Below are 57,671 nucleotides of genomic sequence, written 5' to 3' on the forward strand. Positions count from 1 at the left end.
CAATTCTATAGTCTGGTGGCGATAGCGAAGAGGTCACACCCGTTCCCATGCCGAACACGGTCGTTAAGCTCTTCAGCGCCGATGGTAGTTGGGGGCTTCCCCCTGTGAGAGTAGGACGTTGCCAGGCCGATAAAAGACAATCCAATGGATTGTCTTTTTTTGTGCGCATAAACATATTCCTCAAGGCGCTGAAGAGCTTTTGGTTCGAAGAACCAACGTCTTCCATGACTGAGCCGATGGTTACATCATGAATAAACTTCTTGGAATACATCGTGTCCCCCTGTGAGACGAACCCTTTCTCTTCGTAACACGACGTGGGACACTTCCAAGAAATTACTTCATGGTTAATCATCCCCGTAGAAGAGAAATGGCGAGCCAGGACGTTGCCAGGCGGGCACGCACGCTCCGCACAAAATCAGAAGGTTTTACTCTACTTAATCTACTCCTATAGAATTGTTATCTAAGCGGACTGTCGTTCCTTTATTTTAATAAGAATAGTAGATTTGACGTTCTAAGCGGACTGACATTCCTCTATTTAGAGTAAAATCATTGTATAAGCACCTTATGAAGGTAAATAAGGTCAACTGTGTCCTTATCTAGCCTTAAATAGTCGTATTTTTATAAATAAGAACCCTGGTGTCCGCTTTACTGGATTTGTAAACAACAGATTAAGATATAACTCCATAAAAAGAAAAAGTGTAAAAACACTCCAGTCATGGTGAGTGCTTCTACACTTTTTTCCCTTTTCGTCTAAAAAAGAAGAAGATCGCAGCAAGAGCTATTAGGCCTGAAACTGTAAAATATATGAGAAACTTATACGTTTCAAATGATTGTTTAATAAAATACCACCGAATCCCTAATTCATATCCAGATAAAACAAAGAAAAGCACCCAGAAAAAAGCACCGATATAGGAGTAAATCATAAAAATTTTAAAATTTAAACGAGATATTCCTGCTAAATATCCAATGATATGCCTTATACCAGGAATGAAATAACCAATTAAAAGAAGCCAAGATCCACGCTTGGAAAACAGTTGTTGTGCTTTAGAAATTCGTGTGTGCGATAATCTAAATTTAGGACCATATTTCAAAAGAAAAGGAAGTCCTAATTTTGCCCCTAATAAATAACTAATCGTGATTCCGATAATAGAACCAAGGTAAGAACTAATTAAGGCGGTTAGGAGATCCACTCTACCAAGATAGGCATAATAGCCAATTGATAGGAGTAAAACCTCATCTGGCACAGGTAGTCCAATAATTCCACCAACCAGTGCAATAAAAATTCCAAAATACCCATATTCAAAGATTAAGTACTTTAATACTTCCATAGAATCTTCCTATCTTAATAGAGGCTATGTTTATTATACCGAATTTTTCAGAAGGAAACGAGATGAGATATAATCGACGATCGAAAAGGCAGTATTTCGCTTAAGACGTTACCGTTTTATATGAGATTCTTGCTCCAAATCGTTGAGTGCGATAAAATCAAACTATTCACACGAATGAAGGAGCGTCACTTTGAAACAAACGATGATGAAAAATATAGGGGCCATTGCCATCGGTGCGGCAATTGGGACAAGCTTCCGATATTACTTTAATCTTTATACGTTAGCAACGGGCTATCCAATCGGAACATTGGTCGAAAATTTAGGAGGTAGCCTTCTTCTAGGTTTTTTAACAGGTTGGTTTGTGATTAAGGTTCCACGTGAATGGGTAAAGGCTGGTCTGGGTGTTGGGTTATGTGGTGGCTTTACTACGATGTCTACTCTTGCCAGTGATAGTGTCTTTTTGTTCCTTGAACACACGTGGTGGTTGAGCGCTTTGTATGTGCTATTATCCGTTTTTGGAGGAATAGGTTGTGCATTGGTTGGATATATAATGGGAAATAGAGTAGGAGAACGAAAAGCAAAGCAGGAGGTGGAGAAAGGATGAATCTACTGCTTGTCGGCATTGGAGGTGCGGTAGGTGCTATTAGCCGCTACTTGCTAGGGTTGGTGATTATGAGAAGATATCCGTCGCCACCTTTTCCTATTGCAATGCTGATCGTAAACATACTAGGTTCACTTGGATTAGGGACCTTTTATGGAAGTTATTACGGGGCGATTCCGCTTGGGGCCTATGATGAGCCCTTATTCTTATTGATGGCTATTGGCTTTTTTGGAGCATTTACGACTTTTTCCACTTTTAGCACCGAAACCGTTCAACTCTATCAAAAAAAAGAATGGCTGCCGTTGATTTATTACATAACATTCTCGATTATTGGATCGATTGTCATGTTCGTTATTGGTTTTACTATTATGAAGGAAGCATAAGTTAGGGGATGGAAAGATGAGAGAAACGAATTTCAATACAAAGACAGTACATTTTCAAGCGAAAGAGCCTGCTAGAAATGCGAGTAAAGCAAAACCAATCTATCAAACATCTGCGTTTGTTTTTACAGATTTAGACGATATGGAAAGTTTCTATGAAGGAGAAAAAGAATATCTATACTCTAGGTACAGCAATCCTAATACCGATGACCTTGGTAAAGGTGTTGCCCTTCTTGAGGAAGCAGACGACGGTGTGGCTACGTCATCAGGGATGTCGGCCATTTTAGCTGGAGTGTTAGCCGTTGCCAATCCTGGGGACCATGTTTTAGCATCTGATGATTTATATGGTGGGACGTATCAAATGTTTGCTCAAGAATTACCTAACTTTGGAATAGAAGTCAGTTTTGTTTCCTATCAAGATCTTCATGTTGTAAAAGAAGCCATTACTGATAAAACTGTTTTACTTTATACAGAGTCGGTGACAAACCCTTTACTTAGAGTGGAGCGTTTGGAAGAAGTGATCGCTTTAGCAAAAGAAAAAGGGTTAAAAACAATGATTGATAACACGTTTGCAACGCCTTATTTACTGCAACCAGCGACTCTAGGTGCGGACCTGGTTGTCCACAGCGCAACGAAATATATTGGTGGACATAGTGATGTAACAGCAGGCGTACTAGTTGGGGAGCAAACGTTGATTGATAAAGCGAAGGGGAAAGTGATCAATCTTGGTTGTAATTTGAGTCCTTTTGAGGCGTGGCTAGCTTGTCGTGGTTTGAAAACGTTAAGTGTAAGAATGGAGAGACAAAGCCATAACGCGAGAATGCTTGCTGAAGCATTAGAAGCCCATGAAGGAGTCGCTCGTGTATTTTATCCGAAGTTCGTTTCTGAGAAAGGAAACGGGGCGATGGTCAGTGTCGATCTAGCTGATGATGTGAATGTGGAAGAATTTTTCCGTTCGCTAGGATGGGTAAAAATTGCTCCAACCTTAGCAGGTGTCGAAACTACAGTTTCCTATCCGCTACGTACTTCCCACCGTACGATTCCTGACAAACTAAGAAAAGAACTTGGAATTGGAGCCCAATTGGTTCGAATCTCAGTCGGTATTGAAGACGAGAAGGACATTATTGGAGCTTTCACACAAGCTATAGAAAAAGCAAAGTAATAAAGGACGGGGCACAATTAAATTTTGTGCTCCACTTTTTTTTGAAGAACCCTTGCATTGGGTTAAGAAAGATGTTATTATAGATCTTGTGTCAGAGAAAATAGTCTGGTGGCGATAGCGAAGAGGTCACACCCGTTCCCATGCCGAACACGGTCGTTAAGCTCTTCAGCGCCGATGGTAGTTGGGGGCTTCCCCCTGTGAGAGTAGGACGTTGCCAGGCTAAATTTCTTTGTATAAAAGAAGTTAATGTTGGTTATAGTAAATAAAGTAATAACAACATCAAATTAACTTTCTACGATTAAGCATCGTCTGATAACTCTATAACGACGCGGGGTGGAGCAGCCTGGTAGCTCGTCGGGCTCATAACCCGAAGGTCGGCGGTTCAAATCCGTCCCCCGCAATACCAAGAAAAAGCCGAAACGAAAATGTTTCGGCTTTTTCTTTTGAATTTTAATCTGAAAATTAACTTCTTTCTAGATAATGGGCAATTACTCTAAAATCGGATACACTAGTAAAGACAGTCCTTAGGTATGATGATTTCCTAAGGTTTTTGCAGATATATGATTCAGATCGAGAGGGTCGGTTAAAATGGAAGATGAGTTTGCGTTTATTTCTAAAATTACTCCTGAAAAGACATATCAAAAATCGCTTATTCGTGGAGTGGGTGATGATGCAGCTGTTTACTCTGGTTCCGATGAACTGGAACAAGTGATCTGTGTTGATACGATGGTCGAAGGAGTTCATTTTCGTCGTGATACCCTAACCCCGTTTCAAATTGGAAAAAAGGGGTTAGCGATTAATGTCAGTGACCTTGCTGCAATGGGAGCAATCCCAACCTATTACCTCGTTTCCATTGCGGTTCCTTCTTCTTGGACTGAACAAGAGTTAACCGAAATTTACCGGGGGATGAAAGAGCTAGCAGATATATATCAGATGGACTTAATTGGTGGTGATACCGTTTCTACTCATGATAAGCTCGTCTTGACTGTAACAGCAATTGGCAGCATAGAACGTGGAAGAGCAATCTATCGTGATCAGGCAAAGCCAGGTGATCAAGTGTTTGTAACAGGCTATGTTGGTGGATCGGCTGCGGGTTTAGAGCTGTTGTTTGAAAAGGGGGTAGATGGGATATTTACGGAGCAAGAGCAACTTCTTGTTACATCACATCAGGAACCTTTGCCCCATGTTGAGGCAGGAAGAATTTTTTCTAAAGTTGATAAACGAATCTCATTAAATGATGTTAGCGATGGGGTGGCAAGTGAAGCTCATGAATTAGCAGAAGCTAGCAAGAATCGCTTTGTAATTGAAGCTGAGAAACTCCCTATACCTCAAGCGATGAATACATACTCGAGGCAAAAACAGCTTGAATTTGCTCTATTTGGTGGAGAAGATTTCGTGTTAATTGGAACGGTCCCAAAAGAGGATGTTGCTGATTTGGCGTCCCTTTTTAATAAGAAAGATCTGCGATTTTCGGTAATTGGGTTTGTCGAAGAAGGTGAACCTGGTGTATTTTTAAAAGAAGACCAACAAGTAAAAAAGCTAGAAAAGCACGGATACAATCATTTTCAAAAGCGTGGGTGAAGACAGTGGAAGAGTGGAATCTCATAACCGAATCCCCTGAAGAAACGATGGAGTTAGCCAATAAACTAGGTCAGATTGTGAAACCTGGTGATGTTATTACTCTTGAAGGAGATCTTGGAGCTGGAAAAACAAGTTTTACAAAGGGATTTGCGAAAGGGCTGGGTGTGAAACGTGTTGTTAATAGCCCGACCTTTACGATTATAAAAGAATATATGGGGAGAATTCCTCTTTATCATATGGATGTATACCGTATGGAAGATGAAATGGAAGACCTCGGATTAGAAGAGTATTTCTATGGTGAAGGGGTAACGGTCATTGAATGGCCAAGCATGATCACAAATCAGTTACCAGAGGATCGGCTCGCTATTTCATTGTTTCATTTAGGAGAAACAAGCAGAAAGATTACCGTTCAAACGACTGGAAAACGATCTGTTGAGTTATGTAAGGAGTTGCGATATGAGTAAAACATTGGCTATTGATACATCATCGTTTGTAATGGGAATAGCAGTTACAGATGGAGATCAAACACTAGGGGAAGTAACAACGAATATTAAAAAAAACCATTCGATTAGGCTAATGCCGGCGATCGATGACTTAATGAAAGAAGTCAGTGTAAAGCCAAAGGAACTAGAACGAATCATTGTCGCAAATGGCCCTGGTTCCTATACAGGAGTCCGAATTGGTGTGACAACAGCTAAAACAATGGCTTGGTCATTAGGTATACCTATTATTGGTGTGTCGAGCCTCGAGGTACTTGCTCAAACCGGTCGCTTTTTCCGCGGCATTATTTCACCTATTATGGATGCTAGGCGTGGACAAGTGTACACAGGGCAATATCAAGCGGTAGGTTCAGATGTGCAAAGGATTGAAAAGGACCGTTTAATTATGTTAGAAGATTGGCTAGCTTACTTAGTAGAACAAAATCAACCTGTTTTATTTATTGGTCAGGATACCTTGATTCATGAAACACTAATTCGTGATCGACTTGGTGAAAATGCTCATTTTGCATCAGGATCGATGTCTTTGCCTCGACCAGCTGAATTAGCTAGGTTAGGACAGAAGTCGTCTGTAAGTGAGCTATCAGTCCATTCTTTTGTTCCTGATTATTTGCAGCTTGCAGAAGCAGAAGCAGTTTGGCAAAAGGCTCAGAAGGAAAAGGGTTGTGAATGATGATTGAACAAGAAAAGGAAACGGTTCGTTTTATGACGGTGGATGACTTAGATGTTGTACTAGAAGTAGAGCGAGATTCTTTTACGACGCCGTGGGACCCATCTATTTTTCTTAACGAATTGACTACAAATCAGTTTGCTAACTATCTTGTTTACGAAGTGAATGGTGACATAATTGGCTACTGTGGATTGTGGATTGTGATGGATGAGGCGCAAGTAACAAACGTTGCTATACGTTCGACGTATCGGGGTCAAGGGCACGGAGAACGACTTCTACGTTATGTGATCTCATTTTTAAAACAGATGGGTGTATTGAAACTTTCTTTAGAAGTACGTGTATCCAATTATGTTGCTCAAAATTTATATCGGAAAATAGGCTTTGTTGAAGGTGGAATACGTAAAAATTATTATGCTGATAACTTAGAAGATGCTTTAGTAATGTGGGTGAAACTTGATGATGAGTAAGAAGGAATTGATTTTAGCGATAGAGACAAGCTGTGACGAGACGTCAGCTGCGGTGATTGAAAATGGTTCAACCATTGTTAGTAACGTTGTCTCTTCTCAGATTGAAAGTCATAAACGATTTGGTGGCGTCGTTCCGGAAGTAGCTTCTAGACACCATGTTGAACAAATTACTGTCATTATAGAACAAGCGATGAAAGAGGCTAATGTAACGTTTGAAGACCTAAGTGCTGTTGCGGTAACAGAAGGACCCGGTCTTGTAGGAGCGTTGTTAATTGGTGTGAACGCAGCGAAAGCTATTGCTTTTGCACATGGATTGCCATTAATCGGAGTTCATCATATCGCAGGGCATATTTATGCCAATCAACTAGTGAAACCTATTTCATTTCCTCTGTTATCCTTAGTTGTTTCAGGAGGTCATACAGAACTCGTTTATATGAAAGAAGACGGTCATTTTGAGATTATTGGTGAAACTAGAGATGATGCGGTCGGTGAGGCGTATGACAAAGTGGCAAGAACACTTGGATTGCCTTATCCGGGAGGTCCTCATATTGATCGACTAGCTGCAGAGGGAAAGGTTACAATTGATTTTCCACGATCATGGTTAGAACCTGATTCGTTTGATTTTAGTTTTAGTGGATTAAAATCATCCGTTATTAACAAGTTACACAATGTAAAACAGCGTGGGGAAGAAGTCAAAATAGAAGATGTGGCAGCAAGTTTTCAAGCTAGTATTATTGATGTTCTTGTTGGCAAAACGAAGCGTGCTGTGGAAAAGTATGAAGTGAAACAATTGCTGTTAGCTGGCGGAGTAGCTGCTAACAAAGGTTTACGGAGTGCTTTAGAGAAGGAATTTGTTGATACGGCTGTGGATGTAAGAATTCCACCGTTATCGCTTTGTACAGATAATGCAGCTATGATTGGGGCTGCAGCAAGTGTAAAATGGAAAAAACAGAAATTTGCGTCATATGAGTTAAATGGAAATCCAGGCCTTGATTTAGAACATCAGTAATATGTTTAAAACCACTTATTGGAGCAAATGCTAACGATAGGTGGTTTTTTTGGTTTCTTTGATGGATCTTGTTGAATTTTGATTGCTTATCAGGAAGAATCGTTATAAATTTACAGTTTTTTTGTCGGAAAACGTAAAATTGTTGTTAACAAATTTTATCCACAATGTTGTTAACAATGTGGGTAAAGCAGAAATTCGTAGAGAGAACGCGAGTGAAAATTGTTATTAACTTTAATGTGGATAACTCAGTGGATAATGTGAATAATTACATAAACCCTTATAATATCAGTGTTTTAGCTGTGAATAAGTGTGTGGATAGTGTGGATATGTCAGAAAAATTTGCCAAAAAGGTATGAGAGCCATGATGAAAAAGCTTACATTACTTATCTTGATGTTTTTCCTAATGCCATATCAACTAATTAGCTTTGCAGAAGTAGGAGAACAGACGAAAAAAGTAGTGATGGTATTAGTTCCTGGATTGTCAATAGAAGAAGCTAAGTGGCTTATCCACAATTCAAACGAACGTACCTTCTGGGAAAAAGCAGCGTTCGGAGCGATGAATGTTAGACCAGATGGGCCTTATTCCTACTTAAATAACATGGTCACGATGGGGGCAGGAGCAAAGGCGGTCGGCGTACAAGGGTGGAATGGTTATGAAGTAGAAGAAGAAGTGAATGGGTTTGCAGCAAATGAATGGGCTGAACAATTAACAGGAGTGAAACAAACAGAAGGGTTGGTTCATCCCGATTTTCATCGCTTAAATATAAAAAATGAACAAGGAACTCATCGTGGAGTAGTTGGGGACTTTGGTGAATTATTAAAACGATCAGGGGTAGAGCGCAACATATACGGGCATAGTGATACATTAGAAGAAAAAGTTCGTTATGGTTCATTGTTAGCACTCGATCAAAACGGTGCTGTGGATGGGGAAATACTTTCATCTGTAAAGAGTAAGCCAGGTTCTCCCTATGGAGTGGAAATGGATCGTGATCGCCTTATTCACAATCTATCAACAAATGGGGAAAACGCGAAACAGTTTTTGGTGATAGAGTGGGGAGATTTGTACCGATTATATGATCAAATGTACTTTATGGAGGAATCTCATTTTAATAAGGAGAGAAAGAGGCAGCTTCATAGGTTATCAACATTTTTATCACAAGCACAAACGGAGGTAGATGATTTGTGGATGATATCCCCCATGATGCACAAAGCTGCCTACGATGCTAAACAACAGTTAGCTCCGGTATTTTATTGGGGGCAAAACGAAGGAGGATTCCTTAGTTCTAATACAACTAGGCAAGACTATTTAATAAGTAGCATTGATATCATTCCTACGGTACTTAAATCCTTTCAGATAGAGAGTGAGTTATTCTCCGGAAATGAAATTGTTTCATTACATGAAGGAATTGTGGATAAAACATCTGCTTTTGAAGCAATCGATGAAATCGTCTTAATTTACAAAAGTCGTGCGAGTGTTTTGTCCATCTATATTACTTGTTTAGTCGTAGCTCTTATTGGTGCGGCAATCTATGGATCGTTTGGTACAAAGAAACGAAAAACATGGCGTTATATAACGAGATTGATTTTACTGTCAGCTCTTTGGTCACCATTTTGGTTTTTAGCTTTATCGGGCATCGTCAAAACGATTGGGGTTAGTGGATTTGTTCTTGCCTTAATTGGGAGCTCTTTGTTATGTGGATATGTTGTGGAGAAGGGAAGCGAAAAACCGATTTTCTGGATTGGTGTTAGTACGTTTTTATTAATTACGTTAGACATTGTCTTAGGTACGTCCTTAATGCAACGGTCCTATTTAGGATATGATCCAATCATTGGAGCTAGATATTATGGGATAGGCAATGAATTTGCAGGAGTATATGTCATATCGGCTATTATGACAATTAGTCCACTAGTTAATATAAAAACGAAGAAGGTAACGATTTTACTATTCTTGGCGATGTTTCTAACAGTTATCGTCATGCTCGGGAAGAACACGTTAGGAACCAATGCAGGAGCTACGCTGTCTGCAGGCGTTGCCTTTTCCTTTTTTCTGTATCGAATGTTTACGAAAAAATGGTCTTGGCGCTTTTTGTTCATCGTTTTTGGAATTTCAATCAGTACGTTATTTGTTTTTCTCTATATGCTACAATTAACAGGAGAACAGACGCATATTGGTATGGCATTTGAACGGTTAGTAAATGGGGATATCCGTTATATTACAGATACGATTCAACGAAAAATGTCGATGAATTTGAAGATTTTCCGTCATTCAAATTGGACGCAGTTGTTTGTAACAAGTTATTTGTTAGGTGCTATTATCTTGTGGAGAAAACGACTGCAACTAGATGGTCAAGAAAAACAGTTGTTTTTACAGACCGGTGTGGTCGCATCGTTTGCTTTGTTGTTGTTAAATGATTCTGGTGTTGTTGCAGCTGCTACCTCGATGTTCTGTGTTGTATCTGCCCATTATTATTGGTTGTCTGTAAGCAAGGAGGAGAACAATTTTGCAGTTGGAAAAACGATTAATTCTAGCCAGGCGGTTGAGGATTAGTGTTCTTATCGTAATCGCAATCGCGTTGGCTATGGATTATTTTCCTGAATTAACAGGGGGATTATTTGGGCGGACAAGCGTTTTTATTATTCTTGGTTTATGCTTTGTCCTAGCTGTTGTTGCTGAAATATTGCTCCCAAGGAAAGATAATCAAAAAGTAAATGTTCCTTTATTTGAGCATGATTTATTTTTTATTTTCTATGTTGTTGCCATAATAGGATTATACACCGTTTTAGGAGGGTACTCTCAAATCGGTCTGAACTTCAATCACCCGGTTCTTTGGGTCTTTGTTGTATATGCTCTTATTAAATGGAATCTAGATCGAAAGCATGCCAAAAAGGAAAAAGAGTAATTCGGTGTTTGTCTAAAGTAGGAGCTCATGCTAAAGGGTTGTGGCGAAAGGGGTTGACTTTTGCTACGACCCTTTTTTTCGTTTTTAAATAAATGTTTGATTAATGGAGAAAGATGATAAAAAGAGGCAAAGAAGGTAGGAGTGATCAATAATGGTTTCCTTCTTTAGAATTTTACTTATAGGGATCTTGTTACTGGTTGGGGGATTGGTCTGTACTGGTTCGACTTTTGCTACGATGAATGAGGGTGAGTTAGAAATTAGGTATTTTCATTTAGAAGCAGATAAGAAATCGGGAGACGCAATTTTCTTAAAAAGTCCTGATGGCAAGACCATGCTTATAGATTCAGGAAGCTTACGAACAGGAAAGCAATTGGTTACTAAATTGCAAACCCTCGGAATAAGTTCTGTTGATTATGCTGTTGCAACCCACCCTCATCATGATCATATTGGGGGCTTTGTAAACGTAATGGAAACGGTGAGTATTGGTCACTTGTTACTACCAAAACTAACCCATTCCACGAAAGCATACGCTGCTTTTGTGAAAAGAGTGAAAGAAAAGGATATCGGTGTTTCGTATATACGAGAAGGCGATCGTTTTAATTTAGGGAATGATGTTGAAATTGAAGTGTTGCATCCATCTGAAAATGAAGTCACCAAGAGTGTCAAAGAAGAGGAATTGTCCACAACGGATATCAATAACTTGTCTGTCGTATTAAAGGTGACCTACAACGATAACACGTTTTTGTTTACTAGTGATATTTATAAAGATCAGGAAAAGCAGTTGATGAAGAAACATCAATTAAGCGCCGATGTTTTACATGCTCCTCATCATGGGGGAGGAACATCTTCCTCATCCGATTTCATTGAAGCCGTCGATCCGACCTACACGATCATCAGTACAAATAAGTTACCTAGAAAAAGTATTGTCAGTAGGTACGTAAGAAAAGGCAGTAAGGTGTATGCTACAAGCGTAAATGGCTCCATTCTTCTTCAATCCAATGGAAAAACGATCAAAGTAGTAACAGAAAAAAAGCAAGATTAAAATAGGGGTCAGACCCCCCTGTAATGCGTTGCATTACTAAAGGGGGGTCTGACCCCATTACTGGTTTACTCTTGAAGTTCTTCCCATTCTTCCATGAGGGATTCGATTTTTTCTTTTGCTTTATCGATTTCCGATTGGATGGTTTGGGCCTTTTCATGATCTGAATAAATAGCTGGATCACAAAGGTCTTCTTCTTTTTGGGCTAGCGTTGTTTCGAGTGAATCAATTTGACTTTCAATCTCTTCAATTCTTCGTTGCCGTTGACGCTCTGCTTTTTTGTTTTCTTTATCTTGTTCGTAGGAACGTTTGTCTGGTTGCGCCGTAGCTATAGAACCACCAGATGCGGTGTTACTCCGAACAGCTGCGTTCTCTTGTTGATTTAGCAATTCACGTTGTTCCATTTCGTCTTTCTTCTCAACGTAATAATCGTAATCACCAAGATAGTTGGTGATTCTTCCGTCCTCAAGTTCGGCCATTCTCGTTGCAATGCGGTTGAGAAAATAGCGGTCATGAGAGACGAATAACAATGTACCTGGATAATCAATTAGAGCATTCTCAAGGATTTCTTTTGCATCTAAATCTAAGTGATTCGTAGGCTCATCGAGGATGAGAAGGTTGGCTTTTTTCATCATTAGTTTAGCAAGAGCAAGTCTTGCTTTTTCTCCACCGCTTAACGTAGACACTGGTTTTAAGACATCATCACCGCTAAATAGAAAATTTCCAAGCACGGTTCGAATTTCTTTTTCAGGTAAAAGAGCATGTTCATCCCAAAGCTCGTGTAAAACTAGTTTATTCGATTTTAAGTTGGCTTGTTCTTGGTCATAGTAACCAATGGTCACATTGCTTCCAAATCGGATCACTCCATTTTGAAGAGGGATATCTTTCATCAGAGCTTTTAATAGTGTGGACTTACCAGCTCCATTTGGACCAATAAGGGCCACGCTTTCCTCACGGTCAATTTCGAGATTCAAGTCCTGAAAAATCACATCTTCTCCATAAGCGACATGAAGGTCAGAAGCACGGATCACCTCTTTTCCACTTTGACGCTCAATTGTAAAAGCGAAAGAAGCGGATTTCTCAGATCCAGCAGGACGATCGAGTAAGGTCATTCGGTCTAATTGTTTTCTTCTACTTTGCGCCCTCTTCGTTGTCGATGCTCTTGCAATATTTCGTTGGATAAAGTCTTCTAGTTTTGCTACTTCGTCTTGCTGCTTCTCATATTGCTTTAACTCTAATTCGTATCGCTTTGCTTTTTCATCAAGATAAGCACTATAGTTACCTGTAAATTTCGTTGATTTTGTTCGAGAGATTTCAACAACTGTCGTGACGATTTTATCTAAGAAGTAACGGTCGTGCGAAACAATTAAGATAGCACCCTTATAACCAACCAAGTATTGCTCAAGCCACGTAAGGGTCGCGATATCTAAGTGGTTGGTTGGCTCATCGAGAATAAGAAGATCAGGCTTTGTTAACAATAATTTTGCTAATGCTAATCTTGTTTTTTGCCCTCCGCTTAAGGTTGAAATCTTTGTTCCATAATCAAAATCACCAAAATTCATTCCAGCTAATACACCACGAATATCAGCTTCATATTGATAGCCGCCTTGATCTTTAAAGGTAATTTGAAGCTGATCATATTCTTTTAAAAGTTTGGAATAACGATTTTCGTCTTCAAGCAAACGTTGATCGGACATTTGTAATTCTAAATCGCGAATTTGTTTTTCCATTTTTTGAAGAGGAGCAAATACCGTTAGCATCTCTTCCCATATCGACAGTTCCGATTCCAGCCCTGTGTTTTGAGCGAGATAGCCAAGCTCTGTGCCTTTTGGCATCATCACTTGTCCACTATCATATGAAAGTTGACCAGCGATAATTTTAAGCAACGTTGATTTGCCAGCTCCATTACGACCAACAAGAGCCACGCGTTCTCCGGTTTGAATATCTAACTTGATATTTGTTAAGATTGGATCGATACCAAAGGATTTCGATATATTTATACATTGTAAAATAATCATAGATTTCATTCCTAACTCATAAGATCATTTCTTTTAAGAGATACCATAAAAAAGAAAACCGCTTTTTTACATATAAAAAGTGCTAACAAACTGGCAATGGCTCCACGCGCCGTACGCCTTTTGAGAAGATCGCTCAAAAAGCTAAACCCATAACGGCGTTCTGCTCATTGCTTAAGAGGTATCCTAAAAAGGAAAACCGCTTTTTACTTGAAAAGAGCGAACAAACTGGCAATGGCTCCGCGCGCCGTACGCTTTTTAAGAAGATCGCTTAAAAAGCTAAACCCATAACGGCGTTCTGCTCATTGCTTAAGAGGTATCCTAAAAAGGAAAACCGCTTTTTACTTAAAAAGTGCGAACAAAGTGGCAATGGCTCCACACGCCGTACGCTTTTTGAGAAGATCACTCAAAAAGCTAAACCCACAACGGCGGCTCCGCTCATTGCTTAAGAGGTACTACAAAAAAAGAAAACCGCTTTTTTGTAGTACCTCTTAAGTGTATCGTAGAATAGATCTTTCAACAACTTCATGAACAGAGGGGTAAAACGATTACAAACTCTGTGAAATGGTGTACAATAACCATAGTCTTGAATTGCCAACTTGACGATGGTAGGAGGGAGGCAATGGATGAAAGTAGATCAAACGAAGATTCCGCAGGCAACAGCAAAAAGGTTGCCGCTTTATTATCGATTTTTGGAGAATTTGTCTGCTTCGGGAAAGCAACGTGTATCGTCAACAGAATTGAGTGAAGCAGTGAAAGTAGATTCTGCTACGATCAGACGTGATTTTTCTTATTTTGGAGCACTTGGGAAAAAAGGGTATGGGTATAATGTAAATTACTTGCTGTCTTTTTTCCGGAAAACACTTGATCAGGATGAGCAGACGAAAGTTGCTCTAGTTGGAGTCGGTAATTTAGGAACTGCTTTTTTACATTACAATTTTTCGAAAAATAATAACACAAGAATTGTAAAAGCTTTTGATGTTGCTGAAGAAAAAATTGGGGAAGAGGTAGGCGGGGTGACCGTTTATCATTTAGATGATTTTGAAAAAATCATTGACCCAGACGTAACAGTTGCCATTCTAACCGTTCCACAAGTGGCTGCACAAAAGATAGCAGATCAGTTGGTAGCTAACGGTATTAAAGGAATTTTAAATTTTACGCCGGCTCGACTTGATGTTCCTGAACATGTTCGTGTGCATCATATTGATTTATCAGTTGAGTTACAGGCGCTTGTTTATTTTCTGAAACATTATCCAGGATAAGTTTGAAATGATTGGTAACTGTAATGGAAGTCATTGCGAACTATATAATCACACTCTATAATTAGAAATAGGACAAGGAGGTGCTACCTATGGGTGGATTAGGAGCAGGCAGCATTGCGCTTATTGCGATTGTTGCTTTACTAATTTTTGGTCCAAAGAAGTTACCAGAGTTAGGAAAAGCTGCTGGGAATACATTACGTGAATTTAAAAACGCGACAAAAGGCTTAGCAGATGAAGATGATAACAAGAAAAAAGAAAACGATAAAGCCTAAGTAGGAAGGGTTTATAAATGGAACAAAGAGACATGTCGGTAATGGACCACATTGTAGAACTAAGACGAAGAATTATTATCACGTTAATCTTCTTCATTGTGGCACTCATTGCCGGCTTCTTTTTAGCTACACCACTAATCACATACTTACAAAGTACACCGACAGCTCAAGATTTGCCGATGAATGCATTTAAGATGACAGATCCCATTCGGGTGTTCATGACATTTGCTTTTGCTAGTGCACTTATTCTTACATTTCCCGTTATTCTCTATCAGTTATGGGCGTTTGTAAGTCCGGGCCTGCATGAAAAGGAGCAAAAAGCCACATTAGCTTATATTCCATTTGCTTTTATCTTGTTTCTAGTAGGTATTTCTTTTTCCTATTTCATTCTATTTCCTTTTATTATTCAATTTATGGGGAACTTATCAGAACGTTTAGGAATAACAGAGCAGTATGGCATAAATGAGTACTTTTCTTTTCTATTTCAAATTACGATCCCTTTTGGTTTATTGTTTCAACTGCCAGTTGTGGTCATGTTTTTCACTAGATTAGGAATGCTCACCCCGAGTTTCTTAGCTCAAGTACGTAAATTTGCTTATTTTATTTTGTTAGTAATAGCGGGTTTTATTACGCCGCCGGAAATTATGTCTCATTTAATGGTGACCCTCCCGTTATTATTGCTCTATGAATTTAGCATTTGGGTTTCTTATTTGACTTATCGCAAAGTACAAAGGTTAGAAAAAGAAAGAGAAAAAGAGTTAAAAGAGTGATGTGCGTCACAGCATTCACTCTTTTTTTACGTGAAATATGTGAAAAGATGAACAAACTTTGACAAAGAATGTAATAAGGTAGCAAAAAGGTGTACAGTGTTCTATACTATGAGTGTAGAGGTTGTGAAAAACTTCACATAAAAATGTGAATAGATGAGCAAGGCATTAAATACCGAATATGAAACTTCACATTGTTATGTGAGTTAAAAAAATAACTTACCTTAAAGGAGGATTTACAATGATTGGACAATTCTTTAGAGAGAACAAGTACATGGCAGGAATTTGGGTAGTATTACGAGTGTATCTAGGGTGGTCATGGTTAACTGCAGGATGGGGCAAAGTAACTGGTGATTTTAACGCAGGTGGATATTTACAAGGTTCCGTTGCCAATCCGGTCATGAGTGGTGAGGCGCTAATGTATCCGAACTACGTATCATTTTTAGAGAATATAGCGATTCCGTACGCAGATACTTTTAGCTTTGTAGTAGCGTGGGGAGAAGTGCTAGTAGGGTTAGGACTTATTTTAGGAGTATTTACTTCAGCAGCAGCCTTCTTCGGAGTTGTTATGAATATGTCATTCCTATTTGCTGGAACGATCTCTACTAACCCATGGATGATTATGATTTCAATGTTTATCATAGCAGCAGGAGCAAATGCTGGACGTTACGGTGGAGACAGATGGGTATTGCCTTACTTGAAAAGCGTTGTATTTAAAGGAAAGAATAGTGAAAAAGAGTTTAAGGGAGCCAATTTAAAAGAAGCAATCTAACTTTATGTTTAAATGTGAAATATTGAACAAACTAATTATTAGGGGGAATTAACATGATTGGACAATTTTTAAGAGAAAACAAATATGCAGCAGGAATATGGTTATTCTTACGGTTATATCTAGGTTGGACTTGGTTAACGTTAGGATGGGGAAAGGTAACTGGTGGTTTTCATGCAGGAGGTTACTTACAAGGATCTGCAGCGAATCCGGTTATGAGTGGGGAAGCAGTTTTGTATCCAAATTATGTAGCATTTTTAGAAAATGTAGCGATTCCGAACGCAGATGCGTTCAGCGTCATGGTAGCGTGGGGAGAGTTATTAGTAGGGCTAGGACTTATTTTAGGAGTATTTACTTCAGCGGCAGCTTTCTTCGGAGTAGTAATGAATATGTCATTCCTATTCGCTGGAACGATCTCTACTAACCCATGGATGATTATGATTTCAATGTTTATCATAGCAGCGGGAGCAAATGCCGGACGTTACGGTGGAGACAGATGGGTATTGCCTTACTTGAAAAGCGTTGTATTCAAAAACAAAAACAATAAAAAAGGTTTCGGTGCAACTGAACAAAATTTAAGTGAAGCAGTGTAAATAAAAATAAAGAGGTAGACTCTATGATGGAGTTTGCCTCTTTTTTGTTGGGATGTGCTACTTAGATAGGGTGAGCATAGGAAGTGTATCTCCCTTTAACATATGGTATGATACCCCTATTGATATTTCGACAGACGAAATGGTGTGAAAGTAGATGAATGTGCCCGGAAAATGGATGGTAGTTGTGGCGGTTTTATTAGGGTCATTTACGATGATCTTAAATAATAGTATGTTAAATCCAGCAGTGCCACAGCTTATGGAAGTGTTTCAAAAGGATGCAGTTGCAACAGGATGGGTTATCACGATTTTTATGGTAACGATGGGAATGACGGTTCCAGTTACAGGGTATTTGGGCGATCGTTTTGGAAAGAAACGATTATTTATTATGGGATTAGCTATTTTTGTCGCGGGCTCATTCCTTGGAGCATTTTCTTGGGATTTAAGCTCGTTAATTTTCTTTCGAGGGCTTCAAGGGATTGGAGGCGGAATTATGATGCCCCTATCTATGGCCCTTATTTTTGAAGCATTTCCTCGAAATGAACGGGGCTTAGCAACAGGGGTCTGGGGAATATCAGCGATGATGGCGCCAACTATTGGTCCGACATTTGGTGGTTTTTTACTAGAAACATTAAACTGGACATACTTATTTCTTGTAAATGTACCAGTAGGACTAGTTGGCTTATGGTTTGCTATCCGCTACTTGCCAAGTACCCAAGCGAATAAAAAGATTACATTTGATCTTTATGGATTTCTGACGATTACCTTTGGTGTTGGATCTATCTTGTATGCATTAGGAAGGATGTCAGAAGTGGCTCATTTAACCAATCCCATTAATCTTACATTAGTTGGAGTTGGAATGGTTCTTTTATATGTATTTGTCCAAATTGAACGGAAAGTGGAGCAACCGTTATTAGATTTGTCGTTATTTCGTGTACATGCTTATACGTGCAGTATGATTATTGCAAGTATGACGTCAGTTGCGTTATTTGCGGGTTTGTTTTTAATTCCATTGTTAATTCAACAAGTGTACGGTTTCGGACCTATTATGACTGGTTTGGTGTTCTTGCCCTCAGCGCTTTTAACAGGGATCTTCATGAGCATAGGTGGGCGAATTCTTGATCGAAAAGGTCCAACAGGTGTCATTTCAACAGGGCTAATCGTTGTGACCATTGGGACGATCCCTCTTGGGTTTCTCAGCATTGACACTTCGTTAGTATTGATCTTTTTTTGGATGGCTGTTCGTGGGATCGGCATGGGGCTAAGTAGTATGCCATCAACAACGACGGGGATGAATGCTATACCAAGTCACTTGATTTCTAGAGGATCAGCGATGAACAATGTTATTAGGCAAATGAGTTCAGCGTTAGGAATTGTTTTTGTCTCCATTTATTATGAGGTGAGAAGAGGGCAATTAACGGCTTCATTGGGCTCTTTAGAAGAAGCAAGCTTACAAGCCATTAATGAGGGATTCATCGTTGTTGCAGTCGCTACAGCTATCGTCATTCCAGTTGCCTTTATTTTAGAAAAAGCAGCACGAAAAGAAGAGCATGTAATAGAGAATGGATGATGTTTTGGAAAGAGGGCTAATGATTAGCCCTCTTTTCTATATTGAAATAAAATAAAAAGCCTTCTATAAGAGACACTCTCATAGAAGGCGCAAATGCGATATAAGTGTTAATCTTTTTTCTTTTTATTTTGGTTTTGAAGCTGTTTAATTACCTTCCGTAAACGGTAAAAGCGATAGGCAATCATAAAATCAATCGCTGCAAACGAAACAATTAAATAGCTCCAAAAGTTCCAACCAGAGGTGTTTACATTTTGAATGGCAAAAAAGATTAGTAAGACACCGATCGAAAAATAGAGGAGCGCCATTGTAATAGGTGATGCTCTCATAGTAATCCTCCAATGATGAATGATGTTTGTTCAAGTTGTTCAAGTTGCTCCATCCAATCTTCAAGCTGGTCAGCTAACAAAACATTTACAATAGAAACAAAAAGGTTTATGGCAACATGGGCGATAATGGGTACGAGAATTCGCTTTGTTTTTACATATAAATATGCAAAGACAAGACCCATTGCCGTGTATACAAGTAAATGAGTAAAATCCATATGGACGGCAGCGAATATGATGGAACTTAAAATACCGGCAATCCAAAAATTGAATCTTTTATAAAGAGCACCAAAAATAACTAAACGAAAGACAATCTCTTCTAGGATCGGACCAATCACAGATATAACGATGATAAAAGCAGGAAATGCTTTAGCAAATTCGACAATCGTTTCTGTGTTTTCTGAGCCAGGTTCGATACCGAGTAGAAACATTTCAATTAGTGCTGCTGCATACTGAGCGGCAAACACCATAAACACTCCAATGATTGACCAACGGACTGCCTCTCCCCTTGATGAACGTCCTTCAATTTCATGTCTTGTCTTCATTTCAGGAATGAGTAGCAAAATAATAATAAGTAACCCTACGGAAAAACTGAACATGCTCCAAACACCAGGGATACGGTCCAATGATACGCCTAATTCCCTGAGGAGAAGAACACCTGGAACAGCAGAGAACTGCATTAATGTGTATGTAATTAGAATCCACCAATAGCGTTTATTCAATGTGTTATTCCCCTTTGTCAAAAAGTCTCAAAATGCATCTTTATATATTAACATAAGCTTTACAAAAAAGCTGAAGGAAAGCCTTGTACCGAAATCGAATATATTGTGAATAGAAAAGTATCACAAGGAAATGATAATGAAGGTTTGTGAACGAAAAAACAGACAGTCTTTTACTACGTTATGTAAATGAAAGAACGATTATGTGCTTGTCTTTACATTAGAGCTGTTATACATAATAAAAGAAGGGGCAAGACAAGCCATGAAAACGCATAACAATTAGCGAAAAATTTTTTTATAAAATACTTGCAAATATACCCAAATATGCTTATTATAATAATTGTGTTAGCACTCAACGTTAACGAGTGCTAATAATAAAAATTTTCAAAGGTCTTGAAGGAGGGTGTTTTCCTTGTTAAAGCCATTAGGTGATCGTGTTGTCATTGAATTAGTTGAGTCAGAGGAAAAAACTGCAAGTGGGATTGTGTTACCAGATTCTGCAAAGGAAAAGCCTCAAGAAGGAAAAGTAGTTGCTGTTGGTACTGGTCGTGTAACTGAAAACGGTGAGCGCGTTGCTCTTGAAGTGAGTGAAGGAGACGCTATTATCTATTCAAAGTATGCGGGTACTGAAGTGAAATATGAAGGAAAAGAATACTTAATTTTACGCGAAAGCGACATTCTAGCAATTATCGGCTAATAAAAAAAGAGAGCTTAGTCTCTACATAATTATAAAAAAACCTTTAGGAGGTAGAAATCATGGCAAAAGATATTAAGTTTAGTGAAGACGCACGTCGTTCTATGCTACGCGGTGTAGATGCACTTGCGAACGCTGTGAAAGTAACACTTGGACCAAAAGGACGTAACGTTGTTCTTGAGAAAAAATTTGGTTCTCCATTAATTACAAATGATGGTGTAACAATTGCAAAAGAGATCGAGCTTGAAGATGCATTCGAAAACATGGGTGCAAAGCTTGTTGCTGAAGTAGCTAGCAAAACGAACGATATTGCAGGGGACGGTACAACAACGGCAACAGTTCTTGCTCAAGCTATGATTCGCGAAGGTCTTAAAAACGTAACATCTGGTGCAAACCCGATGGTTATCCGTAAAGGGATCGAAAAAGCAACTGCTGCTGCAGTGACTGAGCTTAAGAACATCTCTAAGCCAATCGAAGGAAAAGCTTCTATTGCACAAGTTGCAGCAATTTCTTCTGCTGATGATGAAGTAGGTCAAATCATTGCTGAAGCAATGGATCGTGTTGGTAACGACGGTGTTATCACAATCGAAGAGTCTAAAGGTTTCTCTACTGAGCTTGAAGTAGTAGAAGGTATGCAATTCGATCGCGGATATGCGTCTCCATACATGGTAACAGATTCTGATAAAATGGAAGCTGTTCTTGACAACCCATACGTTCTTATCACTGACAAGAAGATCTCTAACATTCAAGAAGTTCTTCCTGTTCTTGAGCAAGTGGTACAACAAGGTAAGCCGATCCTTATCATCGCTGAAGATGTTGAAGGTGAAGCTCTTGCAACACTTGTAGTGAACAAATTACGTGGTACATTCAACGCTGTAGCTGTAAAAGCTCCAGGATTTGGTGACCGTCGTAAAGCAATGCTTGAAGACATTGCAACACTTACAGGTGGTGAAGTGATCACAGAAGACCTAGGTCTTGACCTTAAGTCTGCTAACATCACTCAACTTGGCCGCGCTGGTAAAGTGGTTGTTACAAAAGAAAACACAACAATCGTTGAAGGTGCTGGAGACGCAGCTGCAATCTCTGGTCGCGTAAGCCAAATCAAGTCACAACTTGAAGAAACAACTTCTGAGTTTGACAAAGAGAAGTTACAAGAGCGTCTAGCTAAGCTAGCTGGTGGTGTAGCGGTTCTTAAAGTTGGTGCGGCAACTGAAACTGAACTTAAAGAGCGTAAACTACGCATTGAAGATGCACTTAACTCAACTCGTGCTGCAGTTGAAGAAGGTATCGTAGCTGGTGGTGGTACAGCACTTGTTAACGTTATTAAAGCTGTTCAAGCAGTTCAAGCTGACGGCGACGAAGCAACAGGTGTGAACATCGTTCTACGTGCTCTTGAAGAGCCAGTTCGTCAAATTGCACACAACGCAGGTCTCGAAGGATCTGTTATCGTTGAGCGCCTTAAAGGTGAAGAAATTGGTCAAGGTTTCAACGCTGCAACTGGCGAGTGGGTAAACATGGTTGAAGCGGGTATCGTTGATCCAACGAAAGTAACTCGTTCAGCTCTACAACACGCTGCATCTGTATCTGCTATGTTCTTAACAACTGAAGCTGTTATCGCTGATAAGCCAGAAGAAAACGCTGGCGGCGGCATGCCTGACATGGGCGGCATGGGCGGTATGGGTGGAATGGGCGGCATGATGTAATCTGCCCCTTAAACCCTTGGTATGAATGGGTTTGTTGGTAAGGTGAGAGTGAAATGCTAACATTTTGCTAACATTGAGGTTAATTAACGGAGGCTTCTCATGAGTTCACTGAACTTTTGAGAGGCTTCTTTTTTCATTTCTTGGGTGACATGGAGATATACATTTTTTGTGATTTGGTCATCTGTATGACCGAGACGATCCATGATTTGTTCGAGTGAGACACGGGCTTCAGCAAGAAGTGACGTATGAGTGTGTCGCAAAGAGTGAGGTGTTAACTCTTCATTAAGGCTAGCGATGGTAAGCAGCCTTTTCGTACGGTCTCGAACGTTTTTTATTACAATAGGACAACCGAACTGTCGCTCCATCTTTGCAAAAATAAAGTCTTTATTGTAGTAGTCGTTACCTAGTCGCTTTATTACTTGCTTCTGAACGTCTTTGTGGTCTTTTAAAGCTTGAATAACTTCTTCATCTATGACAACTTTCCGCCTAGACTTTCGAGTTTTTGGTGGGACCAATTGATACTCCAAAGTATTATTATTTGGATTATAATACGTTTTGGTTATGCTTATCGTTTGGTTTATAAAGTCTATATCCCTCCATTTGAGAGCAACTAACTCTCCGACTCTTATTCCTGTATAGGCTAGGGTTAGAAACGCCAAATAATCATGTTCAAGCCCATGTTGTTTAGCCGTTTCTAAAAACAAGGCAAGTTCTTCTTTTTCAAGGTAATTTGGAACTTCCTCTTCTTCAAGTTGTTCAATCGTTTTCTTGTCTTTTTTAACGTAAGCAAACTCAGTCGGATCCTTCTTAATAAGCTCGAGTTCTAAAGCTTTTCGAAAAATCATTCTTCCTGTTCGGTTGATCCCCTCCCTCGTACTATCAGATAAACCTTGATCTTTTAAATCATTGAGAGCATCTTGATACATCTTTCTGGTGATGTCTTTTAACTTTAATTGGGCAAAATAAGGTAACAATCTCCCGATTTCATGGAGTCGAACTCGAATCGTACCGGGTTTTACATCTTTTGATTCACTGTAGACTGGTAGCCACTCACTTGCAAAGTTTCCAAAGGTTTTATCTGTTTCTTCTACATATGTTCCTTCGAATAATTCATGAATTAGTGTCGTGGCAGCCGTTTCCGCTTCTTGCTTGGTACTAAATCCACTTTTTGATTTTTGCTTTCTTTTACCGGAAACTGGGTCTATTCCTTCATCAACTACAAATGCCCATTTAGCACCGCAAGTACACCTTTTCTTCTTCTTGCACGTGCAGTTTCTTCGATAACAATGTCCTTTCATTGCATTGAAAAACCTCACTTTCATATTTGATGGTGTTACAAATATCCATTATGCCCAGTTTTTATTAAACAATTCTTCTTGTTGAATAGCCTAAATTCATATGTTATGTGTAGTATGATGAATGTGGGGGGATAGTGATGAGTAAAACGATAAAAAGAAATGTGATTCGCTGCAAACATTGTAACGATGTTATAGAATCTAAAAATCAACATGACTTTAGAAGGTGTAAGTGTGGACGTGTAGCGGTTGATGGAGGATTAGAATATGCTAAACGCTCTTTCCCATCTAGCCCGGCTGAGGAACATTTTGAAGAATTAATGGAATATGAATAATCCATAGGTGAAATTTCAACTATATGTAAGTGAAAGCGAAATGCTTAGATTTTGCTTTCAATTTAAATGGTATACTAACTATCCATGAAATCTTTAAACTTGTCAGAAGCTTCTCTCTTTACGGGATCTGTTATATGAAGATATATTCTTCTAGTCATAACATCATCAAAATGGCCAAGTCGATCTTTTATGTCTTCAAGCCCTACTTTGGCTTCCGCAAGAAGAGAAGTATGCGTATGACGCAGGCTATGAGGGGTAAGGGTTGAGTTAAGATTTACTTTTTTTAATAGCCTATTCATTCTATTTTCTACTAACTTTGTTAAGATGGGATATCCATGATGCCGGTTAACATTGGTAAATATAAAATCCCTGTTTCTATAGGAATTACCTAAGTGGTTAATGATTTTTTGTTGCTCTTCTTTATGTTTCTTTAGTTTTTCAATTACAAGGTCAGCAACCGCTACTTTACGTTTAGATTTCTTTGTCTTTGGGGGAACTAATACATATTGTTTAGTATTGTTATTTTCATTGTAGTAAGTCTTATTAATGTTAATTCTATATTTGTGAAAATCAATATCTTTCCACTTGAGGGCAACTAATTCACCTATCCGCATCCCTGTGTATGCTAACACTGTAAAAATGATCTCATCCAAATAGAGTCCATGCTCCTTAGCGGCATTGAGAAAGGTCTTTAGCTCTTGCTTTTCAAAATACTTAGGTAAATCAATGTCATTTTGACCGTCTAGATCTACATCGTTCCTTTTAGTTGTATCTATTTCTTGTTTCATCTCATCTATAGTTTCTTCGCCTGATTCAATAATAGTTTCCTTCTCCTTATTAATGTAGCCATTTGCTGAAGGGTCTTCTTTTATCAGTTTTCTACGACATGCCATTTCAAAAATCATTCTCCCGGTTGAATGAATTCCCTGTAGCGTTCTAAGTGAAAGCTCTTTACATAAATCATTTAAAGCTTCTTGATACATATCTTCAGTGATATTTTTTAATTTTATATGTGCAAAGTAGGGCAATAACTTTTTTACTCCATACTTTCTAATACGAATCGTACCCGGTTTGGGAGAAGTTCTTTCAATGTACATTGGTAACCATAAATCAGCAAAGTCTTTAAATTTGATATTAGACTCAATAAAGAAAGTCCCTTGATTAACTTCATTAACAATTACAGCAACAGCTGCTTCTGCTTCTTTTTTTGTCCTAAAACCGCCTTGAGATTTTTGTCTTCTTTCTCCTGTTTTGGGATCACGTCCAAGGTCTTGGTGAAACAACTGCTGAACAAAAACGTCAACAATTACTAACACACCCAGCATTGACGGATGTGACAGCAATTAAGGATGAAAAATTTATTGTTTTGCCACTTTCATCAGCTGCAGAAGGAGTTCGAGTGGCAAAAGCATTGGAGATAGTGGTTGAAGGTTTATATTAAATATGTATAATGAATGCATCTATTGTTTAATTCGTAATGATTACGAATTAAAAAGTGAAAGGTGGATGATTACATGCTTCAAGATCTTTATCGGAAAGTGGTGATGGATCATGCAAAGTATCGTAGGAACACAGGGGTGTTGGACGGGGAACAAGTTAAGTAAGTTCACTATAAAAACCCGACATGCGGAGATATCATCACATTGTATATAGATGTCGATCAGAATAAGGTTAAGAATGTTTCATTTGAAGGAGAAGATTGTAGTATTAGCATGGCTGCCTCTTCGATGATGACGGAATTAATTAAAGGAAAAAGCCTGGTTGATGTTTCGGAGCTGAGGTATGAGTTTGAGCAGTTGATTCGAAACGGAAAACAAACGAATCCAGAAGTTGATCTTCAAGATGCGATGTCACTTAAAGGTGTTCATAAGTTAAGAGCAAGACATAACTGTGCATTAATGGCCTGGCAGGCTTTAGATAAGGTATTAGTTGATGTACAAGGGTATAAAGGGATCAAAGGGTAACTGTGAGGTGTATGCATGAAGAAAAAAGTTGAGATTGTCATACTAAGTGGATTTCTAGGGAGTGGAAAAAGTACATTATTATCTCGACTTCTATCCTATGAAAAGAAGAAGGGGCGTAAGGTAGCAGTGTTAATGAATGAGCTAGGAAAAGTGAGTATTGATTCCTCAGTTGTTCCTACAAATATCCCTTTAAAGGAAATGTTAAATGGATGCATTTGCTGTTCGATACAAGGAGAGCTGACTGCCAATTAAAAAGTATAACAGAAGAGCATAAACTTGATGTGATCTACATTGAAGCAACTGGTGCGGCCCACCCGTTAGATGTGCTTGACGCATGCACTCATCCTTTGTTAATAGAAACGATTCAAATTCATTCCATTATCACTGTAGTGAATGCAAAGCAATTGCTAGAGCAAAAGATCAATAACAAGCTAAAAAAATTGATCGCTCTTTCATAGTCAACATACGATTTACTTTGATACGTTCTACGAAGGAAGGTTATGATGTCGAAATTCTTCTCAGTTTATATGACAACAACTGATTTTTATTATATCCAAACAGACTTATTAAGTGACGATGAGTATGTAGCCTTTCTACAAAAAAATATTGATAAATCATTGTTCAGTATGGATACGATCTTACATGCAGTTGATCAAATTATCACATTATCTAAGTTTGATAATTCTTGATCATCATATATAAAAGCAAACAATGCTCGAAATTAGATATGTCTAAATTAGCTAATTTCTTTATTTTTTCTAATCGATAGATCAATGAATTGCGATGAATAAATAATTCACGTGCTGTCTCACTAATATTCATATTGCATTTACAGTACATTAAGAAAGTTTGAGATAACACATCAAAGCTGTCATGTTTCAAAAAGGAAGAATATGTTTCGTGAATTTTTTTAAAAGAGTTTGTAGGTAACTCATTTAATAACATTTCTAATAAGATAGTCTGGTTTTTAGAATTGAAAAAATGATTATTATTGTTTATTTTTTTTCCGGCATCTAGTGTTTTTAGAGCATCTTGGTAAGATCTTATTACTCCAATAATTCCATTATTATTATGTAAGCCCCCAATTGCTACAAACGCAGATACATTATACCTCTCTTCTAAAAGTGTATTAAGTTTCTTTGTTTTCTCCTCCAACTTTCTAAGAAAGGAATCATCGATTTCATTCAAATAGACGGTTTTTAAAATGCAATACTGTTCAAAGTTTAAAGATCCAATCATATCTTCTTGATCATCTTTAAACAAATCACTAATGATTTCAAGCAGGTCATACTGAAACTGTTGTATATTTGATTGTTGACAATGTCCATCATCTATATTCAACGTGGTTTTTAATTCAATAATGAAACAAACGCGATTAAAGGTTAAATCAAATCCTAACATTTTGCTATATCTTATAATATAATCCGTATCCTGCTTGCTATTGTCAAAGTGAAGAATATAGTGAATCAATTTGTCTATAGAACTTGCCTCGAACGATTTTACTTCTTTTCGTATTTCCTCATAACACATCATTTCGATATGATTTCTAACGAGACGAATATAATTTTCCGTTTCAGAATCCTCTTTAATTTTTCCGATAATACCAAGGGCGCCTATTACTTCCCCATTCACAATAATAGGTGCTGCCACTCCAGGAAAAAGATTTGTATACTTTCGTGAATCTTTCTCAGTCCAATACATCAATTTTTTATTTTTGATAACGATTGAAAGCAAATCATCAAATATCCCTATTCTACTTTGGTCATTTACACCGATTAAATATCCATGTTCATCTGCAATACTAACGGGATAACCAATAATTTTAGACGTATCATCTGATAATTTCTGAGCAATCTGTTTTAGGATCATTCTTTTTTTCACCTTCTTCTAAAATGATTCGTTAGTATACTTTGAAAATCTAAACCTTCTTTTTAAAATACTATCCTACAAATAAAAAAGAAAGTAAAACTGAATGCGCTTTTTTATAATATTTGTATTTTAGTAAATTTTCGTGCAATTTGTCCAGTGAAAGTACTCTCATTCATAGATTTTTTCGTGCAGTATAGGCGTTGTATTACATGGCGTATACAAAATATAATGTAAATAATTCGAATTTTCTCAAAATGTATGAGGTGGTTAATTTGACTAGAAAATAAATCGAATGATTGATGAAAGGCATAGGGAAAAGTGAGAGATAGAGAAACATTTAATCTAATTCAGCTAGTTTCGAAACTAGCGTTGAGAATTCTGAGAAATTATTTAACTATTTTTAGACTTTTAAAAAGGAAGTGATCGTATGAGCAAACAATTTGATGTAATTATTGTTGGAGGAGGAATTATGGCAGCTAGTCTTGCCTACAACCTTCGCAAAGATGGTTTTACGGGAAGTATTTGTATTTTCGAAAAAGATTCCATTTATGAATATTCTTCGACTCCTAGAAGCGAAGGGGGAATTCGCCAAACCTTTAGTACAGAGATAAATATTAAAATGAGCCAATATAGCTATCAAGTCTACAAAAATTTTGAAGAAGAAATGGCAATAGATGGAGACCCCTGCCATATTGATTTTCACCAAAATGGTTACTTGTATCTATTAAATGATAAAGCCCTCCCTATTTTCAAAGAAATCATGAAAATTCAAAAGTCCCTCGGAGTAAGAGCGAATCTAATGAATCAACACGAAACAAAATATTTCTTTCCTGAACTTAATGTAGAAGATTTAGCGGGATCTGTATTTGACCCAGATGCTGGGAATGCCGATCCATACTCTGTATTACAAGGTTATTTAAAAAAGATTAAAACAATGGGAGTTTCGTTTGTTTATGGGGAGGTTGATACCATCTTGACTGAAACTCAAAAAGTAACGGGCATTAAAATGAAAGATGGAGAATCCTATTACGCACCAGTAGTCGTAAATGCTGCAGGGGCATGGTCCGGAGAATTAAGTAAAAAGATCGGGATTGAGATTCCGGTTAAACCTGTTCGTCGTCAGTTGTTTAGTATTGATACAACGAAAAAATTTAGTCATACCATTCCTTTTACATTTGATCCTACAGGTCTTCACTTTCGTGGAGAAGGTTCGAAAATTGTTGTTGGATGGGCAAAGGATGTCACATATGGATATGATTTCAAACTAGAAAAATCGTTTTTTGAAGAGGAGATCTGGCCTGTTCTCGCTGAGAGATGTCCGATTTTTGAACAATTAAAGGTGGAACGAGGTTGGGCTGGACTTTATGACTATAATCCTATTGATCATAATGCAATTATAGGAGGTCATCCAGATTTGAAAGGATATTACATTATTTCTGGATTTAGCGGACATGGATTCCAACATGCTCCAGCTGCAGGGAAAGGCCTATCAGAATTAATTCATCAAGGAAAATATGAAACGATTGATATGTCTCCATTATCTGTAGAAAGGTTTGCAACAAATAAACCTGTTTTGGAAACAGCAGTATTTTAGACCCAAAAAAAGACGGAGGGATCAAGATGAGATTAAAAGGAAAAGTAACAATCATAACAGGTGGGAGTCAAGGGATTGGTCAAGCGACTGCCAAAAAACTTGGTGAACATGGCTCCAAAATTGTTATAGCTGACATAAATGAAGAGATAGGGTTAAAAACGGTTGATGAATTAAGAGAGCAAGATATTGAAGCAATTTTTGTTAAAACAGATGTAAGTAATGAAGAGGATGTAAAAGGTCTGATACAACATACTGAAAACCAATTTGGAGGACTTGACGCATTAGTCAATAACGCGGCAGCCACACTTCGAAAATCAGTCAAAGACACTTCATTAGAAGAATGGCAAAAAATAATAAATATAAACTTAACTGGTACCTTTCTTTGTTCAAAGTATGCTATTCCAGCAATGGAGAAACGTGAAGGAGGAGCAATTGTGAACATGGCCTCTTGGCATGCAGATAGAACCATTACGCGATTTGCTGCTTACGCTGCTTCTAAAGGTGGGATGACAGCCTTGACAAGGCAAATGGCTTTAGATTGTGGCCCTCTTAATATCCGTGTAAATGCTGTGTGTCCTAGTACTGTGGATACACCTATGTTATATGAATCATTTAAAAGCCTGCCAGACCCAGAAGAGGCTTTTAAGCAGACATTAGCTTATCAACCTCTCGGCAGAATTGCAACAGGAGAAGACATTGCCAATGCCTGTTTATTTCTTATTTCAGATGAATCAGCTTATATTAGCGGGCACTCGCTAATGGTAGACGGTGGTACGTTCAATAAAGTGGCAAGACCATTAATGTTTGATTGATTTTAATCGTTTAATCTAGGGAATTGTGAAAAAGCCATACCGTAAAAAAATTAGTTGATTGGAGATGTCGCATGCTAAACAACAATATTCGTTTACCTAAGTTGTCTGAAATATTTATGGTTCTTGCATTGTTTTTAGTCATCATGTATTGTTCTCTCTCGGTTTTCAATTTCCCTATTCATTTACCTCTCATAGCAGCATGGTTTTTAGTCATATTTCTAGGATTACGTCTTGGACATTCTTACAACAGTTTACAAACATCCATTTCAAATGGAATCCACGCTGGATTAGATGCGATACTTGTTATCATTTTTGTCGGTGCATTAATTGGAACGTGGATAGCTGGTGGGATTGTCCCAACGATTATCTATTATGGACTAGAGATTATTCATCCTAGTATTTTTCTTTTAGCTACGTTACTTATTTGTGCAGTTACCGCACTAGCGACAGGTACATCTTGGGGAACGGTTGGAACAGCTGGTATTGCCATGATGGGGATTGGCGAAAGTTTCGGAATTCCTCTCCCTCTAGTAGCGGGTGCAGTCATTTCTGGTGCATATTTTGGTGATAAACTTTCTCCTCTGTCAGATACTACTGTTTTAACCTCTTCTCTAGCAAGAGTTGAAATAATAGCTCATATCCGATCAATGCTTGTTATTGGTTTTCCTGCTCTTTTGATTTCTGGAATTCTATTTTTGATAGCTGGGTTTTTATTTAATAGAAATGGAAGTGATTTGAGTATTGTTCAAGAGAATATCAATGCGTTACAAGTTCATTTTAATGTTGGGTGGTATATGCTCATTCCTATGTTAATCGTTATTATCATGTTGGCTAGGAGAGTGCCAACGATACCTGCACTCGCGATAGGTTCTGTATTAGGTATCGTTTGGGCTTGGTTGTTTCAGGGAGTAGATGTCGTTTCAGCAATTTCTACATTATATAGTGGTTATGCGATTGAATCTGGAGTTCCTTTTATTGATCAATTGTTTAATCGTGGCGGTATTGAATCGATGTTAGGCCTTATTGCGATCATGATACTAGCATTAGGTTTTGGTGGGTTAATGGATCATATTGGTACGTTAGATGTTCTTAGAGATAGAATGGCTAAATTTATTACGGGTTCTGGAAGTTTAACTTTAGCTACAATTCTATCAGCTTTCATGGGTAATTTCTTTGGAAGTGCAGGGTATGTCTCATTAATTACAGGTGCCAAAATGACAGATAAAAGTTATGAAAAATTAAAGATAGATAAACGTGTATTATCTAGAAATGTGGAGACAGGAGGCACCTTGACTGCACCTATGGTCGGTTGGTCTGATAACGGTTTATATATGGCTGCCGTACTTGGTGTAGCGACGATGTCCTATATTCCATTTTTATGGTTGAACTTTGTTGCGATTGGTATCGCGTTGTTTTATGGATTTTCCGGTAAATTTATTTGGTATGTAGAAGACAGTGACCCGAACAAAAATGAGAAGGTCGACACTAAAGTTCCAAACATAAATGCATAGTATCCTAAATACTAAAAAACATATTTTTAGAGGTGGAATAATGGGAAAGAAGATTGATTTAAACTGCGATATGGGTGAAGGCTTTGGTCCTTATAGCTTTGGTACGGATGACGAAATAATTAAGTTAGTATCTTCTGCAAATATTGCTTGTGGGTTCCACGCGGGAGACCCTAATATTATGGATCACACGGTAAAAATGGCGAAGGAACATAATGTAGGAATTGGTGTGCACATAGGATTTCCTGATCGACTAGGTTTCGGGAGAAGAGATATAGATGTGTCACGGAAAGATTTAATGAATTATATCATTTATCAAATAGGAGCATTGGAAGCCTTTTGTAAAAAGCATCAAGTAGAGATTCAACATGTCAAGGCGCATGGGAGTATGGGCAACATGTCATTTGTGAATCGAATGATTGCAGATGCGATTGTAGACGCTGTTCAGTTGGTGATTCCTGAAACAAAATTATATGTACTACCTGGAACGGAAATTCATAAGGCAGCAGAAGAAAAAGGTATATCTTTTGTTCTAGAAGTGTTTGCAGACCGTGCATACAACGAGGACTTAACACTTGTCTCACGTAAATTACCAGGTGCTGTTATCAAAAATCCAGAAGAAGCAGCTGAGAATGTATTAAGAATGATTTTAGAAGGAAAAGCCAAAACACTTGACGGAGAGTTGATTGACATTCAGGCAGACAGTGTTTGTGTACATGGAGACACTCAAGGAGCACTTGAAATTGTACGTTTCTTAAAAGGACGAATAGAAGAAAAAGGGATTGAAATTGCTCCTGTAGGAAACTGGCATAAGTAGATGATTTAAGTTGTTAGAAAGGAGCACGAGCTTTGGAATCTCAAACAGTAAATATTGCGCCCTCCTATTTAATGATGGGCGATAAGGCCGTAGTCATTCAGTTTGAACAAATTGTATCTATTGAAACGAATAAGAAAGTACAAATTATTTCTCGTTTGATTGAAGAGCAAAACATAATTGGAATTACTCAACTGATTCCCGCTTTTAATAATCTTACAGTTTGTTATGATCCTATTCTGATAGGGCAAGGCGAATTATTACAAGAGCTTAAAAAAATAGAAGGTCAAGTATCCATTGACTTTCAGTTGAACAATAAAACGCTATATGTTCCAGTTGCTTTTGGGGGGGAGTACGGTCCTGATTTAGAGGAAATAGCTAACCATGCCGGACTTAGTCAGAAAGAGATTATTTCAATTCTCCAAAATACCCCTTACTACGTTTACATGATTGGATTTATTGCAGGTTATCCGTACAGCGGTGATATAGATAAAAGATTATCTATTCCAAGGCGATCTAATCCTCGTATGAAGGTAGAGAAAGGTACAGTGCAAATTGTTAATAACTTAACAGGTATTTTTACGATGACCGCACCATCAGGATGGCATCTAGTCGGATGGACACCAATGGATATATTTGATCCCCATTTGGAACAAATTAGTAGGCTGAATGCAGGTGATTCTATCCAATATGTAGAGATTAGTAAAGATGAAGCCAAACTGTGGAACGAAGAGCGGCAGTGGGAGTGGGATCTAAAATGGAATTCGTGAAAGTAATTAAACCGGGATTATTAACAACCATTCAAGATTTGGGTCGCCCTCAACAGCGTGTTTTTGGTGTATCGGCTTCCGGTGCAATGGATTCATTCTCTTTCAGGATAGCTAACATTCTTGCAGGAAATGAAGAAAATACTGCTGCATTGGAAGTAACACTAGTGGGTCCACATCTGGTCTTTCAGCAGGAAGGTGTTATGGTCATAACTGGTGGGAATTTATCACCTTCTTTAAATAACAAACCCATTTCCATGTGGAAAGCTATACGTATAAAAAAGGGAGATGAATTAACCTTTGGTCGTTGTCTAGATGGCTGTCGCTCGTATATTGCCTTTTCTGGAGGTATTGATGTACCAGAAGTAATGGGAAGCAGGTCCACCTATATTCGTGGAAATTATGGAGGGTTTGAAGGAAGAGCACTTAAAGCTGGCGACTTACTTATGATTGGAAAGCCACAATTCAATCATACTGTTCTAAATGGAAGAAGACTTCGACCAATCGATACACCTGATTTTAAAACGAATCGTCCCGTTCGTATTATCCTTGGTCCTCACGATCAAGAATTTACAAAGGACTCACTTACTCATTTTTTAACTGAAGAATATAGCTTGTCAAATGATTCTGACCGAATGGGGTACAGACTTATGGGACCTCAACTAAAACATATAAATGGACCGGACATTATTTCCGATTTTATTTCAATGGGGACCATACAGGTTCCCGGAAATGGCTATCCAATTATACACATGGCAGATTGCGGTACCTCTGGGGGATATACAAAAATCGGTGTGGTTATAACGGCAGATTTATCATTTCTAGGACAGAGAAAGCCTGGAGATAAAATTGATTTTCAACCAATTAATATTGAAGAAGCTCATCATGAATTGAGAATACAAGAAACATTACTTTCAGAATTATCTTTAATTAATGATATGACAGTGAAATTATCGTAATTTAATCGTTTAAACAATAAAGGGAGGTTTGATTGTGTTTAAAGTCAATGAGATTAGTGAAGTAATCAAGCTAGTTGATCATTCGTCATCAGTTCAAGAATTTACTCTTGAACAAAATGATATAAAAATCACGATAAAAAAAGCAACCGCGGAAAAGAGTCTAACTGAAACACCTGTCAAAAGCCCTGTTCCAGAAGCAAGTACTTCACCTGATTTGAAAGAGAACAATCAAGCTGAAAATCAAAAGGTAGAAGATAACACAAACAAGGTTAGCGAGAATTTGGTAGAAATCACCTCTCCAATGATAGGTACATTTTATTCAAGTCCAAACCCTGAATCAGCTCCTTTTGTGGAAGTAGGTAAAAAGGTTCAGCAAGAAGATGTAGTTTGCATCCTAGAAGCTATGAAGCTATTTAATGAAATTGAATCAGAAGTAAAAGGAGAAATTGTAGAGGTTTTAGTGGAAGATGGTCAACTAGTAGATTACGGCCAACCAATGTTCAAAGTCAAAGTAGATTAATTCATCCTATCATTGAAGCGAATGGAGAGAATCAGAATGTTTAAGAAAGTATTAATTGCAAACAGGGGTGAAATTGCAGTTCGAGTCATAAGGGCTTGTAAAGAGATGGGCATTAAGACGGTCGCCGTTTACTCTGAAGCCGATAAAGATGCACTCCATGTTAAATTAGCTGATGAGGCTTGTTGTATAGGGAAATCTGCTTCTAAAGATAGCTATTTAAATATCTATAATATTATGAGTGTAGCAACTGCTTTAGAGGTCGATGCCATTCACCCTGGTTATGGTTTCTTATCTGAAAATGCTAGTTTTGCGGAAATATGCCAGAACTGCCGCATTACGTTTATTGGTCCTAGTCCGCTAGCTATTCAAAGAATGGGCGATAAATCTGTTGCTAGAGAGACAATGAAACAAGCAGCGGTACCAATTGTACCAGGTACGGACGGATTAATCTCTAATTTGGAAGAAGCCATTGCTATTGCGGAAGAAATCAAATTTCCCGTAATTGTAAAAGCAACTGCTGGTGGTGGCGGAAAGGGAATGCGACTTGCTTATGACCAAGATGAATTAAAAAAGTCGATTCTTCAAGCACAGCAGGAAGCCAAAACAGCATTTGGGAATTCAGGAGTTTATCTTGAAAAATATATAGAGGAACCACGCCATATCGAAATTCAAATTATGGCTGATCGATATGGAAATGTGATTCATTTAGGTGAACGCGATTGTTCCATTCAACGTCGTCATCAAAAGTTAGTTGAAGAAGCACCCTCTCCTGCACTTACTGAGGAATTACGAAGGGACATGGGAAATGCAGCCGTTCAGGCTGCCAAAGAAGTCCAATATCATGGAGCAGGAACCGTCGAGTTTTTACTGGATAAACATGGATCATTTTACTTTATGGAAATGAACACACGCATTCAAGTCGAGCATCCTGTTACGGAACTTATTACGGGGATTGACTTAATAAAGGAGCAAATTTCTGTTGCTGCTGGAAACAGTCTCTCCCTGAGTCAAGAAGATGTTCAGATTACTGGATGGTCAATTGAATGCCGAATTAACGCTGAAGATCCTTTGAAAAACTTTCTTCCAAGTCCCGGTAAGATAGAGATGTATCTTCCTCCTGGTGGGTTTGGAGTAAGAGTAGATAGTGCTGCTTATCCTGGATATGTGATCACCCCTTATTACGATTCAATGGTTGCCAAGGTGATTACTTGGGGGAAAGATCGAGAGGAAGCAATAGATCGAATGAAACGAGCTCTGGATGAACTCATCATCCTAGGTGTGAAAACGACGGTTCCTTTTCACTTGAAACTTTTGGAAAATGATTCCTTTATTAGTGGGGATTTTAATACAAAGTTTTTAGAGACACATAATCTTCAATTAGAAACTTTAAAAGTCTAAATATTAAGGAGTGTTTTAACATGAATGTTACTGAAAATAAAAGTCTTGAGCAAGAGCGCAAATCTCGTAAAGAAAAATTAGCAGGTTCGTTTCGTTTATTCTCCTTGTTTGGTTTTGACGAAGGGAATGCTGGACATATCACCGTCAAAGATCCAATAAGAGAGGATTGTTTTTGGGTAAATCCATATAATATGCATTTTAGCCAAATAAAGGTGTCTGATCTTGTATTGGTTAATCATGAAGGTGAAGTAGTAGAAGGAAATAGAGAAGTAAACAAAGCAGGTTTCACCATTCATTCTCGAATTCACAAAGCACGACCAGATGCTGTAGCAGCAGCCCATGCTCACTCTGTTTATGGTAAAGCTTGGTCAACTCTTGGAAGATATCTAGATCCGATTAATCAGGAAGCTTGTGCATTCTACGAAGATCACGGTTTATACGATAACTATACTGGCGTAGTACATCAGCTTGATGAAGGTGAGAGAATAGCAAAAGCGCTTGGAAACTACAAAGCTTGCATTCTTCAAAATCACGGGTTACTCACTGTTGGAGGATCAATTGAGGAAGCGATATGGTGGTTTGTAAATATGGAGAGATCTTGTCAAGTTCAGCTGATTGCAGAGGGGGCAGGTAACCCAAGGCTCATCTCTGAGGAGGATGCTAAACATACAGCTGCTCAAGTTGGATCACCAGAAGAAGCAAAACGGTGCTTTGCTCCTTTATGGGAAAGAATTGTCAATGCACAACCTGACTTTTTAAAATAAATAAAACCATTCTAAATAGTGTGATTTCTTTTTTGTTTTACATTTGTATCCCTATAGCTAGGGGGAAGTTGTGCAGCAAATCTCAAAAGGGAAATTCAGGTTAATATCTGGTAAATGTTGTTTGAAGCCAATAAAAACTTTTACTTCTTAAGAAAGCTTTTTGTGAAATCCATAATTAATTATTGAAGACGAGGTGTCAACGTGTCGGAATTAAAAATGCCAATCTTGAAAAAATCACTAGATGTCTCTTCTTCTGAAAATCCGCTAATTGAATTTCAATCTATATTAAAAGAGGCTATGGATATTCTGAATTATTCAAATGAGGCTTTTGAGTTACTTAAGGAGCCAATTCGTTTTTTAGAAGTAAAAATTCCAGTCAGAATGGATAATGGGAAAACAGAGGTGTTTGTTGGATATCGAGCTCAACATAATGACTCTACCGGACCGACAAAAGGGGGGATTCGATTCCATCCAAATGTCACAGCTGATGAAGTGAAAGCTTTATCTGGCTGGATGAGTTTAAAATGTGGAATCAATAGACTTCCTTACGGCGGGGCAAAAGGTGGCATTATCTGTGACCCGCGAAAAATGAGCAATAGGGAATTAGAACAGCTGAGTAGAGGATATGTTAGGGCAATTAGCCAGATTGTTGGCCCGACAAAAGATATACCAGCGCCGGATGTGTATACAAACTCTCAAATTATGGCTTGGATGCTCGATGAGTATGATCATTTACGTGAGTTTGATTCACCTAGTTTTATAACAGGTAAACCACTAGTACTTGGAGGATCACAAGGGAGAGAAACGGCAACTTCAAAAGGCGTATTATATACACTTCAGTTTATTAGCGACCTAAAGAAAATGCCTATTAAAGATATGAGAGTGATTATTCAGGGATTTGGTAATGTTGGTAGTTATCTAGCACAGTATTTACATGACATTGGTGCTAAAGTAATTGGAATTTCTGATGTTTTAGGGGGAATTTATAAGGAAGAGGGGTTAGATATTCCTTACTTGCTTTCCAAACGTGATTCATTCGGGATCGTATCTAATTTATATAGCAATTCAATTTCCAATGAGGAATTACTCGAAAAAGAATGTGATGTCCTTGTTCCTGCAGCTATTGGTGGTCAAATTAATAAACATAATGTCCATCGTCTTAAGTGTAAAATTGTGGTGGAAGCAGCAAATGGACCGACAACTAAAGATGCTATTAAAATTCTGAAAGACAAAGATATTATGGTTGTTCCTGACATTTTTGCAAATTCAGGTGGGGTAATCGTATCTTACTTTGAATGGTGCCAAAACAATCACGGGCACTATTGGACGGAACAACTAGTAGATGAGCGGCTAAAAGCAATAATGACTGACTCTTTCTCTAATATAATCAGAACCGCTGAATTTTACAAAGTCGATATGAAAGTTGCAGCCTATATTGAAGGAATACGCAGAATTGTTGAAGCTTCAGCAATTCGTGGTTGGATTCGATCTTGATCCCTTCCTCACTTCGGTGAAGAAGATAATTCCTGTTCACCTTTAGCTTTAGTACAGGTGCTATCTTAGGGCGTAAGGTAAAGTGTGTTAGAACAACCACTGTAGTTTTTACTCTTATACGTATGAAGCAATAAAGCTCACGAATTTACTTAGTAAACTAGGTAGCATAAGTTTTCAAAGTGAAATTGAAACTTATGCTATCTTGCTAGCTGAAATTCTTGAGTTCTCTGTTAACCTCTTTAAAGAAGAAAAAGTGTAACAACTCAAATTTATGAATATACAAGAATTTTTGGGGGCCGTTTATATGTGGATAATTACTGTCTACTCAAGTTTAAACATTACAATGTTCGAATTTGATTCAGAAAAAGAAGCCAGAGAAGCTTACGAGGAAATCCAAGGTTGTAAAATTCTTTCTGAGGTTGTTTGTCTTTAATGGATCCATATCGAGCGATCGATCACTTAATTATCTGAGGCTCAGCGGTTACAAATCTAATTTAAGAATAAATTGATTGTTAGTATGTAGGGAAGATCTACGAATTAGTAATTGATCAATAATTAAGGAGGGATTTTTATCATGAATATTTATGTAATGATGAAAAGAACATTTGATACAGAAGAAAAAATTATAGTTAATAATGGCTTAATAGAAGAAGATGGTGCTGAATTTATCATGAATCCCTATGATGAATATGCAATTGAGGAAGCCATTCAGCTCAAAGAAAAGCATGATGGGGAAGTGACGGTTATTACAGTTGGAGGAGAAGATGCTGAAAAAGAGCTTCGTACAGCACTTGCCATGGGTGCAGACAGAGCGGTGTTAATCAATGTGGAAGATGATCTTGAAGATGGCGATGAATTTACTACGGCAATCATTCTAGCTAACTACTTTGGAAAAAATGATTTCGATATTATTTTGGGTGGAAACGTAGCGATTGACGGTGGATCTGGTCAAGTTGGTCCTCGTTTAGCTGAACTTTTAGATATCCCCTATGTTACAACGATTACAAAGATTAATATTGATGGGAATCATGTCATGATCAAACGGGATGTAGAGGGAGATGTTGAAGTTGTCGAAACATCATTACCCTTATTAGTAACGGCTCAACAAGGATTAAATGAGCCGCGTTATCCGTCATTACCGGGGATCATGAAAGCAAAGAAAAAACCATTAGAAGAATTAGAACTAGATGATCTTGACCTTGATGAGGACGATGTAAAAGCAAAAACGAAGGCAATTGAAATTTTCTTACCTATTAAAAAAGAGACGGGAAAAGTGTTAGAGGGTGAACTTGAAGATCAAGTGAAAGAATTAATTTCACTACTTCAAACTGAAGCAAAAGTAATATAAAAAAGGGGGATTACCATGTCTAGAAAAGTATTAGTTTTAGGTGAAGTTCGTGACGGAGGTTTGCGTAATATTTCATTGGAAGCAATTGCTGCAGGGAAAACAGTTGCTGAAGGTGGAGAGGTAGTAGGGGTTTTACTAGGTGAAAATGTGAGTGACTGTGCAAATGAAATGATTGTATATGGTGCAGACCGTGTCATCATAGTAGAAAATGAAAAACTAAAAACATACACATCAGATGCATTCTCACAAGCCTTCTTAAAGGTTGTAGAAACGGAAAAACCAGAAGGCATGATCATGGGTCATACAGCTCTAGGGAAAGACCTTTCACCTAAATTGGCTAGCAAGCTGAAATCAGGGCTTGTCTCAGACGCAGTAAATGTTGAAGTATTAGGGGGAAATCTTGTATTTACTCGTCCAATCTATTCAGGTAAAGCGTTCGAGAAAAAAATCATAACAGATGGGGTCATTTTTGCTACGATTCGCTCGAATAACATTCCAGCACTGACGAAAGATGAATCTCGCACGGGTGTTGTGTCTTCAGTGGATGTTGACATTAAAGATTTGCGTACCATTATTAAAGAGATTGTCCGAAAAACGAATGAAGGCATAGATTTATCGGAAGCAAAGGTCGTCGTTGCAGGTGGCCGTGGTGTGAAGAGTGAAGATGGTTTTAAGACGTTAAAAGAATTAGCAGACTTATTAGGTGGTGCAGTTGGTGCTTCACGTGGTGCATGTGATGCTGACTATTGTGATTATTCTCTGCAAATTGGACAGACAGGTAAAGTTGTAACACCTGATCTTTATATTGCTTGCGGTATATCAGGTGCCATTCAGCACGTAGCTGGAATGAGCAATTCTAAAGTGATCGTTGCTATCAACAAAGATCCAGAAGCTACTATATTTAACGTCGCTGATTATGGAATTGTAGGAGATTTATTTGAAGTAGTACCATTGCTTATTGAAGAGTTTTCAGCTGTAAAACAATAGAGGGTAGGTTATGTCATGAATGCTTTATTACTAGTCAACACACTCGCCTTTCTACTCATAACAGGTTACGGTTTTTACCTATTTGTCTATTTAATAAAAACTCGCTATGAATATATTAAGTTAGGAAAAAAAGTGGAATTTGACGGTGAAATCAAAGAGAGATGGAAACAAATTCTCATTAATGTGTTTGGACAAAAAAAGCTACTTAAAGATAAAAAAAGTGGAATAATCCATATTATGATGTTTTATGGATTTATTCTTGTCCAATTTGGAGCAATAGATTTTATCTGGAAAGGGCTGGTCCCGGGTTCGCATTTACCACTTGGCCCCCTTTATGCTGGATTTACCTTTTTTCAAGAGATTATTACATTAATGATACTTGTAGCTGTCTTTTGGGCTTTTCATCGTCGATACATCGAGAAGTTGGTACGCTTAAAACGTAGCTGGAAAGCGGGACTTGTCTTAATATTTATCGGAACTTTAATGCTTACCGTGCTATTAGGGAACGGAATGTCTTTAATTTGGTCAGGTCATGGAATGTCTATGTCAGAGCCTATTGCATCACTTATTGCTTTGGCGTTTGGAGGAATTAGTAAAACGACTGCCATCGTGATTTTTTTCATCGCTTGGTGGATCCATTTATTGGTACTTTTGACTTTTATGGTCTATGTCCCACAAAGTAAACATGCACATTTAATTGCAGCACCTGCAAATGTTTTTTTCAGTCGGTTAACAGCACCAGGTAAATTAGCACCAATTGATTTTGAAGATGAAACGAAAGAAACATTCGGGGTCGGTCAAATTGAAGAGTTTACCCAAAATCAAATGATTGACCTCTACGCCTGTGTTGAGTGTGGACGTTGTACGAATATGTGTCCAGCCACAGGTACAGGAAAAATGCTATCGCCAATGGATCTTATTGTTAAAATGCGAGATCATTTAACCGAGAAAGGAGCTGCGGTGACGTCGAGATCTGCCTGGTTGCCGCAGTTTGCTTTTTCTCATACAAGAGCCAATCAACTTGCAATGCAAGGAGCAGCCCATGAAGAAGTGGCAGCGGGCTATAGTGTCAGCTTAATTGGTGATGTTATTACAGAGGAAGAAATCTGGGCCTGTACAACGTGCCGAAACTGTGAGGATCAATGTCCTGTCATGAATGAGCATGTTGATAAAATTATTGACCTCCGTCGCTATCTTGTTTTAACAGAGGGAAAAATGGACGCTGATGCACAGCGAGCGATGACCAATATTGAGCGACAAGGAAATCCGTGGGGAATCAGTCGTAAAGAACGTGAAAACTGGCGTGATGGTTGTGATGACATTCATGTACCAACTGTGAAGGAACTAGAAAAATCAGGTGAATCATTTGATTATTTATTTTGGGTTGGTTCCATGGGTTCCTATGATAATCGTAGTCAAAAAATTTCGCAATCTTTTGCTAGGTTAATGAATGAGGCTGGCGTTAAGTTTGCTATTCTAGGAAATAAAGAAAAGAACTCAGGAGATACACCACGTCGTTTAGGAAATGAATTTCTGTTTCAAGAGCTTGCTGAAAAAAACATTAGTGAAATAAAGAAGCATAACGTGAAGAAAATTGTGACGATTGATCCACATGCATATAATATCTTAAAAAATGAATATCCTGATTTTGGATTAGAAGCAGAGGTTTATCATCATTCAGAATTGCTATATGAATTAGTAATGCAAGGTAAGCTTCGACCGAAATATGAAGTTAATGAAACGATTACTTTCCATGATTCCTGTTATTTAGGGCGCTATAATGAAGTGTATGATCCACCGCGTGAAATTCTAAAGTCTATTCCAGGTGTAAAGCTTATAGAAATGGAACGTAACCGTGATACTGGTATGTGTTGTGGAGCTGGTGGGGGGTTAATGTGGATGGAGGAAGAAACAGGAAACCGTGTTAATATTGCACGAACTGAGCAGGCACTATCGATTAATCCGTCAATGATTTCAAGTGGATGTCCATACTGTTTAACCATGTTAAGTGATGGAACAAAAGCAAAAGAGGTTGAAGATCAAGTTCAAACAATGGATATTGCTGAGATTTTAGAAAGATCGATTCTTCATAAATCTGGAACAGAATAAAAAAGCTAGCTAGGTACATTAACATAGCCTGAAAATTCAGATGGTTATTTCAAAAAGTTTATTATTACTAAGATGAGAGTGAAATGCTAATACAGTAAAAAATAACTTATTAAAAGAGACTTCTCAAAGGTTCATTAATCCTTTGGGGAGTCTCTTTTATATCTACTATCCTCTAAAATTCCTGCCATCCTTAACTGTCGCTAATAATTGACAGTCCCACCCTTTTATCATTAAGGCAAAACCAGGTTTACAAAAAAAAATCACTGTGTTATATTAATTATATTAAGAACGTTAAATAAAAATTTAATAAAAATAATAAAGTTAACAAAAGGCAGTGAATGTTCACCACGAAAACGAAAAAATTGAGGGACATTCCCCAGATTTGAACTCGGTATAGAAAATAACCAGTCTAAAACTAGTAAACTAGTAAGTTTTTTAATGAATACTTTTCAAATTATTTAAATCACTAAAATCAATTGTTACTATCCTAGGAGGTCGAGAAGATGAAAGAGACATATGATATTGTTATCGTAGGTGGCGGTAGTGCGGGTTCTGTACTTGGAGACCGTTTAAGTGCAGACGGGACACGTAGTGTTCTTGTTTTAGAGGCAGGACGTAAGGACTATTCATGGGATTTATTGATCCAAATGCCAGCAGCTTTGCCGTTCCCCTCAGGGAATCCTTTATATGACTGGAGATATGAATCTGACCCGGAACCTCATATGAATGGAAGACGTATCAAGCATGCCAGAGGAAAGGTGCTCGGAGGTTCCGGTTCCATTAATGGTATGATCTATCAACGAGGGAATCCATTGGATTATGAACGTTGGGGAGCAGACCCAGGTATGGAAACATGGGATTTTGCGCACTGTCTTCCATATTTCAAACGTTTGGAAACTGCTTTAGCCGCCGAGCCGGATGACGAATATCGAGGCCATGATGGTCCTCTTAAATTGGAACGTGGGCCAGCTACTGGTCCTTTATTCCAAGCCTTCTTTGAAGCAGCGGTCGAGGCTGGTTACGCAAGAATTCCTGATGTGAATGGTTTTAGACAAGAGGGATTTGCTCCATTTGATAAGCATGTGTACAAAGGACAACGGTATTCACCTTCACGTGCCTATCTACATCCAGCTATGGGGCGTGAGAACCTAACTGTGAAAACTCGTGCGTTTGTAACAAGTATTGATTTCGAAGGTACTCGTGCGAAGGGGTTAACGTATCAAAGAGATGGGAAGACTCATCAGGTGATTGCAGGTGAAGTCGTACTCGCAGGTGGGGCAATTAATACACCTCAATTGCTTCAATTGTCAGGTGTAGGAAATGCTGAATACTTGCGCTCACTTGGTATTGAACCAGTAGTGGATCTTCCAGGTGTAGGTGAAAACCTTCAGGATCATCTTGAAACCTACATCCAATACTCTTGTCCGCAGCCAGTTTCTGAGCAGCCTAACTTAAATAAACTGAAAATGCCTTGGATTGGTTTGCAATGGTTAATTGGACGTAAAGGTCCGGCCGCAACGAACCATTTCGAAGGTGGAGGTTTCGTTCGTTCGAACGAGGACGTTAAATATCCAAACTTAATGTTCCACTTCCTACCGGTAGCCGTTCGATACGACGGACAGAAAGCGGACACCGCTCACGGTTTTCAGGTACACGTCGGACCTATGTACTCTGATGCTAGGGGTTCATTAAAGATTCGTTCGAAAAATCCGAAAGAGCACCCAAGTATGGTTTACAACTATCTTTCAACTGAACAAGACCGTCGTGAGTGGATTGAAGCAGTGAGAATTTCACGTGAAATCCTAAATCAGCCGGCAATGAAACCTTATAATTCGGGTGAAATTTCACCAGGTCCTTCCGTTAGTACAGATGAGGAGATTTTGGAATGGGTGAGAAATGATGCCGAGACAGCGCTTCATCCGAGTTGTACGGCGAAGATGGGACCAGCGTCAGATCCAATGGCTGTCGTAGATCCGCTAACGATGAAGGTTCATGGACTTGAAAATGTTCGAGTTGTTGATGCATCTGCCATGCCTTATGTCACGAATGGCAACATCCATGCACCGGTCTTGATGTTGGCGGAAAAGGCAGCTGACTTAATCCTTGGTCGTAAACCTTTAGAGCCTATCCATCTTGACTTCTACCGACATGGAGTTCATCCACCTGAAGCAGGAACAATAAAAACACTAGTAAAATCATAATAAATTCTTAAGAAGGACTCTTTTAAAATGTATCTGCTGATCAAAGCATACATTTATGAAAGAGTCCTTCTTTTTTCTTGTCAAAAACTTTCAAAAAAAACATGCCCAAAAAGAAGATTGTTACATACTGTAGTTAAAGATAGGCTAATGAGCCATTACGAGGGTGTAAACTAGTTATAAATGAGTATTTAACTTAGGTACGAAAGTGTTACAATAAGAAGTGCAAATGGATATGGAGGTTGAATATGAAAATTAAACTTGGATTATTGTATGGTGGAAAATCTGCTGAACATAAAGTATCGTTACAAACGGCTAAAGCTGTCATTAAAGCGTTAGACTTAACTAAATATGAAATTCATCCAATATATATTTCGGAAAACGGTGAGTGGGTTAGAGGAGCACAGCTTGAAGGTCCTGTAGAGGATGTGAAGCAGCTTCAATTGAAAGAAAATGGAGAAGTAATTTCGCCGGTGGCGTTAAATTCAGAAATCTTCCCAGTGCCATCTAAAGCCGATGCGAACGAAGATAAGATCGATGTGGTTTTTCCGTTGCTTCACGGACCAAACGGAGAAGATGGAACCGTTCAAGGGCTATTAGAATTGATGAATATCCCTTACGTCGGGAACGGCGTGCTGGCATCCGCTGCTGGAATGGATAAAGTCATGATGAAAAACATTTATGAGCAGGCTGGCATTAAGCAAGCCAACTATGTTTGGTACCTTCGCGGTGATTGGGAAAAGAATGCGGAAGCAGCATATGCTACCGTTGAAGAAAAGCTTGGCTACCCTTGTTTTGTGAAACCAGCAAACTTAGGCTCAAGTGTGGGAATTAGTAAATGTAAAGACAGAGAAAGTTTAGAAAAAGCATTTGAGCTAGCTTTTGAGTACGATCGAAAAATTATTATTGAAGAAGGAATCGACGGTCGTGAAGTGGAAATTGCCGTTTTAGGAAACGATGATCCTGAGTGCTCAGTTGTGGGCGAGATTGTTCCGGAAACAGATTTTTATGATTATCAAGCAAAATATGAGGATGGAAGTACGGGACTCATTATTCCTGCTGACATCACGGATGCAGAATATGAAGAAATTAAGAGAGTAGCGATTCAATCCTTTAAAGCTCTAGACTGTTCCGGATTAGTTCGTGCCGACTTCTTCTTAACAAAAGAAGGAGATGTCCTGATGAACGAAGTGAACACGATGCCAGGCTTTACGCCTTTTAGCATGTTCCCAATGCTATGGCAAGAATCAGGCTTATCGTACTCTAAGCTAATTGAAAAATTAGTGGAGCTTGGAGTAGAGCGTCACGAGGAAAAACAAAAGATTAAACACACTTTTTAATGTGTATAAATAGTAATGAGGTTGATTCCGTTGTGAGTCAGCCTCCTTTTACATAAAATAGAAATAGCGAATTGAAAAGACGGAATTTTTAAAGACAAGGGAGCGATTGTATGATTCATAAAAAGTTTAAGGAAATTGCTGCGTGGATGAACGGGGAAGCAGTCGGACCAAATAGTACTTCTGTAGAGATTGCGGGAGTTTCAACAGATACAAGAACGATACAAGAAGGCAATTTGTATGTTCCCCTAGTTGGAGAGAACTTTAATGGTCATGATTTCGTGAAAAAAGCTATCGAGAATGGGGCATCCGGAGTTCTTTGGCAAAAAAATCAACCAAATCCTCCTAGTGATGTTGCGCTTATCCTTGTAGATGATACTTTATTGGCACTACAGAATTTAGCCAAAAACTACTTGGCTAGTCTTTCTACTAAGGTTGTTGGGATTACAGGTAGTAATGGGAAAACAACAACGAAGGATATGGTAACTTCGGTGCTTTCTACGACTTATAAGGTTCAAAAAACAGAAGGGAATTACAATAATCATATTGGACTGCCACTTACCATTCTTCAATTAGAGGAAGACACAGAAATAGCGGTGTTAGAAATGGGAATGAGCGGAAGAGGAGAAATAGAACTTCTTTCGACGATTGCCAAGCCAGAGGCTGCGATTATTACCAACATTGGTGAGTCTCATTTGCTGGATTTAGGCTCGCGTGAAGGCATTTCGGAGGCGAAATTTGAAATTACGTCAGGTCTAAAGGAAAACGGGACTCTTGTTATTCATGGTGATGAGCCGCTGTTAACAGAAAAAGTTGGAGAAAGTCCGTTCCGTGTTTTAACCTTTGGGAGCGCTGAAACAAATGATTATTACCCAGTGCAAATGGAGCAAAAAAGCGATGGAACCTATTTTACAATAAATGGAGAGGATGGAACCGAGTTTTTCATTCCGGTGCTCGGTAAACACAATATTAATAATGCTCTTTCAGCCATTGCGATTGCGAAGCAGTTTGGTGTAACGGTTTCTGACATAAAAAAAGGGCTAGAGTTGATTAAGATTACAGGGATGCGTACGGAATTGATCCAAGGCAAAGGCGGCGTGGCTGTTATTAATGACGCGTATAATGCTAGTCCTACTTCCATGAGGGCTGCAATTGAATTGCTTCAGGACTTAAAAGGCTACAAGCAGAAAATAGTCGTACTAGGAGATATGCTGGAGCTTGGTGATCAAGAAGAGACGTTCCATTACGAAGTGGGAAAAGGGATTGATTCAGCAAAAATCAATTATGTTTTCACATTTGGTGAACTAGGTAAGAAGATTGCAGAAGGATCAAGAGTGAATTTTTCAGAAAATCAAGTTTGGGCATACGATGACAAACAACAATTGATTGCTAAATTAAAGGACGTTGTCGATGAAGGCGATGTTGTTTTAGTGAAAGGTTCCCGTGGCATGAAATTAGAAGAGGTTGTCCGGGCATTAACATAAGACTGAGTAGAAAATGAAACAAATCCCGAATAGGGCACAAGTGCCGATATTCGGGATTTGTTTTAGTGAATGATAACTCCTACAGTTCTTCTCCATTTGTTTGAATCACTGTTTTGTACCAATCAAATGAATCTTTCTTATAACGTTTCATTGATCCATTTCCTTCATTATCGCGATCTACATAAATCATACCATATCGTTTTTTCATTTCCCCTGTTGTAAATGACACGATATCGATGATTCCCCACGGTGTGTAGCCCATCAGTTCTACTCCATCGTAAGTGACCGCCTTTTCTAATGCTTCAATGTGTGATTTTAAATAATTAATGCGCTCTGGGTCGTGGATGGAGCCGTCATCTTCCACTGTATCAACAGCACCAAAGCCATTTTCGACAATGAATAATGGAATTTGATAGCGATCATAAAAACGATTTAATGTGTAGCGTAACCCAGTTGGATCAATCGCCCAGCCCCAATCACTCGATTTAATGTATGGATTTTCTACCCCGTGAGGCAGTGCGCCGTTAACGATATCGCCAGAATTATCACTAACAACATCACTTTTTACCGTTGTTGACATATAGTAACTAAAGCCTAAATAGTCGACCTTACCGTTGAGTAAGATTTCATCGTCGCCGTCTTCAAACGGAATGTTGAATCCTTCTCTTTCAAACTCTTTTAATGCATAGCTTGGATAATACCCGCGAACATGTACATCCGGGAAGAAGTAACGTTGTCTCATGTATTCTTCAGCAAGCATCACATCTTCTGGGTTGGAAGAGTAAGGGTAGATAGGTACGTGTGACACCATTGCTCCAATTTGGAATTTAGGGTTAATCTCTTTACCTTTTGCTACCGCTAATGCACTAGCAATTAGTTCATGATGTCCTGCTTGATACATCACTTCTTTCGCGTTTTCTCCTTCTTTGACAGTCACACCAGAATTCGTCCAAAGGAATAGGGGGTTATCCACATCCATTTTGTTATTAATTTCGTTGAACGTCATCCAATACGTAACTTTATCTTTGTAACGGTTGAAGCAAACTTCAGCAAACTTTGCGAAGAAGTCTACCACTTTTCTACTTCTAAATCCACCGTATTCTCTTGCTAAATGTAGCGGCATTTCAAAGTGAGAGAGTGTAATAACGGGCTCAATACCGTGCTTGAGTAATTCATCAAATACATCATCATAAAATTGTAAGCCTGCTTCATTCGGTTCCGCTTCATCACCTTTAGGGAAAATGCGGCTCCAACCAATCGATGTGCGTAAGCATTTTAGTCCCATTTCCGCAAAAAGAGCGATGTCCTCTTTATAGTTATGATAAAAATCAATGGCTTCATGGTTTGGATAAAATTCATTTTCTTCAATTGTATCGGTAATTTTTCTAGGCACACCATGGGCACCTGCTGTCATGACATCTACAACGCTAGGTCCTTTACCACCTTGGTCCCAGCCACCTTCAAATTGGTGAGCGGCTAACGCGCCGCCCCATAAAAAGTCTTTTGGCATTTTACTCATGTTGAACTCCTCCTATTTCACTACTGTAATTAATTCTTCGTCTAATGTACAAGCTGTAAGATCTGAAACGATCACTTCTTTATAAGCATGTGAGTTTGTAATAATAACAGGTGTGATCGTTTTTAACCCTTTCTTTTCAATCATTTCTTTATCAAAAGTAACAAGCAAGTCACCTTTTTTTACTTTGTCTCCATCTTTCACTTGTAAACTGAAAGGAGTTCCGTTAAGTGAAACGGTATCTAATCCAATATGCACAAGTAATTCAACACCAGAATCGGAACGCAAACCGATTGCATGCTTCGTAGGTGCAACCATAACTACATTTCCATCAAATGGAGCATATAATTTGTTATCCTCTGGCTCGATGGCTACGCCTTGGCCCATGGCCCTTGATCCAAATACCTCATCAGGTACTTCGCTAAGAGGGATCACTTTTCCAGCAAAAGGAGCACTAATTGTTTCTTCGTTGTTTCTAGAGTTATTTGCTTGTTGATCTCCACTTTGTCCTTGCTCTTTTACTAAATTATCATTGCCTGCTTGTTTAGCTGTATCTTCACCATAGCCAAAGATTTGGATTAAAACGACAGGAAGAATAATCGCAATAGCAGAACCGATTAAAATTCCCCAAATCGATGAAGGATAATCAGCGTTGATTCCGTTCACTAGTGTTAACGGACCTGGTAATCCTGCATAGGCAAAATAATATGGATTAAAGAAACTTGCGACAATGGCCCCAGTTGCTCCACCGATACAACCATAAATAAATGGTTTCTTAAATCGTAACGTTATTCCGTAGATAGCTGGTTCAGTAATACCGAATAAACCAGTTACCCCAGCTGAAACCCCGACTTTGCGAGTTTCTTGGCTTCTTGCCTTTAAAATAACCCCAAGTACTGCACCGACTTGCGCGATAACCGCAATCGTTTGATACGCTTGGAATGAATCGCGGCCATACATATCATAGTTTGCTAGTACCATTGGAGTAATTCCCCAGTGGACTCCGAAAATAACGAGTACTTGCCAGAAAGCACCGATAATTGCTCCAGCTACTGCAGGTGCTGTTTCAGCTAAGAAGTTATAACCATTAGCGATTCCGACAGCTCCTGCTGTTGTGATAGGACCAATTAAAACAATTGTTAAAGGTACCATGATGATCATACACAAAAATGGAACAAATAATGGTCGAACAACTTCGTTCATATTTTTATTTAAAAATTTCTCCAGGTAAGACAAGATCCACACTAAAAATAGTGGTGGTAAAACCGATGATGTGTATACGGTTTCAGATAAGGCAATTCCTAAGAATGTAATTGTCTCACCAGCTGCAATTTGTGCTGCAATCGCTGCCCAAGTTGGACTTACTAAAGCCGCACTACAAGCTACCGCAATGTACGTGTTGGTTTTAAAATGCTTTGATGCTGTTATGGCGATAAAAATAGGTAAGAATGTAAATGGTGCCCATGAAATAAAACTAAAAACTTCGTACGTTCCGGTCGTTGCAAAAGCAGGGAACAATAAATTAATAACAATTAATGAACCTTGGATAATACCAGCTGCAGCTAAGATGTAAATAAATGGCGCAAATACAGCTGACATCGTTGCAATCACACGGTTTAAGATGGTTCCTTTATTTTCATTTTCCCCATCTGATGATGTATCAAGGTTAACTAGACTTGAGAACGTCTCATAGACTTCCCCGACGTGTTGACCAATAACGACTTGGAATTGGCCACCGTTTTCTACAACTGTAATAACACCTGGCAGAGAAGCGACTTTTTCTTTCGCTTTTGGATTTGAGCGTTTTAGTACTAATCTAAGCCTAGTGGCACAACGTGTCGCTCCAATGACGTTTTCTTCTCCACCAACTGCTTCTAATATGTCTTTTGCAAGTTGAGTATAATCTCTAACTTTTCCTGACATCTTAACCCCCCCTTTAGAGTTTGTTTTCTTTTGTATGGTTTTATTATAATTGTACCGGTACAATTAATCAATAACCAAATAAAAAATTTATTTATATATAATTTTATTAGATGAGCCGGTTACAAATTTTATGCTATAATTCTCTTAGTGAATGAGACAATCGAAACGAGTGAGGTATATTCCATGTTAAAATACCAGCAAATTGCAACTGAAATTGAAACGTATATTGAAGAAAATGATCTTCAACAAGGAGATAAACTTCCTGTACTAGAAACGCTCATGGCTCAATTTGAAGCGAGTAAGAGTACAATTATAAAATCATTAGATCTGCTAGAAAAAAAGGGCGCTGTTTTTCAAGTTCGAGGTAGTGGTATTTTTGTAAGAAGACATAAGAGAAAAGGGCATATTAGTCTTCTTTCTAATCAAGGATTTAAGATGGATCTTGAAGACTTTCAAATAACATCAGAAGTGTTGGAATTGGATTTGAGGAAGCCTTCAGAAGAAGTGGCTTTCAATCTAAATATGAAACAAGATGAAGATGCCTATTATGTAAAAAGAATTCGGTATATTAACGGAAAAACGTTGTGCTTAGAGGAGTCTTTTTATAATAAGTCGATTGTTACTTATTTGAATAACGAAATAGCGTCAGAATCGATTTTTCACTATATTAAGGAAGGATTAGGATTAAAGATTGGCTTTTCTGATATGTATCTAAAAGTGGATAAGTTAAAAGAAGAAGAAGCCAACTATTTAGGACTGGAAAAAGGGGCTCCAAAACTTACCGTTGAAACCATTTTTCATTTAACAAACGGTCAACCATTTGACTTTTCAAAAGTTACGTATAACTACGAGCAATCACAGTTCTTCATCCAGGCGAATAGCCACTTTTTATAAGTGGCTATTCGTTTTTTATGAGGGGTGAATCATGGCTTTTCATGGGAGTATGGTAAACTAAAAAAAGCAAAAAGGCTAAGGAGATTTTTATGATGTCTTCCATACAAGATAACAACAGTCGTAAGTATTTAACTCAACCTAAAACAAAGCTTAATTTGAAAATGAAAATGACGTTTCTCATTGTGCTATTAATTATCGGAATGTTTGCCATAATGGGAGTGTTTCTTCAATATTTTCTTTCTGATACGCTAGAAGCACAGCTTGGAGAAAGGGCGCTTAGTGTGGCAGAAAGTGTTGCGCACATACCTGAGTTAAAGGAAGCCTTTTACCTGGATGAGCCAGCAGAGGTGATTCAGCCTCTTGTTGCCCCGATACGTAAAGCGACGAAAGCTGAATTCATTGTTGTTGGAAATCTACAAGAAATTCGATATGCTCACCCGATTCCTGAACAAATAGGAAGGAAAATGGTTGGAGAAGATAATGATCGTGCTTTGCTTCACGGAGAGTCATATGTTTCTAAAGCGACTGGCTCGTTAGGACAATCGATTCGGGGAAAGGTGCCAGTTGTTTCTGATCAAGGAGAAGTGATTGGAGTTGTTTCTGTAGGTTTTTTAAATGACGATGTTCAGAGCATTATTCATCATTATAGTAGAGAGCTTTGGTTGGTGCTTATTGCCATAGTCGGGGTAGGAGTGATTGGGGCCATTTTTATTGCTCATTACATTAAGAAGCTGCTTTTTGGATTAGAGCCAGAGGAAATCTCACACCTTCTACTTCAAAAAGAAACGATTTTACAATCAACACACGAAGGAATCATTGCTGTTAATAAAGATGGTGCGATTACGATGATAAACGCAGCGGCAAAACGATTGCTGAGGAACCGAGAAAGCAAGACAGAAGAATTTATAGGAAAGCCGATCTTGGATGTTCTCCCTACTTCTAAGCTTCATGAAGTACTAGAACATGGAGTGAGTCAATACAATAAAGAACTTTTGGTAGGGAACGATGTGGTTTTAGTAAACCGTGTCCCTATTTACTATCAAGAGACTTTAATTGGAGCAGTCTCGACGTTTCGTAATAAAACAGAAATTGAGAATTTAACGAAAGAATTAACTAGGGTTTCGCAATATGCTGATGCATTAAGAGCGCAAACACATGAATTTTCTAATAAAATGTATACCATTTTAGGGCTCATTCAACTTGAGAGAAATGATGAAGCGGTTGATTTTATCCGAAGAGAGAGCAACATTCAACAAAAGTGGATTCGTCTTTTAGTTGAGAAAGTGTCTGATCCCATGGTAAGTGCAATCTTGTTGGGCAAAGTAAATCAGGCGAATGAACAAAAGGTCAGGCTTTCTATCGATCCAGACAGTCAACTTACCCATCGCTTACCTAATACAGAACGAGATGCTCTTGTTACCGTGCTAGGAAATGTAATTGAGAATGCGATTGATGCGGTGAAGATGAATCCTGATTCGAAACGTGAAGTTTCCATTTTCTTTACGGATCTAGGTGATGAAATTCTGTTTGAAATTGAAGACTCGGGTCAAGGAGTACCATCTGATATGACTTTAAATATATTTAACCAAGGTTTTTCTACGAAAGAAGGCTTCCACCGGGGAATTGGTTTGGCATTAACGAAACAAGTTCTTAAAGATATTGGTGGAGAAATTCTGGTAGAAGATGGTGAGTTAGGTGGAGCTTGTTTTGTTATAACGATACCAAAAAGATAGGAGGAGAATGGATGCAGCAATTATTTAGAGTATTAATCATAGAAGATGACTTTCGTGTAGCGGACATTACAACACAGTTTGTTGGGAAAGTGGACGGGTTTGCGGTCGTCGGCAGTGTAAAAACAGGGGAAGAGGCAAAACGGTGGCTGCAAACGGAAAAACTTCCAGATCTCATCTTACTTGATGTATACATACCAGATGTCGAAGGCTTAGAGTTGTTTTGGACTATTCGAAGAGACTACCAAAGTATTGATGTCATTATGATGACAGCAGCAAAAGAAGTAACTACGATTGAGGAAGCATTACGGGCTGGAATCTTTGATTACATTGTAAAGCCGGTTGATTTTTCTCGATTTGAACAGACGTTAACACGTTACGTAGATTTTCGCCGTTTTTTGTCTTCTAGAGATGAGCTAGAACAAGAAGAAATTGACCGTTTGACAGGCAGTGTTACTGCGCCGAAGGAGGAAGTGGTTGAATCAGGTGATTTACCAAAAGGAATAGATCGAATAACGTTAGAGAAAATCAAAAAAATTATGGAACAAAACAGAGGAAAAGGCTGGACTGCTGTTCAAGTTGGGAAAGAGATTGGGGCAAGCAGGTCCACAGCGAGGCGTTATTTAGAGTATTTAGTTTCCTCTAAGGCAGTGGAGGCTGAGCAAAAATATGGGGATGTTGGCCGTCCGGAAAGGCGTTACTCTCTTTTGTGAACAATATGAACAAAAATTATTTAATGATCAATAAATCGTTTATTTTCAAAAACTTCATCCCTTTTTTCAAACATGGTACGTTTCTATGTATATAGAAAAGTTTGAAAAAAGGGATAATTCATTTAAGGATGGGAGAAGTCTCCCTAAATTTGTATCCGCTTTCAATGTGCCCTTTTTTCAAATATACGTTTATTTAAGTGAAAGGGGAGATTAGAATGTTGAGTATCATTGGATTGGTTACCATTTTAACCATTGTTCTATTGTTGCTAAGGGGAAAAATTACGCCGATTATCGGCCTTGTTCTCATACCGATTATTGGGGCTTTAGTAGCTGGGTTTGGATTTGCAGAGATTGGTGTGCTATTTGGTGAAGGAATCGACCGAGTCATTAATGTGGTCATTATGTTCATATTTGCGATTCTCTTTTTTGGAGTCATGCAGGATGCTGGCTTATTCGATCCGATTATTAATAAAATGATTGCCATTTCCAGAGGAGATGTTATTGCTGTAACGGTGGGGACGGTTATTATAGCAGCTATAGCCCATCTTGATGGCTCTGGTGCTTCAACGTTCTTAATTACCATTCCAGCACTTCTTCCTCTTTATAAGAGATTAAAGATGAGTCCGTACTTGCTTCTCTTATTAATTGGATTAAGTGCTAGTATTATTAACATGGTTCCTTGGGGAGGACCAATTGGAAGAACTGCCGCTGTCATCGGTGTCGATCCAACTGAGTTATGGAGACCGCTGATTCCGGTTCAAATTATTGCCATGATTTTATTAATAGGTCTAGCTGTTATTTTAGGAATAAGAGAAAAAAAGAAGATTGCAAGGTTGTCAGATGTTGAAAACGCTGAATTTGAGGCTGCGGCGACGGTTGAAGAAGCTAGTGAGGAATTAGCGCAAAAGAAAGATGGTTCTTTAGTTCGTCCAAAGCTTCTGTGGATAAATTTATTGCTAACATTAGGTGTGATTGCGATGTTAGTGTGGGGAATTGTTCCGGCAGGATTTGTGTTTATGATTAGTTTAAGTATTGCTTTACTTATTAACTATCCAAAAGTAGAAGATCAGATGGAACGTATTAAAGCACATGCTCCTAATGCGCTCCTTATGGCTGCTATTATTTTAGCGGCAGGTTCCTTCTTAGGAATTTTAGATGGAACGGGCATGTTACAGTCATTAGCGACTGACCTTGTTTTATTCTTGCCTGCTTTTATCGTTCCGTATTTGCATCTTGTGATTGGGTTTTTAGGGGTTCCGTTTGAATTGGTGTTAAGTACAGACGCTTACTATTTTGCTTTGCTGCCGGTAGTGGAGCAAATTGTTACTGGATATGGTGTCGATTCTGCCTCTGCAGCATATGCTATGGTAATTGGAAATATTATTGGTACATTTATTAGCCCGTTTTCACCAGCTCTTTGGTTAGCGCTAGGACTTGCTGGACTCGAAATGGGGAAACATATTCGCTACTCATTCTTCTGGGTGTGGGGATTTAGTATTGTTCTTATAGTGGCCGCTATGTTAATCGGAGTTATCTAGAAAAAGAATAGGGCTGTCTCAACAACTCTACCTATGTAAGAGCATGGGTAGAGAGGAATTGAGATAGGCCCTATTTTTGTTTACTATCCATATAAATAGGCAGGAATTCCTTTTGCTTTGGTTCTCACTCTGAATAGATTTCCGGACTGTGGATAGTGTGAGAGCTCCTCTTCATCCATACCTATTCTTGCTGTCGTAATATAGAGCTCATCTAGATTAGCTCCTCCAAATGTACAAGAAGTAACGTTTTTAGCTGGGATTGAAATTTCGTCAAGTTGAATGCCAGATTGCGGGTCCCAACGCGTTACTCTTGCCCCGCCCCAGTGAGCAACCCAGATCATCCCATCGCTATCAATGGTCATGCCGTCTGGATAGCCACTTGATCTAGGGATGGATACGCTCGTTTTTAGAAAGCGAATGTCTCCACTTTTCTCGTCGTATTGATACATTTTCACTTCACTAGTTGGTGTATCGATGTAATACATGAAAGAATGATCGGGACTCCAAGCAAGTCCGTTAGAAATTGTAACTGGAGAAAGAATCTTTTTACTCTCACCAGAAGGATCTAAACGATACAACGAACCTTGACCTTCTGTTTCATCTAAAGACATAGTTCCAGCCCAAAAACGACCGGCGGGGTCACATTTTCCATCGTTAAAACGGTTACCGGATAAATTCTTTTCTGGGTTTGTAATAAATGTCAACTTTTGTGATTGTAAATCATATTGATAAATGCCATTTTCCATAGCCAAAAGGAGTTGACCTGATTTGCTTCGAACAACTGCTCCGATGTATTGATCAAACTGGACAGAGTGATTTTGGTTCTGTTGTGGGTCAAACAGGTGGAGTTTCTTTTCGAGAATATCTACCCAGTATAAATGATGGTTGTCATGATCCCAATGCGGTCCTTCTCCTAATGTAGCTTTTGCTGGAAAAACACCTTCAACTTTGTCAAACATCATATGACCTCCTATCACTTTTTTATGTTATTTAGATCTTAGCATCAATGGGCTCTTTTGATAAGAAGCAGACTACAATAGCTTAGTCTGTGCAGAGACTGGTCAAAGGAAGAGGAATTCGATACACTAAAACGGAAAGATTGAAGCCGCATAAGGAGAGTTTCTATACATGAATAAGCAAAAAGCAATACTGATTGTCACTTCTGTTCATGCCGAGAAAGAAGCGATAGAAAAAGGAATAAGGAACGCATCTCAGTTTGATATTATTGTGGCAGGTGTCGGACAAGCCGCAGCTGCAGCTCGTACAGCAACGGCATTAGCAAAAAAGAAGTATGATTATGTGATTAATGCAGGGATAGCGGGTGGATTTGAAGGAAGAGCTGATATGGGCTCAATCGTCATTTCAACTGATATTATTGCCGCTGATTTAGGTGCGGAATCATCAGAAGGATTTCTCAGTTTAGAAGAACTACATTTAGGTGATTCCAAACTAGTAGTGGACGGGGATATGGTGAACCGATTTT

At 38.5% G+C, this 57,671-nt stretch carries 53 protein-coding genes, 1 tRNA gene, 2 rRNA genes and 2 pseudogenes (1 of these 58 running past the window's edge); 48 read left to right on the plus strand and 10 right to left on the minus strand.

Translation table 11 applies throughout. From position 1 onward, the window contains the following. Positions 1-11: 11 nt before the first annotated feature. Positions 12-127: ribosomal RNA gene (gene rrf / locus N0O92_RS19445) — 5S ribosomal RNA — on the plus strand. A gap of 601 nt (positions 128-728) precedes the next feature. Here rrf (N0O92_RS19445) and N0O92_RS19450 read toward each other — a convergent pair. Next, entirely contained in the window at positions 729-1,328 is a 600-nt protein-coding gene (locus N0O92_RS19450) for a DedA family protein (protein WP_315616309.1), read from the minus strand. Between the two features lie 190 nt (positions 1,329-1,518). Here N0O92_RS19450 and N0O92_RS19455 point away from each other — a divergent pair, with 190 nt between their 5' ends. The 13 genes from N0O92_RS19455 (at position 1,519) to N0O92_RS19515 (ending at position 11,637) form a co-directional block, all read left to right on the plus strand. Next, positions 1,519-1,932 carry a fluoride efflux transporter FluC gene (locus N0O92_RS19455; protein WP_315616310.1) on the plus strand — a complete coding sequence of 138 codons (414 nt, stop codon included), beginning with the start codon at positions 1,519-1,521 and terminating at the stop codon, positions 1,930-1,932. Further along, positions 1,929-2,312: a fluoride efflux transporter CrcB gene (gene crcB / locus N0O92_RS19460; protein ID WP_315616311.1), complete on the plus strand. Its 384-nt coding sequence runs from the start codon at positions 1,929-1,931 to the stop codon at positions 2,310-2,312. The genes N0O92_RS19455 and crcB overlap by 4 nt, the downstream gene beginning before the upstream one ends. 16 nt (positions 2,313-2,328) lie before the next feature. Beyond that, positions 2,329-3,471, plus strand: a complete 1,143-nt coding sequence (locus N0O92_RS19465; RefSeq protein ID WP_315616312.1) for a trans-sulfuration enzyme family protein — start codon at positions 2,329-2,331, stop codon at positions 3,469-3,471. A gap of 104 nt (positions 3,472-3,575) precedes the next feature. After that, a 5S ribosomal RNA gene (rrf, locus tag N0O92_RS19470) occupies positions 3,576-3,691 on the plus strand. 107 nt (positions 3,692-3,798) lie between these two features. After that, positions 3,799-3,872 (plus strand) — tRNA-Met (locus N0O92_RS19475). Between the two features lie 187 nt (positions 3,873-4,059). Next, a complete protein-coding gene (thiL, locus tag N0O92_RS19480) occupies positions 4,060-5,052 on the plus strand; it encodes a thiamine-phosphate kinase (protein WP_315616313.1) in 993 nt (330 codons plus the stop codon). A 5-nt stretch (positions 5,053-5,057) separates the two neighbouring features. Continuing rightward, complete coding sequence (tsaE, locus tag N0O92_RS19485; protein ID WP_315616314.1) at positions 5,058-5,516, plus strand: tRNA (adenosine(37)-N6)-threonylcarbamoyltransferase complex ATPase subunit type 1 TsaE; 459 nt, start codon at positions 5,058-5,060, stop codon at positions 5,514-5,516. Beyond that, complete coding sequence (gene tsaB, locus N0O92_RS19490) at positions 5,509-6,222, plus strand: tRNA (adenosine(37)-N6)-threonylcarbamoyltransferase complex dimerization subunit type 1 TsaB (RefSeq protein ID WP_315616315.1); 714 nt, start codon at positions 5,509-5,511, stop codon at positions 6,220-6,222. Before tsaE ends, tsaB begins: the two co-directional genes overlap by 8 nt. Further along, positions 6,222-6,686 carry a ribosomal protein S18-alanine N-acetyltransferase gene (rimI, locus tag N0O92_RS19495; protein ID WP_315616368.1) on the plus strand — a complete coding sequence of 155 codons (465 nt, stop codon included), beginning with the start codon at positions 6,222-6,224 and terminating at the stop codon, positions 6,684-6,686. Before tsaB ends, rimI begins: the two co-directional genes overlap by 1 nt. Continuing rightward, positions 6,679-7,695 (plus strand): tRNA (adenosine(37)-N6)-threonylcarbamoyltransferase complex transferase subunit TsaD, encoded by a 1,017-nt coding sequence (tsaD, locus tag N0O92_RS19500; protein ID WP_315616369.1) that lies wholly within the window; start codon positions 6,679-6,681, stop codon positions 7,693-7,695. Before rimI ends, tsaD begins: the two co-directional genes overlap by 8 nt. 364 nt (positions 7,696-8,059) lie before the next feature. Next, positions 8,060-10,243: an MFS transporter gene (locus N0O92_RS19505; RefSeq protein WP_315616316.1), complete on the plus strand. Its 2,184-nt coding sequence runs from the start codon at positions 8,060-8,062 to the stop codon at positions 10,241-10,243. Beyond that, a complete protein-coding gene (locus tag N0O92_RS19510) occupies positions 10,197-10,595 on the plus strand; it encodes a hypothetical protein (RefSeq protein ID WP_315616317.1) in 399 nt (132 codons plus the stop codon). Before N0O92_RS19505 ends, N0O92_RS19510 begins: the two co-directional genes overlap by 47 nt. 151 nt (positions 10,596-10,746) lie before the next feature. Then, positions 10,747-11,637 (plus strand): ComEC/Rec2 family competence protein, encoded by an 891-nt coding sequence (locus tag N0O92_RS19515; RefSeq protein ID WP_315616318.1) that lies wholly within the window; start codon positions 10,747-10,749, stop codon positions 11,635-11,637. A 65-nt stretch (positions 11,638-11,702) separates the two neighbouring features. On the opposite strand, the gene N0O92_RS19520 is transcribed toward N0O92_RS19515, so the two are convergent. Then, entirely contained in the window at positions 11,703-13,652 is a 1,950-nt protein-coding gene (locus N0O92_RS19520; RefSeq protein WP_315616319.1) for an ABC-F family ATP-binding cassette domain-containing protein, read from the minus strand. Positions 13,653-14,275: 623 nt separating this feature from the next. Between N0O92_RS19520 and N0O92_RS19525 the strand changes: the two genes are divergently transcribed. The 6 genes from N0O92_RS19525 (at position 14,276) to N0O92_RS19550 (ending at position 18,879) form a co-directional block, all read left to right on the plus strand. Next, positions 14,276-14,911, plus strand: coding sequence for a redox-sensing transcriptional repressor Rex (locus N0O92_RS19525; protein ID WP_315616320.1), 636 nt, complete (start codon positions 14,276-14,278; stop codon positions 14,909-14,911). 89 nt (positions 14,912-15,000) lie between these two features. Continuing rightward, entirely contained in the window at positions 15,001-15,183 is a 183-nt protein-coding gene (locus N0O92_RS19530) for a twin-arginine translocase TatA/TatE family subunit (RefSeq protein ID WP_315616321.1), read from the plus strand. Positions 15,184-15,200: 17 nt separating this feature from the next. Next, the gene (tatC, locus tag N0O92_RS19535) at positions 15,201-15,953 is read left to right on the plus strand and encodes a twin-arginine translocase subunit TatC (RefSeq protein ID WP_315616322.1); all 753 of its coding nucleotides are present in this window, start codon (positions 15,201-15,203) and stop codon (positions 15,951-15,953) included. Positions 15,954-16,191: 238 nt separating this feature from the next. Beyond that, positions 16,192-16,722 carry a DoxX family protein gene (locus N0O92_RS19540; RefSeq protein WP_315616323.1) on the plus strand — a complete coding sequence of 177 codons (531 nt, stop codon included), beginning with the start codon at positions 16,192-16,194 and terminating at the stop codon, positions 16,720-16,722. 53 nt (positions 16,723-16,775) lie between these two features. Next, positions 16,776-17,312 carry a DoxX family membrane protein gene (locus N0O92_RS19545; protein WP_315616324.1) on the plus strand — a complete coding sequence of 179 codons (537 nt, stop codon included), beginning with the start codon at positions 16,776-16,778 and terminating at the stop codon, positions 17,310-17,312. A gap of 154 nt (positions 17,313-17,466) precedes the next feature. Then, on the plus strand, positions 17,467-18,879 hold the full coding sequence (locus N0O92_RS19550; RefSeq protein WP_315616325.1) for an MDR family MFS transporter: 1,413 nt from the start codon (positions 17,467-17,469) through the stop codon (positions 18,877-18,879). Between the two features lie 107 nt (positions 18,880-18,986). Here the strand turns inward: N0O92_RS19550 and N0O92_RS19555 are convergent, their stop codons facing one another. Together N0O92_RS19555 and N0O92_RS19560 are read right to left on the minus strand one after the other, a co-directional pair. Further along, positions 18,987-19,205, minus strand: a complete 219-nt coding sequence (locus N0O92_RS19555; RefSeq protein ID WP_315616326.1) for a YdiK family protein — start codon at positions 19,203-19,205, stop codon at positions 18,987-18,989. After that, positions 19,202-19,924, minus strand: coding sequence for a CPBP family intramembrane glutamic endopeptidase (locus N0O92_RS19560; RefSeq protein WP_315616327.1), 723 nt, complete (start codon positions 19,922-19,924; stop codon positions 19,202-19,204). Before N0O92_RS19560 ends, N0O92_RS19555 begins: the two co-directional genes overlap by 4 nt. Before the next feature lie 409 nt (positions 19,925-20,333). On the opposite strand from N0O92_RS19560, the gene groES reads away from it, so the two are divergent. Next, the gene (gene groES, locus N0O92_RS19565; protein WP_315616328.1) at positions 20,334-20,618 is read left to right on the plus strand and encodes a co-chaperone GroES; all 285 of its coding nucleotides are present in this window, start codon (positions 20,334-20,336) and stop codon (positions 20,616-20,618) included. A 59-nt stretch (positions 20,619-20,677) separates the two neighbouring features. Continuing rightward, positions 20,678-22,318, plus strand: coding sequence for a chaperonin GroEL (gene groL / locus N0O92_RS19570; protein WP_315616329.1), 1,641 nt, complete (start codon positions 20,678-20,680; stop codon positions 22,316-22,318). 83 nt (positions 22,319-22,401) lie between these two features. Here groL and N0O92_RS19575 read toward each other — a convergent pair whose 3' ends face one another. After that, complete coding sequence (locus N0O92_RS19575) at positions 22,402-23,616, minus strand: site-specific integrase (protein WP_315616330.1); 1,215 nt, start codon at positions 23,614-23,616, stop codon at positions 22,402-22,404. Between the two features lie 137 nt (positions 23,617-23,753). Between N0O92_RS19575 and N0O92_RS19580 the strand changes: the two genes are divergently transcribed. Further along, positions 23,754-23,948 carry a DUF7695 domain-containing protein gene (locus N0O92_RS19580; protein ID WP_315616331.1) on the plus strand — a complete coding sequence of 65 codons (195 nt, stop codon included), beginning with the start codon at positions 23,754-23,756 and terminating at the stop codon, positions 23,946-23,948. Positions 23,949-24,022: 74 nt separating this feature from the next. Here the strand turns inward: N0O92_RS19580 and N0O92_RS19585 are convergent, their stop codons facing one another. Continuing rightward, on the minus strand, positions 24,023-25,273 hold the full coding sequence (locus N0O92_RS19585; protein WP_315616332.1) for a site-specific integrase: 1,251 nt from the start codon (positions 25,271-25,273) through the stop codon (positions 24,023-24,025). Between the two features lie 294 nt (positions 25,274-25,567). On the opposite strand from N0O92_RS19585, the pseudogene sufU reads away from it, so the two are divergent. The 3 genes and pseudogenes from sufU to N0O92_RS19605 all read left to right on the plus strand — a co-directional run. After that, positions 25,568-25,912 (plus strand): annotated as a pseudogene (gene sufU, locus N0O92_RS19590) (Fe-S cluster assembly sulfur transfer protein SufU); the annotation flags it as partial. 15 nt (positions 25,913-25,927) lie between these two features. Next, a pseudogene (locus N0O92_RS23855) lies at positions 25,928-26,370 on the plus strand (CobW family GTP-binding protein). A 45-nt stretch (positions 26,371-26,415) separates the two neighbouring features. Beyond that, positions 26,416-26,601, plus strand: a complete 186-nt coding sequence (locus N0O92_RS19605; RefSeq protein WP_396334557.1) for a sortase family protein — start codon at positions 26,416-26,418, stop codon at positions 26,599-26,601. On the opposite strand, the gene N0O92_RS19610 is transcribed toward N0O92_RS19605, so the two are convergent. Further along, positions 26,582-27,781 carry a sugar diacid recognition domain-containing protein gene (locus tag N0O92_RS19610; protein ID WP_315616335.1) on the minus strand — a complete coding sequence of 400 codons (1,200 nt, stop codon included), beginning with the start codon at positions 27,779-27,781 and terminating at the stop codon, positions 26,582-26,584. The two genes, N0O92_RS19605 and N0O92_RS19610, sit on opposite strands and share 20 nt — an antisense overlap. A gap of 427 nt (positions 27,782-28,208) precedes the next feature. Between N0O92_RS19610 and N0O92_RS19615 the strand changes: the two genes are divergently transcribed. The 17 genes from N0O92_RS19615 (at position 28,209) to N0O92_RS19695 (ending at position 47,874) form a co-directional block, all read left to right on the plus strand. Next, on the plus strand, positions 28,209-29,375 hold the full coding sequence (locus N0O92_RS19615) for an NAD(P)/FAD-dependent oxidoreductase (RefSeq protein WP_315616336.1): 1,167 nt from the start codon (positions 28,209-28,211) through the stop codon (positions 29,373-29,375). Between the two features lie 26 nt (positions 29,376-29,401). Continuing rightward, positions 29,402-30,187: an SDR family NAD(P)-dependent oxidoreductase gene (locus tag N0O92_RS19620; RefSeq protein ID WP_315616337.1), complete on the plus strand. Its 786-nt coding sequence runs from the start codon at positions 29,402-29,404 to the stop codon at positions 30,185-30,187. A gap of 71 nt (positions 30,188-30,258) precedes the next feature. Next, a complete protein-coding gene (gene nhaC / locus N0O92_RS19625) occupies positions 30,259-31,698 on the plus strand; it encodes a Na+/H+ antiporter NhaC (RefSeq protein WP_315616338.1) in 1,440 nt (479 codons plus the stop codon). A gap of 40 nt (positions 31,699-31,738) precedes the next feature. Then, entirely contained in the window at positions 31,739-32,512 is a 774-nt protein-coding gene (locus N0O92_RS19630; protein WP_315616339.1) for a LamB/YcsF family protein, read from the plus strand. A gap of 32 nt (positions 32,513-32,544) precedes the next feature. After that, positions 32,545-33,279, plus strand: a complete 735-nt coding sequence (gene pxpB / locus N0O92_RS19635) for a 5-oxoprolinase subunit PxpB (protein ID WP_315616340.1) — start codon at positions 32,545-32,547, stop codon at positions 33,277-33,279. Beyond that, complete coding sequence (locus tag N0O92_RS19640) at positions 33,267-34,235, plus strand: 5-oxoprolinase subunit C family protein (protein WP_315616341.1); 969 nt, start codon at positions 33,267-33,269, stop codon at positions 34,233-34,235. The genes pxpB and N0O92_RS19640 overlap by 13 nt, the downstream gene beginning before the upstream one ends. A gap of 34 nt (positions 34,236-34,269) precedes the next feature. Beyond that, positions 34,270-34,755: an acetyl-CoA carboxylase biotin carboxyl carrier protein gene (gene accB / locus N0O92_RS19645; RefSeq protein WP_315616342.1), complete on the plus strand. Its 486-nt coding sequence runs from the start codon at positions 34,270-34,272 to the stop codon at positions 34,753-34,755. 36 nt (positions 34,756-34,791) lie between these two features. Further along, positions 34,792-36,153, plus strand: a complete 1,362-nt coding sequence (gene accC / locus N0O92_RS19650) for an acetyl-CoA carboxylase biotin carboxylase subunit (RefSeq protein ID WP_315616343.1) — start codon at positions 34,792-34,794, stop codon at positions 36,151-36,153. Between the two features lie 20 nt (positions 36,154-36,173). Beyond that, positions 36,174-36,917, plus strand: a complete 744-nt coding sequence (locus N0O92_RS19655; protein WP_315616344.1) for a class II aldolase/adducin family protein — start codon at positions 36,174-36,176, stop codon at positions 36,915-36,917. Between the two features lie 216 nt (positions 36,918-37,133). Beyond that, entirely contained in the window at positions 37,134-38,411 is a 1,278-nt protein-coding gene (locus N0O92_RS19660; RefSeq protein WP_315616370.1) for a Glu/Leu/Phe/Val family dehydrogenase, read from the plus strand. Positions 38,412-38,715: 304 nt separating this feature from the next. Continuing rightward, positions 38,716-38,844, plus strand: coding sequence for a hypothetical protein (locus tag N0O92_RS19665; RefSeq protein WP_315616345.1), 129 nt, complete (start codon positions 38,716-38,718; stop codon positions 38,842-38,844). A 141-nt stretch (positions 38,845-38,985) separates the two neighbouring features. Beyond that, positions 38,986-39,759 carry an electron transfer flavoprotein subunit beta/FixA family protein gene (locus tag N0O92_RS19670; protein WP_315616346.1) on the plus strand — a complete coding sequence of 258 codons (774 nt, stop codon included), beginning with the start codon at positions 38,986-38,988 and terminating at the stop codon, positions 39,757-39,759. Positions 39,760-39,774: 15 nt separating this feature from the next. Beyond that, positions 39,775-40,746, plus strand: a complete 972-nt coding sequence (locus tag N0O92_RS19675) for an electron transfer flavoprotein subunit alpha/FixB family protein (protein ID WP_315616347.1) — start codon at positions 39,775-39,777, stop codon at positions 40,744-40,746. 15 nt (positions 40,747-40,761) lie between these two features. After that, entirely contained in the window at positions 40,762-42,855 is a 2,094-nt protein-coding gene (locus N0O92_RS19680) for a heterodisulfide reductase-related iron-sulfur binding cluster (RefSeq protein ID WP_315616348.1), read from the plus strand. A 503-nt stretch (positions 42,856-43,358) separates the two neighbouring features. Then, positions 43,359-45,056 (plus strand): choline dehydrogenase, encoded by a 1,698-nt coding sequence (gene betA, locus N0O92_RS19685; RefSeq protein WP_315616349.1) that lies wholly within the window; start codon positions 43,359-43,361, stop codon positions 45,054-45,056. 245 nt (positions 45,057-45,301) lie between these two features. Continuing rightward, positions 45,302-46,393, plus strand: coding sequence for a D-alanine--D-alanine ligase (locus N0O92_RS19690; protein WP_315616350.1), 1,092 nt, complete (start codon positions 45,302-45,304; stop codon positions 46,391-46,393). A gap of 110 nt (positions 46,394-46,503) precedes the next feature. Next, entirely contained in the window at positions 46,504-47,874 is a 1,371-nt protein-coding gene (locus N0O92_RS19695) for a UDP-N-acetylmuramoyl-tripeptide--D-alanyl-D-alanine ligase (RefSeq protein WP_315616351.1), read from the plus strand. Positions 47,875-47,953: 79 nt separating this feature from the next. Here the strand turns inward: N0O92_RS19695 and bglA are convergent, their stop codons facing one another. Together bglA and N0O92_RS19705 are read right to left on the minus strand one after the other, a co-directional pair. Continuing rightward, entirely contained in the window at positions 47,954-49,393 is a 1,440-nt protein-coding gene (gene bglA, locus N0O92_RS19700; RefSeq protein WP_315616352.1) for a 6-phospho-beta-glucosidase BglA, read from the minus strand. Between the two features lie 12 nt (positions 49,394-49,405). Continuing rightward, the gene (locus tag N0O92_RS19705; RefSeq protein ID WP_315616353.1) at positions 49,406-51,313 is read right to left on the minus strand and encodes a beta-glucoside-specific PTS transporter subunit IIABC; all 1,908 of its coding nucleotides are present in this window, start codon (positions 51,311-51,313) and stop codon (positions 49,406-49,408) included. Positions 51,314-51,496: 183 nt separating this feature from the next. Here N0O92_RS19705 and N0O92_RS19710 point away from each other — a divergent pair, with 183 nt between their 5' ends. From N0O92_RS19710 to N0O92_RS19725, 4 genes are all read left to right on the plus strand, one after another. Continuing rightward, a complete protein-coding gene (locus N0O92_RS19710; RefSeq protein WP_315616354.1) occupies positions 51,497-52,207 on the plus strand; it encodes a GntR family transcriptional regulator in 711 nt (236 codons plus the stop codon). Positions 52,208-52,299: 92 nt separating this feature from the next. Further along, positions 52,300-53,940 (plus strand): ATP-binding protein, encoded by a 1,641-nt coding sequence (locus N0O92_RS19715; RefSeq protein WP_315616355.1) that lies wholly within the window; start codon positions 52,300-52,302, stop codon positions 53,938-53,940. Positions 53,941-53,951: 11 nt separating this feature from the next. After that, positions 53,952-54,650 carry a response regulator gene (locus N0O92_RS19720; protein WP_315616356.1) on the plus strand — a complete coding sequence of 233 codons (699 nt, stop codon included), beginning with the start codon at positions 53,952-53,954 and terminating at the stop codon, positions 54,648-54,650. Between the two features lie 215 nt (positions 54,651-54,865). After that, positions 54,866-56,188, plus strand: a complete 1,323-nt coding sequence (locus tag N0O92_RS19725; protein ID WP_315616357.1) for a CitMHS family transporter — start codon at positions 54,866-54,868, stop codon at positions 56,186-56,188. A gap of 83 nt (positions 56,189-56,271) precedes the next feature. Here N0O92_RS19725 and N0O92_RS19730 read toward each other — a convergent pair whose 3' ends face one another. Continuing rightward, entirely contained in the window at positions 56,272-57,147 is an 876-nt protein-coding gene (locus tag N0O92_RS19730; protein WP_315616358.1) for an SMP-30/gluconolactonase/LRE family protein, read from the minus strand. Between the two features lie 169 nt (positions 57,148-57,316). Here N0O92_RS19730 and N0O92_RS19735 point away from each other — a divergent pair, with 169 nt between their 5' ends. After that, positions 57,317-57,671, plus strand: partial view of a futalosine hydrolase gene (locus N0O92_RS19735; RefSeq protein WP_315616359.1) — the 5' portion only. Its footprint extends 299 nt past the window's final position; the window shows 355 of its 654 coding nt (coding positions 1-355); it begins with the start codon at positions 57,317-57,319; its stop codon lies off the right edge, out of view.

Source organism: Alkalihalobacillus sp. MEB130, from assembly GCF_032335535.1.
Classification (GTDB): domain Bacteria; phylum Bacillota; class Bacilli; order Bacillales; family Bacillaceae_D; genus Halalkalibacter.

What these genes read in the sequence shown, in the direction of transcription:
- N0O92_RS19450 (WP_315616309.1), bottom strand. Translation starts at nt 1,328, where the DNA reads ATGGAAGTATTAAAGTACTTAATCTTTGAATATGGGTATTTTGGAATT.
- crcB (WP_315616311.1), top strand. Translation starts at nt 1,929, where the DNA reads ATGAATCTACTGCTTGTCGGCATTGGAGGTGCGGTAGGTGCTATTAGC.
- N0O92_RS19465 (WP_315616312.1), top strand. Translation starts at nt 2,329, where the DNA reads ATGAGAGAAACGAATTTCAATACAAAGACAGTACATTTTCAAGCGAAA.
- thiL (WP_315616313.1), top strand. Translation starts at nt 4,060, where the DNA reads ATGGAAGATGAGTTTGCGTTTATTTCTAAAATTACTCCTGAAAAGACA.
- tsaB (WP_315616315.1), top strand. Translation starts at nt 5,509, where the DNA reads ATGAGTAAAACATTGGCTATTGATACATCATCGTTTGTAATGGGAATA.
- rimI (WP_315616368.1), top strand. Translation starts at nt 6,222, where the DNA reads ATGATTGAACAAGAAAAGGAAACGGTTCGTTTTATGACGGTGGATGAC.
- tsaD (WP_315616369.1), top strand. Translation starts at nt 6,679, where the DNA reads ATGAGTAAGAAGGAATTGATTTTAGCGATAGAGACAAGCTGTGACGAG.
- N0O92_RS19505 (WP_315616316.1), top strand. Translation starts at nt 8,060, where the DNA reads ATGAAAAAGCTTACATTACTTATCTTGATGTTTTTCCTAATGCCATAT.
- N0O92_RS19515 (WP_315616318.1), top strand. Translation starts at nt 10,747, where the DNA reads ATGGTTTCCTTCTTTAGAATTTTACTTATAGGGATCTTGTTACTGGTT.
- N0O92_RS19520 (WP_315616319.1), bottom strand. Translation starts at nt 13,652, where the DNA reads ATGATTATTTTACAATGTATAAATATATCGAAATCCTTTGGTATCGAT.
- N0O92_RS19525 (WP_315616320.1), top strand. Translation starts at nt 14,276, where the DNA reads ATGAAAGTAGATCAAACGAAGATTCCGCAGGCAACAGCAAAAAGGTTG.
- N0O92_RS19530 (WP_315616321.1), top strand. Translation starts at nt 15,001, where the DNA reads ATGGGTGGATTAGGAGCAGGCAGCATTGCGCTTATTGCGATTGTTGCT.
- tatC (WP_315616322.1), top strand. Translation starts at nt 15,201, where the DNA reads ATGGAACAAAGAGACATGTCGGTAATGGACCACATTGTAGAACTAAGA.
- N0O92_RS19540 (WP_315616323.1), top strand. Translation starts at nt 16,192, where the DNA reads ATGATTGGACAATTCTTTAGAGAGAACAAGTACATGGCAGGAATTTGG.
- N0O92_RS19545 (WP_315616324.1), top strand. Translation starts at nt 16,776, where the DNA reads ATGATTGGACAATTTTTAAGAGAAAACAAATATGCAGCAGGAATATGG.
- N0O92_RS19550 (WP_315616325.1), top strand. Translation starts at nt 17,467, where the DNA reads ATGAATGTGCCCGGAAAATGGATGGTAGTTGTGGCGGTTTTATTAGGG.
- N0O92_RS19555 (WP_315616326.1), bottom strand. Translation starts at nt 19,205, where the DNA reads ATGAGAGCATCACCTATTACAATGGCGCTCCTCTATTTTTCGATCGGT.
- groL (WP_315616329.1), top strand. Translation starts at nt 20,678, where the DNA reads ATGGCAAAAGATATTAAGTTTAGTGAAGACGCACGTCGTTCTATGCTA.
- N0O92_RS19575 (WP_315616330.1), bottom strand. Translation starts at nt 23,616, where the DNA reads ATGAAAGGACATTGTTATCGAAGAAACTGCACGTGCAAGAAGAAGAAA.
- N0O92_RS19580 (WP_315616331.1), top strand. Translation starts at nt 23,754, where the DNA reads ATGAGTAAAACGATAAAAAGAAATGTGATTCGCTGCAAACATTGTAAC.
- N0O92_RS19585 (WP_315616332.1), bottom strand. Translation starts at nt 25,273, where the DNA reads ATGCTGGGTGTGTTAGTAATTGTTGACGTTTTTGTTCAGCAGTTGTTT.
- N0O92_RS19605 (WP_396334557.1), top strand. Translation starts at nt 26,416, where the DNA reads ATGTCGAAATTCTTCTCAGTTTATATGACAACAACTGATTTTTATTAT.
- N0O92_RS19610 (WP_315616335.1), bottom strand. Translation starts at nt 27,781, where the DNA reads ATGATCCTAAAACAGATTGCTCAGAAATTATCAGATGATACGTCTAAA.
- N0O92_RS19615 (WP_315616336.1), top strand. Translation starts at nt 28,209, where the DNA reads ATGAGCAAACAATTTGATGTAATTATTGTTGGAGGAGGAATTATGGCA.
- N0O92_RS19620 (WP_315616337.1), top strand. Translation starts at nt 29,402, where the DNA reads ATGAGATTAAAAGGAAAAGTAACAATCATAACAGGTGGGAGTCAAGGG.
- nhaC (WP_315616338.1), top strand. Translation starts at nt 30,259, where the DNA reads ATGCTAAACAACAATATTCGTTTACCTAAGTTGTCTGAAATATTTATG.
- N0O92_RS19630 (WP_315616339.1), top strand. Translation starts at nt 31,739, where the DNA reads ATGGGAAAGAAGATTGATTTAAACTGCGATATGGGTGAAGGCTTTGGT.
- N0O92_RS19640 (WP_315616341.1), top strand. Translation starts at nt 33,267, where the DNA reads ATGGAATTCGTGAAAGTAATTAAACCGGGATTATTAACAACCATTCAA.
- accC (WP_315616343.1), top strand. Translation starts at nt 34,792, where the DNA reads ATGTTTAAGAAAGTATTAATTGCAAACAGGGGTGAAATTGCAGTTCGA.
- N0O92_RS19655 (WP_315616344.1), top strand. Translation starts at nt 36,174, where the DNA reads ATGAATGTTACTGAAAATAAAAGTCTTGAGCAAGAGCGCAAATCTCGT.
- N0O92_RS19660 (WP_315616370.1), top strand. Translation starts at nt 37,134, where the DNA reads ATGCCAATCTTGAAAAAATCACTAGATGTCTCTTCTTCTGAAAATCCG.
- N0O92_RS19665 (WP_315616345.1), top strand. Translation starts at nt 38,716, where the DNA reads ATGTGGATAATTACTGTCTACTCAAGTTTAAACATTACAATGTTCGAA.
- N0O92_RS19670 (WP_315616346.1), top strand. Translation starts at nt 38,986, where the DNA reads ATGAATATTTATGTAATGATGAAAAGAACATTTGATACAGAAGAAAAA.
- N0O92_RS19675 (WP_315616347.1), top strand. Translation starts at nt 39,775, where the DNA reads ATGTCTAGAAAAGTATTAGTTTTAGGTGAAGTTCGTGACGGAGGTTTG.
- N0O92_RS19680 (WP_315616348.1), top strand. Translation starts at nt 40,762, where the DNA reads ATGAATGCTTTATTACTAGTCAACACACTCGCCTTTCTACTCATAACA.
- betA (WP_315616349.1), top strand. Translation starts at nt 43,359, where the DNA reads ATGAAAGAGACATATGATATTGTTATCGTAGGTGGCGGTAGTGCGGGT.
- N0O92_RS19690 (WP_315616350.1), top strand. Translation starts at nt 45,302, where the DNA reads ATGAAAATTAAACTTGGATTATTGTATGGTGGAAAATCTGCTGAACAT.
- N0O92_RS19695 (WP_315616351.1), top strand. Translation starts at nt 46,504, where the DNA reads ATGATTCATAAAAAGTTTAAGGAAATTGCTGCGTGGATGAACGGGGAA.
- bglA (WP_315616352.1), bottom strand. Translation starts at nt 49,393, where the DNA reads ATGAGTAAAATGCCAAAAGACTTTTTATGGGGCGGCGCGTTAGCCGCT.
- N0O92_RS19705 (WP_315616353.1), bottom strand. Translation starts at nt 51,313, where the DNA reads ATGTCAGGAAAAGTTAGAGATTATACTCAACTTGCAAAAGACATATTA.
- N0O92_RS19710 (WP_315616354.1), top strand. Translation starts at nt 51,497, where the DNA reads ATGTTAAAATACCAGCAAATTGCAACTGAAATTGAAACGTATATTGAA.
- N0O92_RS19715 (WP_315616355.1), top strand. Translation starts at nt 52,300, where the DNA reads ATGTCTTCCATACAAGATAACAACAGTCGTAAGTATTTAACTCAACCT.
- N0O92_RS19720 (WP_315616356.1), top strand. Translation starts at nt 53,952, where the DNA reads ATGCAGCAATTATTTAGAGTATTAATCATAGAAGATGACTTTCGTGTA.
- N0O92_RS19725 (WP_315616357.1), top strand. Translation starts at nt 54,866, where the DNA reads ATGTTGAGTATCATTGGATTGGTTACCATTTTAACCATTGTTCTATTG.
- N0O92_RS19730 (WP_315616358.1), bottom strand. Translation starts at nt 57,147, where the DNA reads ATGTTTGACAAAGTTGAAGGTGTTTTTCCAGCAAAAGCTACATTAGGA.